General features: G+C 69.9%; 50 protein-coding genes, 1 pseudogene and 2 riboswitches. Of the genes and pseudogenes, 27 read left to right on the top strand and 24 right to left on the bottom strand.

All coding sequences use genetic code 11. From position 1 onward, the window contains the following. Positions 1–66: 66 nt before the first annotated feature. Positions 67–696 (bottom strand): thiamine phosphate synthase, encoded by a 630-nt coding sequence (gene thiE, locus RF644_RS03155; RefSeq protein ID WP_368795368.1) that lies wholly within the window; start codon positions 694–696, stop codon positions 67–69. Positions 697–801: 105 nt separating this feature from the next. After that, positions 802–905: riboswitch (TPP riboswitch) on the top strand. Between thiE and RF644_RS03150 the strand changes: the two genes are divergently transcribed. From RF644_RS03150 to RF644_RS03120, 7 genes are all read left to right on the top strand, one after another. After that, positions 901–2,265, top strand: coding sequence for an FAD-dependent oxidoreductase (locus RF644_RS03150; RefSeq protein ID WP_368795346.1), 1,365 nt, complete (start codon positions 901–903; stop codon positions 2,263–2,265). (Overlaps the previous riboswitch by 5 nt.) After that, positions 2,262–2,501 (top strand): sulfur carrier protein ThiS, encoded by a 240-nt coding sequence (thiS, locus tag RF644_RS03145; protein ID WP_017831913.1) that lies wholly within the window; start codon positions 2,262–2,264, stop codon positions 2,499–2,501. The genes RF644_RS03150 and thiS overlap by 4 nt, the downstream gene beginning before the upstream one ends. Position 2,502: 1 nt before the next feature. After that, positions 2,503–3,363 carry a thiazole synthase gene (locus RF644_RS03140; RefSeq protein ID WP_368795345.1) on the top strand — a complete coding sequence of 287 codons (861 nt, stop codon included), beginning with the start codon at positions 2,503–2,505 and terminating at the stop codon, positions 3,361–3,363. Next, positions 3,360–4,535 carry a molybdopterin-synthase adenylyltransferase MoeB gene (moeB, locus tag RF644_RS03135; protein WP_368795343.1) on the top strand — a complete coding sequence of 392 codons (1,176 nt, stop codon included), beginning with the start codon at positions 3,360–3,362 and terminating at the stop codon, positions 4,533–4,535. Before RF644_RS03140 ends, moeB begins: the two co-directional genes overlap by 4 nt. A gap of 131 nt (positions 4,536–4,666) precedes the next feature. After that, a riboswitch (SAM riboswitch) is annotated at positions 4,667–4,761 on the top strand. A gap of 113 nt (positions 4,762–4,874) precedes the next feature. Continuing rightward, positions 4,875–6,224, top strand: coding sequence for an acyl-CoA dehydrogenase family protein (locus tag RF644_RS03130; protein ID WP_368795341.1), 1,350 nt, complete (start codon positions 4,875–4,877; stop codon positions 6,222–6,224). A gap of 3 nt (positions 6,225–6,227) precedes the next feature. Beyond that, complete coding sequence (locus tag RF644_RS03125; RefSeq protein ID WP_176337185.1) at positions 6,228–7,643, top strand: MFS transporter; 1,416 nt, start codon at positions 6,228–6,230, stop codon at positions 7,641–7,643. After that, on the top strand, positions 7,640–9,010 hold the full coding sequence (locus RF644_RS03120; protein WP_368795340.1) for an LLM class flavin-dependent oxidoreductase: 1,371 nt from the start codon (positions 7,640–7,642) through the stop codon (positions 9,008–9,010). The genes RF644_RS03125 and RF644_RS03120 overlap by 4 nt, the downstream gene beginning before the upstream one ends. Before the next feature lie 383 nt (positions 9,011–9,393). Here RF644_RS03120 and RF644_RS03115 read toward each other — a convergent pair whose 3' ends face one another. Continuing rightward, on the bottom strand, positions 9,394–10,608 hold the full coding sequence (locus tag RF644_RS03115) for an NAD(P)/FAD-dependent oxidoreductase (protein ID WP_368795338.1): 1,215 nt from the start codon (positions 10,606–10,608) through the stop codon (positions 9,394–9,396). A 337-nt stretch (positions 10,609–10,945) separates the two neighbouring features. Between RF644_RS03115 and RF644_RS03110 the strand changes: the two genes are divergently transcribed. Beyond that, positions 10,946–11,134 (top strand): hypothetical protein, encoded by a 189-nt coding sequence (locus RF644_RS03110; protein WP_368795337.1) that lies wholly within the window; start codon positions 10,946–10,948, stop codon positions 11,132–11,134. Positions 11,135–11,248: 114 nt separating this feature from the next. Here RF644_RS03110 and RF644_RS03105 read toward each other — a convergent pair whose 3' ends face one another. After that, a complete protein-coding gene (locus RF644_RS03105; protein ID WP_368795336.1) occupies positions 11,249–13,420 on the bottom strand; it encodes a DNA/RNA non-specific endonuclease in 2,172 nt (723 codons plus the stop codon). Positions 13,421–14,037: 617 nt separating this feature from the next. Between RF644_RS03105 and RF644_RS03100 the strand changes: the two genes are divergently transcribed. Next, entirely contained in the window at positions 14,038–14,628 is a 591-nt protein-coding gene (locus tag RF644_RS03100) for a recombinase family protein (protein WP_368795335.1), read from the top strand. Positions 14,629–14,632: 4 nt separating this feature from the next. Here RF644_RS03100 and RF644_RS03095 read toward each other — a convergent pair. From RF644_RS03095 to RF644_RS03070, 6 genes and pseudogenes are all read right to left on the bottom strand, one after another. After that, positions 14,633–14,884: pseudogene (locus tag RF644_RS03095) on the bottom strand (helix-turn-helix domain-containing protein); the annotation flags it as partial. 211 nt (positions 14,885–15,095) lie between these two features. Continuing rightward, positions 15,096–15,728 (bottom strand): hypothetical protein, encoded by a 633-nt coding sequence (locus RF644_RS03090; RefSeq protein ID WP_368795334.1) that lies wholly within the window; start codon positions 15,726–15,728, stop codon positions 15,096–15,098. A gap of 206 nt (positions 15,729–15,934) precedes the next feature. Continuing rightward, positions 15,935–17,161: an acyl-CoA dehydrogenase family protein gene (locus RF644_RS03085; protein ID WP_368795333.1), complete on the bottom strand. Its 1,227-nt coding sequence runs from the start codon at positions 17,159–17,161 to the stop codon at positions 15,935–15,937. Beyond that, the gene (locus RF644_RS03080) at positions 17,158–18,759 is read right to left on the bottom strand and encodes a class I adenylate-forming enzyme family protein (protein WP_368795332.1); all 1,602 of its coding nucleotides are present in this window, start codon (positions 18,757–18,759) and stop codon (positions 17,158–17,160) included. The genes RF644_RS03085 and RF644_RS03080 overlap by 4 nt, the downstream gene beginning before the upstream one ends. Positions 18,760–18,773: 14 nt before the next feature. Then, complete coding sequence (locus tag RF644_RS03075; RefSeq protein WP_368795330.1) at positions 18,774–20,246, bottom strand: aldehyde dehydrogenase; 1,473 nt, start codon at positions 20,244–20,246, stop codon at positions 18,774–18,776. A gap of 10 nt (positions 20,247–20,256) precedes the next feature. Then, positions 20,257–21,114 carry a p-hydroxycinnamoyl CoA hydratase/lyase gene (locus tag RF644_RS03070; RefSeq protein ID WP_368795329.1) on the bottom strand — a complete coding sequence of 286 codons (858 nt, stop codon included), beginning with the start codon at positions 21,112–21,114 and terminating at the stop codon, positions 20,257–20,259. 133 nt (positions 21,115–21,247) lie between these two features. Between RF644_RS03070 and RF644_RS03065 the strand changes: the two genes are divergently transcribed. Continuing rightward, positions 21,248–21,739: a MarR family winged helix-turn-helix transcriptional regulator gene (locus tag RF644_RS03065; RefSeq protein ID WP_368795328.1), complete on the top strand. Its 492-nt coding sequence runs from the start codon at positions 21,248–21,250 to the stop codon at positions 21,737–21,739. Positions 21,740–21,773: 34 nt separating this feature from the next. Here the strand turns inward: RF644_RS03065 and RF644_RS03060 are convergent, their stop codons facing one another. Further along, a complete protein-coding gene (locus RF644_RS03060; protein ID WP_368795327.1) occupies positions 21,774–22,604 on the bottom strand; it encodes an IclR family transcriptional regulator in 831 nt (276 codons plus the stop codon). A 149-nt stretch (positions 22,605–22,753) separates the two neighbouring features. Between RF644_RS03060 and RF644_RS03055 the strand changes: the two genes are divergently transcribed. Continuing rightward, entirely contained in the window at positions 22,754–23,869 is a 1,116-nt protein-coding gene (locus RF644_RS03055; RefSeq protein ID WP_368795326.1) for an alcohol dehydrogenase catalytic domain-containing protein, read from the top strand. 17 nt (positions 23,870–23,886) lie between these two features. Next, complete coding sequence (locus RF644_RS03050; RefSeq protein WP_368795325.1) at positions 23,887–24,531, top strand: cysteine hydrolase; 645 nt, start codon at positions 23,887–23,889, stop codon at positions 24,529–24,531. Positions 24,532–25,282: 751 nt separating this feature from the next. Here RF644_RS03050 and RF644_RS03045 read toward each other — a convergent pair. The 3 genes from RF644_RS03045 to RF644_RS03035 are packed head-to-tail and all read right to left on the bottom strand — an operon-like array spanning position 25,283 to position 28,606. Beyond that, complete coding sequence (locus RF644_RS03045) at positions 25,283–26,194, bottom strand: dioxygenase (RefSeq protein WP_368795324.1); 912 nt, start codon at positions 26,192–26,194, stop codon at positions 25,283–25,285. A 25-nt stretch (positions 26,195–26,219) separates the two neighbouring features. Then, a complete protein-coding gene (locus tag RF644_RS03040; protein WP_368795367.1) occupies positions 26,220–27,389 on the bottom strand; it encodes a maleylacetate reductase in 1,170 nt (389 codons plus the stop codon). Next, entirely contained in the window at positions 27,386–28,606 is a 1,221-nt protein-coding gene (locus RF644_RS03035; protein ID WP_368795322.1) for an FAD-dependent monooxygenase, read from the bottom strand. Before RF644_RS03035 ends, RF644_RS03040 begins: the two co-directional genes overlap by 4 nt. A gap of 161 nt (positions 28,607–28,767) precedes the next feature. On the opposite strand from RF644_RS03035, the gene RF644_RS03030 reads away from it, so the two are divergent. Both RF644_RS03030 and RF644_RS03025 read left to right on the top strand, forming a co-directional pair. Beyond that, positions 28,768–29,571 (top strand): IclR family transcriptional regulator, encoded by an 804-nt coding sequence (locus RF644_RS03030; protein WP_368795321.1) that lies wholly within the window; start codon positions 28,768–28,770, stop codon positions 29,569–29,571. A gap of 213 nt (positions 29,572–29,784) precedes the next feature. Beyond that, complete coding sequence (locus RF644_RS03025; RefSeq protein ID WP_368795320.1) at positions 29,785–30,216, top strand: PaaI family thioesterase; 432 nt, start codon at positions 29,785–29,787, stop codon at positions 30,214–30,216. A gap of 146 nt (positions 30,217–30,362) precedes the next feature. Here RF644_RS03025 and RF644_RS03020 read toward each other — a convergent pair whose 3' ends face one another. The 6 genes from RF644_RS03020 to RF644_RS02995 form a co-directional block, all read right to left on the bottom strand. Next, the gene (locus RF644_RS03020; RefSeq protein ID WP_368795319.1) at positions 30,363–30,608 is read right to left on the bottom strand and encodes a hypothetical protein; all 246 of its coding nucleotides are present in this window, start codon (positions 30,606–30,608) and stop codon (positions 30,363–30,365) included. A gap of 129 nt (positions 30,609–30,737) precedes the next feature. After that, positions 30,738–31,841: a 4-hydroxy-2-oxovalerate aldolase gene (gene dmpG / locus RF644_RS03015; RefSeq protein WP_368795318.1), complete on the bottom strand. Its 1,104-nt coding sequence runs from the start codon at positions 31,839–31,841 to the stop codon at positions 30,738–30,740. Next, positions 31,838–32,782, bottom strand: a complete 945-nt coding sequence (locus tag RF644_RS03010; protein ID WP_368795316.1) for an acetaldehyde dehydrogenase (acetylating) — start codon at positions 32,780–32,782, stop codon at positions 31,838–31,840. The genes dmpG and RF644_RS03010 overlap by 4 nt, the downstream gene beginning before the upstream one ends. Positions 32,783–32,784: 2 nt before the next feature. Then, positions 32,785–33,567 (bottom strand): 2-keto-4-pentenoate hydratase, encoded by a 783-nt coding sequence (locus tag RF644_RS03005; protein ID WP_368795315.1) that lies wholly within the window; start codon positions 33,565–33,567, stop codon positions 32,785–32,787. Between the two features lie 246 nt (positions 33,568–33,813). Continuing rightward, entirely contained in the window at positions 33,814–34,455 is a 642-nt protein-coding gene (locus tag RF644_RS03000; RefSeq protein ID WP_368795314.1) for a GntR family transcriptional regulator, read from the bottom strand. Positions 34,456–34,615: 160 nt separating this feature from the next. Continuing rightward, a complete protein-coding gene (locus RF644_RS02995; protein ID WP_368795313.1) occupies positions 34,616–35,974 on the bottom strand; it encodes an MFS transporter in 1,359 nt (452 codons plus the stop codon). Positions 35,975–36,329: 355 nt separating this feature from the next. On the opposite strand from RF644_RS02995, the gene RF644_RS02990 reads away from it, so the two are divergent. From RF644_RS02990 to RF644_RS02950, 9 genes are all read left to right on the top strand, one after another. Then, positions 36,330–37,442, top strand: coding sequence for an alcohol dehydrogenase catalytic domain-containing protein (locus tag RF644_RS02990; protein ID WP_368795312.1), 1,113 nt, complete (start codon positions 36,330–36,332; stop codon positions 37,440–37,442). Positions 37,443–37,473: 31 nt separating this feature from the next. Next, entirely contained in the window at positions 37,474–38,097 is a 624-nt protein-coding gene (locus RF644_RS02985) for a cysteine hydrolase family protein (protein WP_368795311.1), read from the top strand. A gap of 272 nt (positions 38,098–38,369) precedes the next feature. Further along, on the top strand, positions 38,370–39,431 hold the full coding sequence (locus tag RF644_RS02980) for an ABC transporter substrate-binding protein (protein WP_368795310.1): 1,062 nt from the start codon (positions 38,370–38,372) through the stop codon (positions 39,429–39,431). Then, complete coding sequence (locus tag RF644_RS02975) at positions 39,428–39,568, top strand: hypothetical protein (protein ID WP_368795309.1); 141 nt, start codon at positions 39,428–39,430, stop codon at positions 39,566–39,568. Before RF644_RS02980 ends, RF644_RS02975 begins: the two co-directional genes overlap by 4 nt. A 327-nt stretch (positions 39,569–39,895) precedes the next feature. Next, positions 39,896–41,758: an FAD-dependent monooxygenase gene (locus tag RF644_RS02970; RefSeq protein ID WP_368795308.1), complete on the top strand. Its 1,863-nt coding sequence runs from the start codon at positions 39,896–39,898 to the stop codon at positions 41,756–41,758. Between the two features lie 46 nt (positions 41,759–41,804). Then, positions 41,805–43,505, top strand: a complete 1,701-nt coding sequence (locus tag RF644_RS02965; RefSeq protein WP_368795366.1) for a thiamine pyrophosphate-dependent enzyme — start codon at positions 41,805–41,807, stop codon at positions 43,503–43,505. Positions 43,506–43,553: 48 nt separating this feature from the next. Continuing rightward, positions 43,554–44,417, top strand: a complete 864-nt coding sequence (locus RF644_RS02960; protein ID WP_368795307.1) for an alpha/beta fold hydrolase — start codon at positions 43,554–43,556, stop codon at positions 44,415–44,417. A 31-nt stretch (positions 44,418–44,448) separates the two neighbouring features. Beyond that, on the top strand, positions 44,449–45,390 hold the full coding sequence (locus RF644_RS02955) for a 3-carboxyethylcatechol 2,3-dioxygenase (protein WP_368795306.1): 942 nt from the start codon (positions 44,449–44,451) through the stop codon (positions 45,388–45,390). A 247-nt stretch (positions 45,391–45,637) separates the two neighbouring features. Further along, the gene (locus RF644_RS02950) at positions 45,638–46,819 is read left to right on the top strand and encodes an NADP-dependent malic enzyme (protein ID WP_368795305.1); all 1,182 of its coding nucleotides are present in this window, start codon (positions 45,638–45,640) and stop codon (positions 46,817–46,819) included. A 194-nt stretch (positions 46,820–47,013) separates the two neighbouring features. On the opposite strand, the gene RF644_RS02945 is transcribed toward RF644_RS02950, so the two are convergent. The 5 genes from RF644_RS02945 to RF644_RS02925 all read right to left on the bottom strand — a co-directional run bounded on the left by RF644_RS02945 (position 47,014) and on the right by RF644_RS02925 (position 51,321). Next, positions 47,014–47,370 carry a metal-sensitive transcriptional regulator gene (locus RF644_RS02945; protein ID WP_368795304.1) on the bottom strand — a complete coding sequence of 119 codons (357 nt, stop codon included), beginning with the start codon at positions 47,368–47,370 and terminating at the stop codon, positions 47,014–47,016. A gap of 97 nt (positions 47,371–47,467) precedes the next feature. Next, positions 47,468–47,731, bottom strand: coding sequence for a YHS domain-containing protein (locus RF644_RS02940; protein ID WP_368795302.1), 264 nt, complete (start codon positions 47,729–47,731; stop codon positions 47,468–47,470). 27 nt (positions 47,732–47,758) lie between these two features. After that, positions 47,759–50,074 carry a heavy metal translocating P-type ATPase gene (locus RF644_RS02935; RefSeq protein ID WP_368795301.1) on the bottom strand — a complete coding sequence of 772 codons (2,316 nt, stop codon included), beginning with the start codon at positions 50,072–50,074 and terminating at the stop codon, positions 47,759–47,761. Between the two features lie 60 nt (positions 50,075–50,134). Next, on the bottom strand, positions 50,135–51,112 hold the full coding sequence (locus RF644_RS02930) for a heavy-metal-associated domain-containing protein (protein ID WP_368795300.1): 978 nt from the start codon (positions 51,110–51,112) through the stop codon (positions 50,135–50,137). Further along, on the bottom strand, positions 51,109–51,321 hold the full coding sequence (locus RF644_RS02925; RefSeq protein ID WP_368795299.1) for a heavy-metal-associated domain-containing protein: 213 nt from the start codon (positions 51,319–51,321) through the stop codon (positions 51,109–51,111). Before RF644_RS02925 ends, RF644_RS02930 begins: the two co-directional genes overlap by 4 nt. 213 nt (positions 51,322–51,534) lie before the next feature. Here RF644_RS02925 and RF644_RS02920 point away from each other — a divergent pair, with 213 nt between their 5' ends. The 4 genes from RF644_RS02920 to RF644_RS02905 all read left to right on the top strand — a co-directional run bounded on the left by RF644_RS02920 (position 51,535) and on the right by RF644_RS02905 (position 56,704). Continuing rightward, positions 51,535–53,013: an MFS transporter gene (locus RF644_RS02920; protein ID WP_368795298.1), complete on the top strand. Its 1,479-nt coding sequence runs from the start codon at positions 51,535–51,537 to the stop codon at positions 53,011–53,013. Positions 53,014–53,282: 269 nt separating this feature from the next. Continuing rightward, positions 53,283–54,740, top strand: a complete 1,458-nt coding sequence (locus RF644_RS02915) for an L-lactate permease (RefSeq protein WP_368795297.1) — start codon at positions 53,283–53,285, stop codon at positions 54,738–54,740. A 253-nt stretch (positions 54,741–54,993) separates the two neighbouring features. Beyond that, positions 54,994–56,148 (top strand): AI-2E family transporter, encoded by a 1,155-nt coding sequence (locus tag RF644_RS02910; RefSeq protein WP_368795296.1) that lies wholly within the window; start codon positions 54,994–54,996, stop codon positions 56,146–56,148. A gap of 280 nt (positions 56,149–56,428) precedes the next feature. Further along, positions 56,429–56,704, top strand: coding sequence for a hypothetical protein (locus tag RF644_RS02905; RefSeq protein ID WP_368795295.1), 276 nt, complete (start codon positions 56,429–56,431; stop codon positions 56,702–56,704). Positions 56,705–56,804: the final 100 nt, after the last annotated feature.

Genomic DNA, 56,804 nt, shown 5'->3' with positions numbered 1-56,804 from the left:
GCTCTCAGAACGTGCTGGACGGCGGCGGGGAGCCGACGGTGAGACGGGCGGCGGTCCGCCCCGGGCTCAGGCGGGGAGCAGACCGCGCAGCTGCCCGGCGGCGACGCGGGGATCGGGGGCCTCGGTGACGGCGCGGACGACGACGACGCCGCGCGCCCCGGCCTCCAGCACCTGCGGGAGCCGCGGCTCGTCGATGCCGCCGATGGCGAACCACGGCACGGGCAGGACCTCCGGGTCCGCGTCCAGCCGGGCCTCCGTCAGCTCGGCGACCGCGCGGACGAACTCCAGCCCGGTGGCCGGGCGCCCCGGCTTGGTGGGCGTGGCCCAGACGGGGCCGGTGCAGAAGTAGTCGACGTCCGGGTCCTCGAGCGCCGCCGTGGCCTGTCCGAGGTCGTGGGTGGAGCGCCCGATCAGCACGTCGGGGCCCAGGAGCCGCCGGGCCTGGGCGGGGCTGAGGTCGTGCTGGCCCACGTGGAAGACGTCGGCGCCCACGAGCGCGGCGATGTCGGCGCGGTCGTTGACCGCGAACAGGGCATCGTACTCGGCGGCGACCCGGCCCAGCAGCTCCAGCGCGGCGATCTCCTCGTCCGCGTCGATGCTCTTGTCCCGCAGCTGGACGATGTCCGCGCCGCCGGCGTAGGCCGCGTGCAGGAACTCCTCGAGGTCGCCCCGGTCCCGGCGGGCGTCCGTGCACACGTACAGCCGGGCGGCGAGGAGACGGGCCGTCCGGGTGTCTCGCAGGGAGGACTCGGCAGGGGCGGAGGCGTCACGGGTAGGGTGGGTCACACGCTGATGATAGGTCAGCGGTTCTGCGGGAGCCCCACCGGGGGCTGAGAGGGCGTCCAGCGCCGACCGCCACACCTGATGCGGGTCATGCCGCCGGAGGAAAGGACGTTCCCTGTGACTGCCGCGCACCCCGCCCCCACGACCGCGCCCCACCCGCTGGTCGACGGGCCCGAGCACGTCCGCGCCGACGTCGCCGTCGTCGGCGCCGGGGTGATCGGCCTGGCCACCGCCTGGGAGCTGCGCCGCCGCGGCCGCTCGGTGGTCGTGGTGGACCCCGAGCCGGGCTCCGGCGCCAGCCGCGCCGCGGCCGGGATGCTCGCCCCGGTGAGCGAGGTCCAGTACCGGCAGGAGCCCCTGTACCCCCTCATGACCGCCTCGGCCGCCGAGTACCCGGCGTTCGTGGCCGCCCTCGAGCAGGCCGCCGGCGGGACGGTGGGCCACCGGGCCACCGAGACCCTGGTCTGCGGCGTGGACGCCGCCGACCGGCAGGCCCTGGCGGACCTCCGCGCGCTGCAGGGGCGCCACGGCATGACGGTGGAGCCGCTGACCCTGCGCGCCGCCCGCACCCTCGAGCCGGCCCTGAGCCCGCGGCTGTCCGCGGCGTTCCGGATCCCCGACGACCACCAGGTGGACCCGCGCCGCCTCGTGGCCGGGCTGCTCGCAGCCCTCGTCGCCCCGGAACTCCCCGACCTCCCGGAGCTCCCGGAGCGCCCCGGGCTCCCGGCCGCGCGCGACGGCGGACCGGCCCGGCTCGTCCACGACCTCGCCACGGGGCTGCGCCGCAACGCCGAGGGCGCGGCGACCGGCGTCCGCCTGGCCGGCGGCGGGATGGTCTCCGCGACCTGGACGGTCCTCGCCCCCGGCGCCGGGCTCGGCGAGCTCGAAGGGCTGCCGGAGGACTGGCACCCGCCGCTGCGGCCGGTGCACGGGGACATCCTGCGCGCCCGGGTCCCCGCCGGGGCGCCGGAGCTGCTCGGGCGCACCGTCCGCGGCCTGGTGCACGGGGTGCCCGTCTACCTGGTGCCCCGCGCCGACGGGACCGTGGTGATCGGGGCGACCTCCCGCGAGGACGACCTGACCGGTCCCAGCGCCGGCGGCGTGTTCCGGCTGCTGCGCGACGCCCAGGCGCTCGTGCCCGGCGTCGCCGACCTCGAGCTGGTCGAGGTGCTGGCCCGCGCCCGGCCCGGCACCCCGGACGACATCCCCTACCTCGGCCGGGTCCGCGACCCGGACGGATCGCCGGTGCCGGGGCTCGTGGTCTCCACCGGCTACTTCCGCCACGGCGTCCTGCTCGCCCCACTGGCCGCCCGGCTCGCCGCGCAGCTGGTGGCCGGCGGGACCGGAGCCGATCCGGCCGCCGACGCCGAGCACCTCGCCACCACCGACCCGCACCGCTTCGACCGCCCCGTCGAGGCCCGTCCAGGGGATCCCGCGCCGGCCGCCGCCGGGCCCGGGCCCCGGAGCAGGAGCACCCGATGACCGCCATCACCCTCAACGGCCGCCCGCACCGCGTGGCGGCGGAGGCGACCGTCGTCGACCTCGTCGCCGAGACCGTCGGCCGCCCCCTGGGCCCCGACGGCGCCCCGCTGGACGGCGGGCGCCTCGGCGTGGCCGTGGCCGTGGACGCCGCGGTCGTGCCCCGCAGCCGCTGGCGGCGGACCCCCGTGGCGGAGGGCCAGTCCATCGAGATCATCACCGCCGTCCAGGGAGGCTGACGTGACCGCCCTGCACCCCGACCCCCTCGTGCTCGACGGCATCGAGCTGAACTCCCGGCTGATCATGGGCACCGGCGGCCTGAGCTCGCTGCACACCCTCGAGCAGGCGCTGCTGGCCTCCGGCACCGAGCTGACCACCGTGGCCCTGCGCCGCTACGCCCCCGGCCAGGGCGACTCCCTCTTCGCCCTGCTCGAGCGCAACGACATCCGGATCCTGCCCAACACCGCCGGGTGCTACACCGCCCGGGACGCGCTGCTGACCGCCGAGCTCGGCCGGGAGGCCCTCGAGACCGACTGGGTCAAGCTCGAGGTCATCGCGGACGAGGACACGCTGCTGCCCGACGTGGTGGAGCTCCTCGACGCCACCGAGCAGCTCGTGGCCCGCGGCTTCAAGGTCTTCGCCTACACCTCCGACGACCCGGCCGTCGCACGCCGCCTCGAGGACCTGGGCGCGGCCGCGGTGATGCCCCTGGGCGCCCCCATCGGCACCGGGCTGGGCATCCTCAACCCGCACAACATCGAGCTCATCGCCTCCCGGGCGTCCGTGCCCGTGGTGCTCGACGCCGGGATCGGCACCGCCTCCGAGGCCGCGCTGGCCATGGAGCTGGGCTGCGACGCCGTGCTGCTGGCCAGCGCGGTCACCCGCGCCCAGGACCCGGTGGCGATGGCCACCGCGATGCGCCACGCCGTGCTCGCCGGCCGGCTCGCCGCCGGTGCCGGGCGCATCCCGGCCCGCCGCCACGCCCACGCGTCCTCGCCGATGGCCGGGCGGATCGACACGGACGCCGCCGGTGCCGGGCCGGCTGACGGCCCGGCGGACGTGCCGCGCGGGGACTGGGCGCCCGTGGGGGAGCGGCCGTGAGCCCGCTGCCCCCGCTCGTGGAGCCCGGCCCCGAACTGACCCGCGAGGAGCTCGAGCGCTACGCCCGGCACCTGACCCTGCCCGGGATCGGGACCCTCGGCCAGCGGCGGCTGCGGAACGCCCGCGTGCTCGTCGTCGGCGCCGGGGGGCTCGGGTCCCCGGCCCTGCAGTACCTCGCCGCGGCGGGGGTCGGGACCCTCGGGATCGTCGACGACGACGTGGTGGCGGTCTCCAACCTGCAGCGCCAGGTGGTGCACACGACCGCCGACGTCGGCCGCCCCAAGTCCGTCTCCGCCGCCGAGGCCGTCACCGCGCTCAACCCGCTGGTGGAGGTCCGCACCCACCCCGTCCGGCTGGACGCGGACAACGCCGTGGACATCATCGGCCGGTACGACCTGGTCCTGGACGGCGCCGACAACTTCGCGACCCGCTACGTGGTCAGCGACGCCGCCGCCCTGACCGGCACACCCTGCGTGTGGGGCTCCATCCTGCGCTTCGAGGGGCAGGTCAGCGTGTTCTGGGCCGGGCACGGGCCCACCTACCGGGACCTCTACCCCGAGGCCCCGCCGGACGGCGAGGTGCCCAGCTGCGCCGAGGGCGGGGTCTTCGGCATGCTCCCCGCCACCGTCGGCGCGGTCATGGTCACCGAGGCCGTCAAGCTCGTCACCGGCACCGGGGAGCCCCTGCTCGGCCGGGTGCTGCTGCACGACGCGCTGGCGATGACCTGGCGCGAGATGCGGCTCACCCCGGATCCCGACGCCGCCCCGGTCACCGCGGTGGCCCAGCCCGCCGCGGTCTGCGCGCTGCCCGGCGCGGACGCCTCCGAGACCGTCGGGGCGGCCGAGCTGGCCCGGCTGCTCGAGCGCCGGGAGCGCGGGGAGGCGTCCTTCGCCCTGGTGGACGTGCGCGAGGATTGGGAGCGGGAGCTCGTGGCCATCGACGGCGCCGTGCCCGTCCCGCTGCAGGAGATCCTCGACCGCGGCGCGGACGCCCTGCCCCCGGAGGCCCGTGGCACGGACCTCGTGCTGCACTGCAAGGCCGGGGCCCGCTCCGCGACCGCGCTCGCCGCGCTACGCTCCTTCTACGCCGGGCGGGAGGAGCGGGTCCGCCACCTCGAGGGCGGGGTGCTCGCCTGGGCGGCACAGGTGGACCCGGACCAGCCGGTCTACTGACCCGGTCTCCTGCGGCACACCGCTACACCACCGCGGAGGACGTGACCTTCTGTGACGCCGTCGTGACACTCCATGACGTGCGCCCGTCATCCGGTTGGCCCCGGACCGGGCGGTCTGATGCCATGGCAAGCGCCCCATTCAGAGCGGCTGAGAGATCTGGCTCGACGACGCCGCAGCAACCCGCCCTCCACCGGGGTCAGGGTGCTAATGCCAGAACCGATGGAGATCCCGGATCTGCAGTCGGTCCGTGACGTCAGCCTCCGGCGCTGACGCCACCGGGCCCGCCCCCGGCGCGACCGGCCGACCGGCAATCCTCGGTGCGACCGAGAGGACCACCGCATGACCCCGAGCACGGTCGAGGAGACCACCGCCCATCCCCGCGCCGGCACGGACCTCGCCGCCGGCCTGCCCGGGGACTACTCCGGGCTGCGGGAGCACTTCCGGCCGCTGTTCGCGGAGATCGCCGCCGGCGCCCTGGACCGGGACCTCCGGCGCGCGCTGCCCTACGCGGAGGTCGGCCGGCTGGACCGGGCCGGGTTCGGCGCCCTGCGCGTCCCGGCGGCCCACGGCGGCCCCGGGGTCAGCCTCGAGGACTTCACCCGGCTGCTGGTCGACCTGGCCGAGGCCGACTCCAACATCGCCCACCTCTACCGCTCCCACCACGGCTTCGTGGAGTCCCTGCGCTTCCTGCCCCGCGAGCTCCAGGAGGTCTGGTACCCGCGGGTGCTGGCCGGGGCCACCGTCGGCAACGCCTCCACGGAGAAGGGCGGCAACGCGCTGGGCACCCTGAACACCGTGCTGAGCCGGACCCCCGAGGGCTGGGAGCTCACCGGCCGGAAGTTCTACGCCACCGGCTCCGTCTTCTGCGACTACACCCGCGTCTCGGCCGCCCTGGACGGCCGCGACGGGCGGCGCTTCGCCGTCGTCGCCACGGACGCCGAGGGTGTGACGCTCGAGGACGACTGGGACGGCTTCGGGCAGAAGCTCACCGGCACCGGCACCGCGGTCTTCGACCGGGTGCGTGTCCCGGAGGACGCCGTGCTGGACCGCACCGCCGGCAGCGCGGAGGCCGTCCACGAGGCCGCCTTCTTCCAGATCGTGCTGCTGGCCGTGCTGGCCGGCATCGCGCGGGCGGCCCGGAGGGACGCGGTGGAGACCATCGCCGGACGCCGGCGGACCTTCAACACCGGGCTCGGCCTGCCGTTCCGCGACGACCCGCTGATCCAGGAGGCCACCGGACGGATCTCCGCCAAGGCCTTCGCCGCCGAGGCCACCGTCCTGCACGCCGCCCGCGCCCTGGACGCCGGGATCGCCGCCGCCGCAGCGGCCGGCGCCGACCGGCCGGAGTTCACCGGGGCCCTCCCGGCGGCGCTGCACGAGTCCGAGATCGCCGTGGAGCACGCCCAGGTCACCGTGCCGGAGCTGGCGCTCGGCGCGGCCCAGGACCTGTTCCTCACCGTGGGCGCCTCCGCCACGTCCACGGCCAAGGGCCTGGACCGGCACTGGCGCAACGCCCAGACCGTGGCCACCCACAACCCGATCGCCTTCCGCGCCCGAGCCCTCGGCGACTACCTCATCAACGGCACCCTGCCGGAGGGCCTGAACGCCATCGGCGACGCGAGGACCGGCGCCACGACCGACCCCGCGACCGACGGCACGACCGACGCCGACCGAACCCCAGGAGCCTGACGCATGAGCACCACGACCACGGCCGCCCCGGGCCGCAGCAGCATCGTCCACGGCAAGAAGCGCGTCCTGGCCTCGGCCTTCGCCGGGACCACCATCGAGTGGTACGACTTCTACCTCTACGGCACCGCCGCCGCACTCGTCTTCAACGTCCAGTTCTTCCCCATGGCCACCGAGCTCGGCGGCATCGTGGCGTCCTTCGCCACGCTCGCGGTCGGGGTGATCGCCCGGCCCCTGGGCGGGATCATCGCCGGGCACCTGGGGGACCGGATCGGCCGCAAGGCCCTGCTGGTGGCCTCCCTGCTGCTCATGGGCGTGGCCTCCACCCTGATCGGCCTGCTGCCCACCTACGAGGTGATCGGCTGGTGGGCCGTCGTCGGGCTCGTGGTCCTGCGCATCCTCCAGGGCCTGTCCGCGGGTGCCGAGTGGGGCGGCTCCGCGCTGCTGAGCGTGGAGCACTCACCGGCCCGGCACCGCGGGTTCTTCGGGTCCTTCACCCAGATCGGCTCCTCCGCCGGCATGCTGCTGGCCACCGGCGCGTTCTTCATCGTGCAGAACGTCATGAGCGAGGAGCAGTTCGCCGCCTACGGCTGGCGCATCCCCTTCCTGCTCTCGGCCCTGCTCGTGGCGGTGGGCCTGTGGATCCGCCTCGGCGTGGCCGACGCCCCGGAGTTCCTGGAGCACCGGGCCTCGGGGAACGTGGCCAAGGCCCCCCTGCGGGAGCTGCTGGTCCACCACCGCCGCCCGGTGCTGGTGACGATCGGCCTGCGCCTGGCCCAGAACGCCGTCTACTACCTGGTGACGGTCTACATGCTGACCTACCTGCGGGACGTGCGCGGGGACAGCGCCGCGGGCGTGACCGCGGTGATGATCGCCTCGGCCATCGGCCTGTTCTCCACCCCGTTCTGGGCCTGGCTCTCCGACCGGGTGGGCCGGAAGGTCGTCTCGGTGACCGCCTACGCGGCGATCGGCGTCTTCGGCTGGGTGCTGTTCGCCTTCCTCGAGGCCGGCCCGCTCGCCCTGCTGCCGCTCGTGGTGATCCTCGGCATCAACCTCGTCCACGACGCGATCTACGGACCGCAGGCGGCCTGGTTCGCCGAGCAGTTCCCCGTGCACGTGCGGTACTCGGGCGTGAGCTTCGGCTACCAGGTCGGCACCGTCCTGGGCGGCGGGCTGATGCCGATGATCGCCGCTCTGCTCTTCGCCGCCGGCGGGGACACCCCGTGGCTGATCGCCGGCTACCTCTCCGTGCTGGCCGTGCTCTCCGTCGTCGCCGCCCTGGCCGCGAAGGATCCCGCCCGGGACCAGCGCGGCACCGAACTCACCGATCTGCACGCCGGCCGGACCGCGGCCGCCCCGGCCCTCGCGACCCCCGCCGCCGCGAGCGCCACCCGGACCACCCCCGAGAGGACCACCGTATGAGCCGCCCCCTGCTGCTGAACGCCTTCGACATGATGGTGCCCGTGCACCAGTCACCGGGACTGTGGCGCCACCCGGAGGCCGGGGTCGCCGGCTTCGACACGCTCGAGTACTGGACGTCCCTGGCCCGCACCCTCGAGGAGGGCGGCTTCACCGCGCTGTTCCTCGCGGACGTTCCCGGCGTCTACGACGTGTACGGGGGCGGGGCCGAGGCCACGGCCCGCGGGGGAGTGCAGTACCCGGTGCTCGACCCGCTCGTCGCGGTGCCGGCGATGGCCGCGGCCACCGAGCAGCTCGGCTTCGGGGTGACCGCCTCGGTGACCTACGAGGCCCCCTACCTGCTGGCCCGCACCTTCGCGACCCTCGACCACTTCACCCGCGGCCGGGTGGCGTGGAACGTGGTGACCTCCTACCAGGACTCCGCGGCCCGGAACCTGGGCATGGACCGGCAGATCCCGCACGACGAGCGCTACGACCGCGCCGACGAGTACATGGAGGTCATGTACAAGCTCCTCGAGGGCTCCTTCGAGCCCGGGGCGGTGAAGGCCGACGCCGGCGCCGGGGTCTTCGTGGACCCGGAGCTCGTGCACCCCATCGGCCACGAGGGCACCTGGTTCTCCGTGCCCGGCCAGGCGCTGACCCACCCCGGACCCCAGGGCACCCCGTTCCTGTTCCAGGCCGGCGCCTCGAAGCGCGGACAGCAGTTCGCCGTGGACCACGCCGAAGCCATCTTCTTCATCGGCAACACCCCGCAGCTCGTGCGCCGGTGGACCGACGGCGTCCGGGCCGAACTGGCCGCGCAGGGACGGGCCGAGGACGCCGTGAAGACCTTCGCCATGGCCACCGTGGTGGTCGCCGAGACCGACGACGAGGCCCACGCCAGGCTCGACGGATACCACCGGCACGTGGACATCGAGGGAGCGCTGTCCCTGTTCGGCGGCTGGACCGGCGTCGACCTGGCCGGGGCGGACCCCGATGCGCCGCTCGAGTACGTGGCCACCGACGCCAACCAGTCCGCGCTCGCGGCGTTCACCTCGCTGTCCCCGGACCGGACCTGGACGGTGCGGGACCTGGCTGAGTTCGTGGCCATCGGCGGCCGCGGGCCCGTCATCGCCGGGGCCCCCGGCACCGTGGCGGACGAGCTCGAGCGCTGGCGGGAGGAGGCCGGCGTGGACGGCTTCAACATCTCGGCGGCCGTGCGGCCGGCGGACCTGGAGCGGTTCAGCACGATGGTGTCGCCGGAGCTGCGGCGCCGCGGCCTGCTGCCGGAGCCCGGGGCCCTCCCCGCCGGCAGAACGCTGCGCGAGGCCCTGGCCGGCGCCGGGCCGAGGCTGGCCGACGACCACCGCGGGGCCTCCTACCGCCGGTGACCGCCTGAGCCGTCGGGGCGCACCGCTCGACGGGTCCCGGCGTCGTCCGGCGTCCCGGTTCCTCGGAACGAAGCGCTCCTGCCCGGGAGAGGGCAGGAGCGCTTCGCCGCGCCGAGGCGCAGAAGGCGGCCCCCGACCGCCGGGGAACGGATCATTGGGGGTCGCTGCACCGGCGTGGGGGCCGGTGCCACCCGAAAAGTACCAGACAGTAATATCGCAGCGCACCATTCCGTGCAGATGCATGAATTGTGCTCCTCGGGGTTTCCCGATGTCCGACCCACATTTCTCTCGGCTCATGCTGCGACGACTGGGGGCGCGGGCCATCAGGTGCCATCGGAGCGGGGAACGAGGCGCCACGGATGTGTGCACACATGGTCCGCTAGCTAGAAGCCCCGGAGGATCACGTTCCAGTAGTCCCGGGGGAGGACCTCGAGGTCGAAGAACCAGGAGGCGCGGTTCGGAGCCAGCAGCGGCACGCCGGGGATGCTGGGCGCCAGTTCGTTGTCCCGGTCGAACTCGGCCAGCACGGCCCGGCCCCGCTGCACCGTCACGGGGGTCACGGTGTACCCGTCGTAGGAGGCCGTGGGCTCCCGGCCGTCACGGGTGGCCAGGAGGTTCTCGGTGAGGATCTTCGTCTGGTGGCGCAGTGCCCCGCCGGACGAGGCGGTCTCCAGCGCGGCCGCGTCCCCGCAGGCCCACACGGTGGGCACACGGCGGTGGCGCAGGGTCTGTGCATCCACGTCCGCGTAGCCGGCCCAAGCGGTGCCCGGGCCCGGCGCGACGCCCAGTCCCGCGGCGGCGATCCAGGCCGGGGCCCGGTGGACGGGGCTGTGGTGCAGCAGGTCGTAGGACAGGTCCCGCGGCGTCCCGTCGACCGTGGCCCGCAGCCGGCGGGAGCCGGCGTCGATCGACTGCACGTGGGCGCTCGTCAGGACCGTGATGCCGTAGCGCCGGACCCAGGGCTGCAGCACCCGGTTCACGTCCGGCTGGCCGAACACGGTGGCGGTGGGCGTCAGCAGGGTCACCTCGATGTCCTGCAGGACACCTTGGCGCTGCCAGTAGTCGCAGGCCAGGTAGAGGATCTTCTGTCCGATCTGCGGCGTGGGCGCCGGGCCGTCCGGGATCGTGAACAGCGCCCGGCCGCGGCGCAGCCCGCGGATCAGCTCCCAGGTCTTGGGGGCCAGCTCCACGGTGTAGTTGGTTGAGGCGTGCGGGCCGGCCATCGCCTCGGCACTGCCGGGGACACGGTCCCAGTCCGGGGTGGACCCCGCGCAGATCACGACGTGCCGGTAGCCGATGTGCTCGCCGGAGGACAGTGTGGCCATCCGTGCCGCCGGATCCAGTGCCTGGACATGGTCCTGGACCCAGCGCACGCCGCGGGGCATCACGCGGTGCTGGGCCCGGGACATCTGCGGCACGCTCTTCAGTCCGGCGCCCACGTAGGAGAGCATCGGCCGGTAGTGGTGCGTGGACTTCGGCTCCGCGATCACGATGTCCGTGATGCCCTTGCGGCGCAGTCGTGCGGCCAGGGAGATCCCGGCATTGCCGCCGCCGATCACGAGGACGTCAGTGGCGTGATCCAAGGGTGCAGTGGTCATCGTGACTCCGTGGGTCGAGGATGGCTCCACGGTCCGATCGGGGCCGCCCGACAATTCGACCACGAGCCGCGGCGCCCACGTCCGAGCGGATCCCTGTGGACCAGACGTCCGGGATCACCCGCACCACCCTCTCCCGCCGGCTCCGACCGCGCCGGCCGGAGCCGGTGCCAACTGGGCCGGTCGCCGCCGTCGAGCCGGATACTGGACGGGGATGGGAGGCCAGGTCACGCCGGAGGCGTCCTCACGGTGAAGTTCTGCATCTCGTCGGGGCGGAGCAGGGCCGCGGCCAGGGTCGCGGCCAGGTGCCGGCGTCGCCGTACTGGCCCTCTATGCCCTCGTGCACTGCCTGCCGTGCCCGGTGCTGCTCATCGCCGGCCTGGCGTGGCGCGGACGGATCACGGCCCCGCTGCAGCGGGTGTACGACCGCCTCGGTGCGGAACGCGTCCAGCAACGCTCCATCCCCGCGGCGACCGGACTGCTGCTGCTGCTGGCGGGCACTCTGGTCGCCATGGCGTTCACCGTGTGACCGCCCGGACGCGGAGGCCGTGACGTCCCCTCCACAGGGCCGAAGAACCAGTGCGCGAGAGCGACCCGAGCCAGAGGACGGAAAACGGTCCGGTTGCGAGGCATCGGCGGATGGTCAGATGCCGAGGAAGATGTCTTCGGGTCGGAGGATCATGCGTGGCAGAGCGGTGACTTCGAGTCGCTCGAGGGGATCGGCTGCGATGTAGGGGTGCAGGTCGAGGGTGGTCAGCTCGGCGATGCGTCGGGCCGGTACTTGATAGGTGCGGTAGGCGCCGAAGGAGAACTCTTCGGGGGCGGTGGCGAACTCGTCCAGCAGGGCTTCCTGGCTGAGCAGGTAGGCGGTGACGACAAGGGTGTTCGTGGTGGCGACCATGGCGACGAGTTTGAAGAACTGTCGGGGGAGGGCCACGCCGCGGTACTGGGGGTCCTCCTCGTGGAGGACGGGGCCGGTGACGACGCTGACGGTGAGGTCGTGGTTGTCGGTGTTGTGGAGGATGTAGTCCTCCAAGCCGAGCCAGAGGGTTTGGTCGGCGTTGAAATCGTGATGCTGCGGGGTGGCGTTGGTGAAGTGGAAGGTGTCGTCGTTGGCGGCCTTGGCCATCGGCCCCCAAGCGGGGTCGAGTCGGCGCACGAGGTGTCCGCGGTCCAGGGGGTTGTCCCGGTAGACGTCTTCGCCGGTCTGTTCGTCGCGGGGCAGACGGGGGTCGATGATCCAGCGGTCGGAGTCCCGTCGCGGTTTGGTCGCAGTCCGCCCGTCGATGTTCACCGCTGTGAACAGGGCCAGGCGGCGGTGCCGGTGCATGACGACACTGAAGTGGTAGTACTTCAGCTCCGCGGAGGCGGTATCACCGAAGGCCTGGCTGCCCGGCAGGGGCAAGGATGCGCCCAGGAAGTCCTCGCGGTAGCCGTCGCGGTTGCTGTAGTCGGGGTCGATGGAGATCGCCTCGACTGCCTGACTGTCCGTGGCCGGCGGTTCGGTCGCCGCCGTGCCCGGTGGGGAGACCATGGCGGGGGCGGGCGCCGGGGTGCCGAGCTGAACGGTGATGCGCAGCGGGATCTCCACCGTCACGGCGCCGTCGGTGGAGGCGGCGCCGATCGGAGGCGTCGCGAGGGTGGTCTCTCCCGGCGGGGCCGCCGGCGTCGGAGGTGGCGGTGTGGCGGAGATGGTGTCCGCGCCGACGGGTGCGTCGGGAATGGTGTCGGCGTGGGTGGTGGTGGTGAGTTGGGTGAGCAGTTGTGCTTGCACGGCGGTGAGCGGCAGCTCGGCCAGGTACTGGAGGATCCGGCTGATGCGGATGCCTTCGTTGAGGTAGTGGTACTGCGGTGCGTGCTGGGGGGTGGCAACGCCGGCGTGGTGCAGGGCCACGACCTCCCACTGGTCGTTGAAGACCGGGGAGCCGGAGGAGCCCAGTTGGGTGTCCGCGGCGTAGTGGAGGACGAGCTCGGGGATGTCGAGCAGCTTGTTCTCCCGCAGGGCGATCTGTTTTTTCTCCCCGCGGGGGTGCTGCACGATGGTGACGAACTCGCCGATGAGGACCGTGCCCTGAGCGGCGGTGAGGGGGCAGTGGCCGTACCTGATGAGTGTCCCGGGGTCGGCGGCGATGGCTACCAGGGCGAAGTCGAGGTCGCGGTCGGCGGCGAAGAAGCGGTCGGGGTCGAAGGAGAAGGCGGCAGTGGGCAGCGGATTGCCGTCGATGCCGTCCTGGTAGTCGAACTCGATGATGCTGGTGCGCGCCGTGTCCGGATCGGGCAGGACATGGTGGTTGGTCAGCAGCAGGCAGGGGGAGACGAGGAACCCGGTGCCGTAGCCGATCACGGTCCCGCGATGGTTGCGGATGTTCACCCGGCCTACGCTGCGCTGGGCGTGCACGCCGGCCTCGAGGTAGCGGACGTCGACGAAGTCCGCGGTGTTGATGATGCGTTCCAGCAACATTTCCTGGGCACCGGTGGACTCGGCCTCTGCGGGGGCGGGGGCTCCCAGGCGCTGGGCAGTGCTTCCCTGCAGCGCCGCAGCGGGTGCCGCGGCGGGCGATTCCTTCGGGGCGCAGCCGGTCAGATAGCGGGTGATCCGATCCAGGCGCTGGGCCACCCGGACCGGGTCGTTGGCCTCGACCAGGCCCTCGGGATGGCTCAGCTTCTCCTGCGTGGACAGGCGCTGCTGCTCTCGTTGCCTCACCCGCTGCAACGCCAGTTGCTGCTGCCATTGCAGCTCTTCGGCCAGGGAATCCTTCGGGCCGGCCTCCCCGTCGGTGCTGTCGCGCCCCGGATCTCCGGGTGGTGTGATCATGACCGTCGCCTCCCCTCATGCAGGGTTTGCCCGCCGGGCGCGGTGTGGGCTGTCCTGAATGGTGTCAATATTCTTTTGATCGCTACGAGCACGGCATGCCGACCTCGATGCATTTCCACAGAGGAATGGCAGACCAGCCTCAGCCGGAAAAAACTAAAGCCTCATGTGTCCGCCATCATCCCTGACTGTATGAATCCGCGCGTGTCACCTGTCGGTGCATCAGTTCCATGCGGTCCCGAGCCGAAAGCTGCACTGTGGATGCCCAGCGACGGACACCAACACTCCAGCCATCCTCGCTCGCTCCCGTTATCCCGGCACGACTACCAATGTGAACTCAGCTCATATGCCGACACGACGCCCCGCGTGAGATCGGGGCAGGAGTGCTCAGGTCTCGAAGTTGCTCGAGCAAGCCGAGAGGTGCTGGGTCACCTCCAGTCCCGATGTCAGTCCTCGCGCGAAATCGGCTCCCGTTTCTCAAGGCATGGGATGCAAGACGTCTCGTCCGAAAAATTTGCTCCCGCATGATTCCGCGGTCCGGTGTGTCTCGCATCCATGTGCTTTATCCGTACCCCTAGAATCGGATACTCAACGTTGGTTGCGAGACATGTGAGGCGGACATGGGGAAGCTGATCGGGTACGCCAGGGTGTCGACGCGTCAGCAGGACGCAGACCGTCAAGTGTCTGACCTCTTGGCCGCCGGCGTGCGGCGCGATGACGTGTACGTCGACAGTGGAGTGTCTGGAGGGCGTGCGTCGCGTCCGGCCTTCGACAAAGCTGTGGCAGCGCTCGAGTCGGGGGACACCTTGGTGATTACCACACTGGACCGGTTGGGACGGTCGACGCAGAACATGCTGATCTTTGCCGAGGCGCTGCGGGGCAGAGGAGCAGGGCTGCGGGTGCTCAATCTCGGTGGGGGAGACGTGGATACCGACACCCCGATGGGTTCGATGGTCTTCACCGTGATGGCGGCCCTGGCGCAGATGGAGCTGGAGATCAAACGGGAGCGGATCACCGACTCGGTGGCCAAACGCAGGGCCGCCGGCAAGGACCTCGGCGGACGCCGGCAGACCTTCACCGACTCCCAGATCCGCAATGCCCTCCGACTGATCGACGGTGGGGAGCCGGCCACCCAGGTGGCCCGCGACCTCGGGATGTCGCGGGCTACCCTCTACCGGCGAATCCGGGAACTGCCGACGGCGGCCCTCTGAGCTCTCAGTCAGTCGGATTGGTGGTTTCACGCTGGATGGTGCGGTAGATCGTGGATCGGGTCACCCCGAGCAGCTCCGCCAGCTTGGCCTACTTGAGCTCGCCCGGGGCGTGCAACACCATCCGGTGACGCCGCTGCAGCGATAAGAGCTTCGGCTACTTGCCCCGCAGCCAGCCCTTGGCCCGGGCGATGGCCATGCCCTCGCGGGTGCGCATCCGGATCAGGTCGAACTCGAACTCCGCGACCATACTCAGCACCTTTCTCCACGCGCATGGCAGGAGGCGCCATCCGCGAACCATTCGCGCATGCCGAGAATGAGCGACTCCTGCCGTTGGCACCAGCGGCTGACGACAACAGCGACCATGTTCGTGAGGACCAGCCCGTCAGCAGCGGGGCCGGTGAGCGTCCCCAACGCCGACCCGATGCACCAGCCGGACCCCGAGCGATCACAGGGCCCGGCTGGTGTTCTCAGGCCTCGGTAGCAGGCTCGGCCGTGTGCCGAGTCGCGGTCTGGACGCGGGTGGTCGGGGCCGGGGAGCTGGGGGTGTCCGTGGTCGGGGCGGAGTTCCCCTGCTCGCCGAACACCGCGCCGAGGACCTTGTCCTGCACCAGCACCAGGATCAGGGTCATGGCGCAGCCGTAACCGAAGATGCCGATGAGCCACAGCAGGTTCAAGCGCGGGGCGGCCTCACCCAGCATCGGGTTCAGCGACATCCAGAGCAGCGACTGGAAGAACCCGAGGAGAACGGCCGGGACGATCCCGAAGGGAGTGCGGCCCAGCAGGATCGGGTGCACGGCCAGGATCAGGAAGATCACCACGGTCACCCCGACCCCGAGCATGAGGGCCAATGGCACGCCTGGCAGGGCCCCGGCCACCGCCATGAAAAGTCCCGCCCAACCGACACCGGCGACGAAGCTGAGGAACATGCCCAGCAGGGTTTTCGGTGGTGCCTGGAGGGCGAAGAAGAGCAGTACTGGGATCAGGAGCAACCCGGTGTAGGGGGCGAAGGGCGTCAGGGCCTGGAAGGGCAGGAGCAGGACGGAGATCAGGATGGCACCCAGTGCGGCCTGGAGCAGTGTTCCCTTGGTCTGGACGGACATCGTCGTCACTTTCTCGAAAGCTCGGAACCAGAGTCCAGAGCGATAGGTTCAGGTGTGCGCGTGCTGCAGACCGTCGGGGTCCTGCACGACTTCCAGCGTGCTGTGGCTCATATCCCATCGGGTGGGGATGTTCAGTGAACGACCATGCTTTCCTGGACTTTTCGGTCGCTCCGAGAATTGCCGGTGCCAACGGTGAGGCGGTGGGCTCAGCGGGCGAAGGCGCTGCGTCCGGTGATGGCGCGGCCGACGACCAGGGTGTTGATCTCCCGGGTGCCTTCGTAGGTGTAGATCGCTTCGGCATCGGCGAAGAAGCGGGCGACGTCGTTCTCCACCAGAATCCCGTTGCCCCCGACGACCTCTCGGGCCGCGGCGACGGTCTCGCGCATCCTTGAGCAGGTCCAGGCTTTGGCCATGGCCGAGTCCTGGTCCCGGTAGACGCCCTGATCCTGTTGCTGGGAGAGCCGCACGACCATGCCCAGGGACGCGGTGAGATTGCTGAGCATGGTCACCAGGTGGTCCTGGATCATCTGGAACCCGGCCAAGGGACGGCCGAACTGCTGACGCTCACTGACGTACTTCAGGGCCGCCTCGTAGGCGCCGGCTTGGACTCCGGCGGCGAACCAGGCCACCCCGGAGCGCATGGAGCGCAACAGGTCGGCGATGTCGGCGAAGGAGTTGATGCGGGCCAGGCGGAAGTCCTCGGTGACCTCCACGTTGTTCAGCTCGATGTCGGAGTTCTGCACCATTCGCAGCGACATCTTGCCCGGGATGGTCCTCAGCTCAACGCCCGGGGTGTCGGCCTTGACGAGGAAGGCCTTCACCTGGCCGTCGGACTCGTCGCGAGCTGCCACCGCCAGGTAATCGGCGAAGACGGCGCTGCCGATCCAGCGCTTCGTGCCATTGAGAATCCACCGGTCCCCCTCGCGGCGGGCGGAGGTCGCCAGGCCGCCGGCGATGTCGGAGCCGTGGTCGGGCTCGGTCAGGGCGAAGACCCCGGTCATCTCGAACGAGTCGATGAGCGGCAGCCACCGACGGATCTGCTCTTCGCTGCCCCCGCGCGTGACGGTGGTGCGGAACAGCCCCGACTGACCGTTGTAGTAGGTGGCCAGGGAGGCGTCGGTGCGGGCGAGCTCGAAGTTGCGGAAGCCCTCGTAGAGCGACCGCGGTGCCGCCCCGTCGGCGGTCAGGGCCGCGGGGGTGATCAGGTTCAAGGCGGCGAAGGGCTGGATGAGCTGGGTGGGGAACTCTGCCCGCTCCCAGTAGTCGGCCAGCAACGGCTTGGCCTCGGTGTCCAGGAAGGCGCGCAACCGTCGCAACTGGTCCTGCTCGGCATCGGTGAGCAGGGCCTCGTAGTCCAGCGGGTCGCACTGGGCGTAGAGACGCTCCTGGGCGCTGGGAGTGGAACGCTCGGAGGTGTGGGTAGCGATGGTCATGGCTTCTCCTTCGGTGTCCGGACGGGTGAGACGGGCTCCTGATCCGGGGGGAGGTTCTGGATTTCCTTCCGGAGCAGTTTCCCGACCGCACTGCGGGGAAGGTGATCACGGCGCTCCAGCTGCCGCGGGAGCTTGAACCCGGCCAGGTGGGGGCGCAGGAACTCACGCAGGTCTTGCAGGTCCACCGGGGCGGTGGAGACCACCACCGCGGTGACGGTTTCACCCCACAGCGGGTCAGGGCGTCCAACGACGGCGGCTTCCAGCACCCCGGGGTAGCGGGAGATGAGGTGCTCGACCTCGGCCGGGTCCACGTTCTCTCCGCCGGTGATGATGATCTCCTTGCTGCGCCCGGTGATGCACAGGTCCCCGTCGGCGTCGAGGTATCCCCGGTCCCCGGTGACCAGCCAGCCGTCCTGGAACGTGGCCTCGGTGGCCGCCTCATTGGCCCAGTAGGCCGAGGCGGTGTGCGGTCCGCGGACCCGGATCTCCCCGGTCTGCCCCACGGGCAGTTCTTCTCCGTCGGTGGAGAGGATCCGCACATCGGTCAGCAGGGCGGGGGGTCCGGAGGAGCCCGGCTTGCCGGCGGCATCGGTGCGCCGGCGGAAGCTGATCGAGGGCCCGGCTTCGGTCATGCCGTAGGAAGCCAGCACGGGGACACCGCGGGTGGACCACTGGGCGACCAGGTCCGGGGGCATCGGGGCGCCTCCGCCGAGGATCCAGCGCAGGCTGGAGATCTCCGCTTCGGCGAAGCCGGGATGCTGGGAGAGCAGAGTCAGCATGGACGGGACGGCGAACATCGTGGACACCCCGTACCGGGTGATCTGCTCCAGGCACCGCCCGGCGTCGAACTTGCTGTCGAGCACCACGATGCCGCCCTTGTGCAAGGTAGCCACCGCCAACGTGTTCAACGCCGCGATGTGGGACAACGGGGTGTTCACCAGCGTGACGTCCTCGCTGACGACGTCCAGACCCAGCACGACGTTGACCCCGTTGAAGAACAGGGCGCCGTGGGTGAGCACCACCCCCTTGGGTCGGCCCGAGGTCCCGGAGGTGTAGACGATCAACGCCGGGGCCTCGGGGTGCGGAACTACCTCCGGGGCCGGGTCGTGGCTGTGCTGGGGCAGACACGGGTGAGCCGCCTCGGCGTCGTCCTCCAGCTGGATCAGTGGCAGGTCCGCCGTGCCGACGGCCTCCAGGGCCGTCGGCATGGAACGGGTAGAGACCAGCAGCGTGTGAGCGGAGAGGTCCTCCAGCACGTGCTGCACCTCGCCGGCCCGGGAACTGATGCCCAGCGGGGTGAACACCGCCCCGATCCGCGAGCACGCGTAGAGGGCGATGAGCACCTCGGGGCGGTTCTCCGCGAAGCAGACCACCCGGTCCCCGGCCCCCACGCCCCGGGTGGCCAGGAACGCCGCGGCGGCCCGGATCCGGGTCAGCAGCTGCTCGTAGGTGATGTGCTCACCGTCATGGATGATGGCGGTGCGCTGGGGCTGGCGCAGCGCACGGCGCTCCACCAGCTCCCCGTACCTCAGCCCGGGAAAGCCGCCCAGACCTGCACTGGCGGTCGAGGCCGCATCGAGGACGCGGTCCATACTCATGAAGGCCTCCATGATCAGATCGGGTAGTGGCGTTCTTCGGTGGAGACGGTGATCCAGCGCAGCTCGGTGAACTCCTGCAGCGAGGCCTCGGAGCCGAAGCGGCCGAAGCCGCTGGCCTTCACCCCGCCGAAGGGCATCTGCGCCTCGTCGTGGACCGTGGCTCCGTTGATGTGGCAGATGCCGGACTGGATCTGCTTGGCCAGGGCCAGTCCCCGGCTGGTGTCACCGGTGAACAGGGCCGCGGAAAGACCGTAGGCGGAGTCGTTGGCGACCTCGATGGCTTCCTCGACGCCGTCGACCTCGATGATCGGGGCCAGCGGGCCGAAGGACTCCTCCGTGTAGACCCGCGCGGCCTTGGTCACCCCGGTGAGCACTGTGGCCGGGAAGAACAACCCGTCCGCCTCACCACCGGTGAGCACGGTGGCGCCGTTGTCGACGGCATCCTGGACCAGGGCAGAGACGTGGGCCACGGAGCCCTCGTGCACCAGCGGCCCCAGCTGCGTGGTGGGCTCCTGCGGGTCCCCGACCACCAGCTGGGATGCCCGCTCGGTGAGCAGGCGGGTGAACTCCTCGGCCACGGAGCGGTCGACGATGATCCGCTCGGTGGACATGCAGATCTGGCCCTGGTTCATGAACGCCCCGAAGGAGGCGGCCGCTGCGGCGGCTTCCAGATCGGCGTCGGCCAGAACGACGAAGGGGGCCTTGCCGCCCAGCTCCATGACCGCCCGCTTCAGATGCCGGCCGGCCTTCTCGGCGATGATCCGGCCCACGTTGGTGGAACCGGTGAAGTTGATGACCCGCACCGCCGGGTGGGCGATGAGCGCGTCGACGACCTCGGCGGCGTCCTCGGGGGAGTTGGTGATGAGATTGGCCGCCCCGGCCGGCAGGCCGGCGTCGATGAGGCAGTCGATGATCGCCGCATGCGTGGCCGGGGTCTCCTCGGAGGCCTTGAGCACCACGGTGTTGCCGAAGGCCAGCGGCATCGCGATCGCGCGCACTCCCAGGATCAGCGGGGCATTCCACGGGGCAATGCCGACCACGACCCCGACCGGCTCGCGCACGGCCAGGGCGGTGAGCCCGGGGACGTCGGAGGGGATGACCTGCCCGACGGTGGAGTACACCTGGGCGGCGGCCTCACGCAGCATGTTGGCGGCCAGCATGGCGTTGAAGTGGCACCAGCCAGCGGCCGCGCCCATCTCCCGGCCCATGGTCGCGGCGATGCTCTCGGTGCGCTCCACCAGCAGGGCGGCGGCGGTCTCGAGGATCTCGCGGCGCCGCGCCGGCGGGGTGGCGGCCCAGGCCGGAGCGGCCTGGGCGGCGGCATCGGCAGCCCGTTGCGCGTCGGTGCGGTCAGCGGCGGCCACGGAGGCCACGGTGGTGCCGGTGAGTCGTTGGGTCTTGTCGATGTAGCGGCCGCTGGCCGGATCGGCCGCGGACCCGGCGATCCGCAGCGGGACCTTCACGATGTCGGTGGTGGCAGAAGTCATGGCGGTCTCCTTATTCGGCCGAGGTGGTGGTGTAGGTGCCCAGACCCGGGCGGTAGGTCTTGTCGTCGAGGAACTGGGTCATGCCCTGTTCCCGGGCGTCGGTGTCGAAGAGGATCGCCTGGTCGTGCTTGGCGTAGAGGAAGTCCTCGGCAGCCTCCCAGGACATGAGCCGGGAGTGGCGGAAACCCATCTTCGCCCCGCGCACCACCCACTGGCTGAGGCTGGTGAGCTGCTTGGCCAGGGCGACGGTCCGCTCCCGCAGCTGCTCGGCCGGGACGGCCTCGTTGACCAGGCGCATCTGGGAGGCGCGGCGGCCGTCGAAGTGCTCCCCGGTCATGATGTAGTACATCGCATCCCGGGTGGGGATGGTCTCGGCCAGGGCGCGGGTGACCAGGTTGCCCGGGGTGACACCCCAGTTCACCTCGGAGAGCCCGAAGGTGGCGTCCTCGGCGGCGATGGCCAGGTCGCAGGAGACCAGCGGAACGAAGGCCCCGCCGAAGCACCACCCGTTGACCATGGCGATCGTGGGCTTGGGGTAGCTCAGCAGCTTGCGGTACTGCCAGTTCGTGCCCTCGGTGCGCACCTTGTTCTGCACCGACCGCGGCTTGCCGTCGGTCTCGCGGAAGTACTCCTTCAGATCCATGCCCGCCGACCAGGAGTCCCCGGTGCCGGTGAGCACCAGCACAGCGCAGCGGTCATCGGTCTCGAGGTACTCCAAGGTGGCGTACATCTCGCGGTTCAGCGTCGGGTTCATCGCATTGCGCTTGTCCGGGCGGTTGAAGGTCACCCAGGCGATGCCGTGCTCGTCGAACTCCACACCCACGGTGTCACCCCACGGCTCAGGGGCGGTGGTGTTTTCAGCAATCATGACGGTCCTCCAGTAACTAGGTGCCCCTGGCGCCCGTCCCAGTCGGACGGGGACGCGGGCGGCGGGCCTCAAATTGGATATCAGAAGATCTGATATCCCGGAAGATATCAGCGTCTCTGATATGCTGTCAACCATGAACTCTCACGCCTCTGTCACCGCCTCCGAGCCCGGGCTGCTCGCCGAGGGGGACCAGCCCCGGGTCACCTATCTGGTGAAGCGGTTGGAGTCCGCCGTGCGACGTGACATGGACGCGGTGCTCCAGGAGCAGGGCCTGACCACCCCGCAGTACGCGGCCCTGAGCATCCTGCGGCGCAGCCCAGGGTTGTCCTCGGCCCAGCTGGCCCGCCGCGCGTTCGTGACGGCCCAGTCCATGCAGGTGATGGTGGCCGCGTTCGTGCGCCACGGATTCGTGCAGCGCCACCCCGATGCCGACAACCAGCGGATTCTGCGCAACTACCTCACCGAGACGGGGGAGGCGGTACTGGCGCGCAGCCAGGAGGCCGCCGACCAGCTCGAGCACCGCATGGTCGAAGGCCTCACGGAGGAGCAGGTGCGCTGCCTGCGGGACGCGATGGATGCGTGCGTGCGCAACCTCTCGGCCGGCCGGCCCACCACCGGGGGCTGATCCGGCGCCCCGTCCCCGAGGGTGAGTCAGGGGCTCAGGGGGAATCCAGGGGCGGAGCCGGCCTGGCCGCCATGTGTCGCAGTCGAGGGCTGATCGAGGAACGGCCCTGGTGCTGGGCCAGGGCGTTCGTCAGCCCGCGCGCCGTCATCTGCACGAGGACCTTCAACTCCTCGGCATTGCGGGCACCGGGGGTGCTCAGTAGCGACAAGGCGGCGATGCCTGCCTCCGGTGGGCCGAACACCGGAGCCGCACAGGAGTAGGACCCGATGGTGAGCTCCTCCTGGGAGGTGGCCACGCCCTGCTGGCGCACCTGTTCAAGTTCTCGGGCGAGCACGGCCGGATCCGTGATCGTCTTGGGCGTGAACGCCGGCAGTGGCCCCTCCAGCACGGTCTGGCGAAGCTGCGTGTCGGTGTAGGCCAACAGGATTTTGCCTGCCGAGCTGGCGTGCAGCGGGAGCCGACCCCCTGCACGCCCGGCCTCCGGGACGTTGCGCGTGCCGGCAATGCGTTCCACCAGTAGGGCCTGATCACCCTCCAGCACTGCCAGCAGCACGTGGGCCTTCGTGGTCTCCCACAGGCCCTGCAGGAACGGCATGGCGGTCTCGCGCACCCCGTAGGTCCTGGTCGAGCGTGCGGCGATCTCCCACAGGTGCACCCCCACGACGTAGCGGCCACCGGTGGTGCGCTCCAGACCACCCCAGACGACCAGTTCCTGGATGAGTCGATGCACCGTGCTGGACGGCAGGCCGGTGGCCCGGGCGATCTCGGACATCGTCAAAGCCGTGCGCTCACCGGCGAAGGCCTCCAAGATCTGGAAGGCCTTGCCGGTGACCGATTGCCCCGGGGCTGCGCTGTTGCCCGCCATGTCCCATCTCCTGTCAGAGATTCTGATACGAAGTGCCCACGAACAGTTTCCCACTGGATGGGCGACTGTGGGCCCGATCACATCAGTGTTTCTTATATTGAAGGGGCTGGCGTTGATCCAACGCCGAGACATCCCGAAGGAGCACACCGATGAGCACAACGATGACAGCAGCCCGGATGCACCATGTGGGGGAGCCCATGGTCCTGGAAGAGGTGCCTCTGCCCGAACCGGGCCCGGCCGATGTGCGGGTGGCGGTGCGCGCCTGCAATATCGTCCCCAACCTGGCAAACATCCTGGAGAACTGGACCACCTGGTTCCCACAGAACCCGCTGCCGGCCCTGCCGGCGATCTTCGGCCTGGACCCGGCAGGAGTCATCGACGCCGTCGGGGAGGACGTCCACGGCTTCGCTGTCGGGGACCGGGTCTACGTCAACCCCGGGCGTTACTGCGGCGGATGCAAGGCGTGCCGCCGCGGGGAGCACATCAACTGCACCAGCTACGCCTTTGCCGGGTACTTCGGGTTCACCCCCACCGCCACCAAAATGCTGGACCGCTACCCCTACGGTGGTCTGGCGGAGTACATGATCGCCCCGCAGTACGCGCTGGTGAAGCTGCCCGATGCGCTCAGCTTCGAGCACGCCGCCCGCTTCGGGTACCTGGGCACCGCCTACTCCGGTCTGCGCAAGGCCGATGTCGGCACCGACACCACCGTGCTGATCAACGGCATCAGCGGCACCCTGGGCCTGGGCGTGGCCCTCTACGCCCTGGCGATGGGGGCCACAAAGATCCTGGGCACCGGCCGTGACCGCCAGCTGCTCGAGCGGGTCCAGGCCCTGGCCCCCGAGCGCATCTCGACGTTCTCCACCAAGGACGGCGCCATCGACGAATGGGTCCACCGCGAGATCCCTGGTGGCGTCGACGTGCACATCAGCGCCCTGGGGCCCGGATCCCCGCACGAACCGTTCACCCAGGGGATGAAGGCGCTGCGCCGGGGCGGCAAGGTCGTGAACATCGGGGCGACCGCCGGGGATGTGCCCATCGACGTCCACCACATGATGGATCAGCAACTGCAGTTGATCGGTTCGGTGTGGTTCACCGCCGGAGAAGGAGAGGACATGGCCGCCATGGCGGCCAACGGCATGGTGGATCTGTCCGTCTTCGAGAACATGAGCTTCCCGCTGTCCAAGGTCAATGACGCGATCCACGGCATCGAGAACCGCCACGGCGGCTTCAGCAACTACATCATCGCCCCGCACCTGAACTGAGGATCGAGGACATCGTCATGACTGAGACATCGCTGTCGCTGGATCCGGCGCGCACCGCCGTGGTCAACGTGCACTGGCAGCACGACATCGTCACCGCGCAGGGGGCCTTCGCCCCCTTCTTCGCCGAATCCGTGGCCCGTCGCCAGGTCATCGGTGCGGCCCGGGACCTGGTCGATCAGGCCCGTGCCGCCGGCATGCTGGTGGTCTGGGCCCGGGCGGCCTTCCGCCCCGGTTACCCCGAACTGCTCTTGAACACCGGGCTCAACCGGGCCATCAAGGACCTCAACGCCCTGGTCGAGGGCAGCCCCGGGGCGCAGATCATTCAGGAGCTGACCCCGCAGGCGGACGAGCCGGTGGTCAGCCATCCCGGGACCTCCGCCTTCCCGGCCACCGCCCTGCAGGACATCCTGCGCTGCCGCGGCATCGAGACGATTCTGTTCACCGGAGTCTCGACCAACGTCACCGTCGAGGGCACCGCCCGCGACGCCGTCAACCACGGCTACCGTGCGGTGATCATCGAGGACGCCTGTGCGGCCGCCACCGACGAAGCCCACGCGGCCACCTTGAACACGTTCTCGCTGTTAGGTCAGGTGGCCGGCGTCCATGACGTCAGAACCGCTCTGACGGCCCCACTGGCCTCGTCCGTCGAGGCCTCGCTCTAGCTCTAGCAGGGCTTGACCCAGGCACCTCCTCAAGCTCAGCGGTTGTTCCCCGACCGTCACGAGGGCTGAGCACGCACGGTGGAGGTGGACCGAAAAGAAGTACGTGCGCGGGTCGCCTCGGTGGCAGCACAGGGTAGGGCGGTCACGGCGACGCAGACACACCGCTGGGGCGAGGGAGGCATCCCTCGCCCCAGCGGTGTGTCCAGCGACCATCTGGGTGCTGGACCCGCCGGGGATGCTCCGAAGGGTTGCGGACACGCCCGGGCAAAAGGCATGAGGTGGTCCCCGCCGACAGCTGGGGTGGGCCATCGGGTCCACACGGTGACTGGGGGCATGCGCCTACCCCGCCCGAGCGCACACCACTCACGTCTGACCTGCGGGCATCCCCTGCCAGACGATGGACCGGTCCGCTGATCGCTCTCGCCTGGTGCCCGCGGCCAGGGGCAGAGGTGGTGCGGCACATGCCTTGGTCCCTCGAAGCCGACCGGGTTGTCCGGGCGTGCTAATCCCCGGCTGATGGCCCACCGGAAAACATCGCCGGTGGCCGAGCCCCAGGCCCCGGTTCAAGCTAGCCCGGGCAGGGTGGAGGTCCCGGGAGGAGTCGTCGCCACCGCGGGTGCCGTGCAACGGCCCTGTCTGCTCTCATGATGGTCAATGATCCCGAGGGTGGGAGCAGGAGTCGCACGGCGCAGCAGTGAGCGCCCCGCCCCGTGGTGGGGCGAGGCGCTCACTGCTGCCCCCGATCTGCGCGTCAGTCTTGAGCCGGGGCTAGGGCGATGTCAAAACGGGTCCGCGCCCACTCCTGGTCTGCGAGGTCGCGTCCGTCCGGGGTAGGGGTGCCAGGCAGCTGGACCTCGAAAGGCTTGATCAGCGAGTCCCTGACGCCGAACACGGAGTCGCCGATCTCGATCTGCGGGTCGCCGTCGACGAAGATGTGGGTGACCAGGGTGCGGTAGCCCGGGGCGGTGACCATGAAGTGCAGATGGGAGGCCCGCACCGGGGATCGATGGGTGGCCTCGAGCATCTTGCCCACCGGGCCGTCGTGCGGGATGGGATAGGGGGTGGGGGTGAGCCCCCAGAACCGGTACTGCCCGGTGGCGTCGGAGTGCAGGTGTGCGCGGCCGGCGACCCGGTTGTCGTCGTACTGGACGTCGTAGAAGCCCTCCTCGTCGGCCTCCCACACCTCGATCCGGGCGTCGGGAATCGGTGTGCCGTGGGTGTCGGTGACCATGCCCTCCACCCAGCAGGGCTGCCCGTGCGCACCGCCGGCGATGTCACCTCCGTTGGGAATTTGGGGAGCATCCTCGAGGAAGAAGGGCCCGAACACGGTGGCCTCGGTCGCCTGCCCGGCTGCGGGGTTGTTCACGGTGACGGTCTGCATCGAGGCCCCGAGGACGTCCGAGAGCAGGATGAACTCCTGGCGGCGGTCGTCGGTGATGTGCCCGACGGCGGTGAGGAACTCGATGGCGGTGTTCCACTCCTCCTCGCTCAGTCGGACCTCGCGGATGAAGGCGTGCAGGTGACGGGTCAGCGACTGCAGCAGCTGTTTCAGCCGCTCATCGGGGGTGTTCTCGAACGAGGCGAGGACCTTCTCGATGAGCTCCTGCTCGCGGGCGGCTTGTTCGGCACTCACCTCGCTGGGCTGCGTGGCGGTCTTGGTCATGACAACTCCTTTGCGGTGCGTGGGGCTAGCGGGCAACCGGGTAGTCCACCGTGGGGATGGTCCCAGTGAGGGCGTCGGTCAGCAGGGCCGTGATGTTCTCTTCGGTCACGGCCACAGGGTTCGAGGCCGGTGCGGCCTTCACGACCCGTTCGATCGCTTCGGGGACGCCGGTGGCGGTGAATCCGTAGTCCGCGAGCCGGGACGGGGCATTGACCACTGCGTACAGTTCCCGCAGTGCCACCACGGCGGCCACCGCAGGGCACTCCGGCTCGGCCACGGGCAGCCCATTGAGCATCGCAACGGCCGCGGCCGAGGAATCCTCCCCCGAAGCGACCGTGGGCTTCCCCAGGGCGGCGGCCAGCCGGCCGGCCAGCTCCGGGACGGCCGGGGCGTTGAAGGCCAGTACGTACGGGAGGACGGTGGCGTGGGTCTGGGCGTGGGGCAGGTCGAAGGTCCCGCCCAGGACGTGGCAGATCTTGTGGTGCAGCCCCGAGCCCGCGCTGGCGAAGGAAACCGCGGCGAGGTAGCAGCCGTAGAGGGCCTGTTCCCGGGCGGAGAGATCCTCGGGATCGGCGACGATGCCGCGCAAGGCCAGGTTCAGCGCCCGGGCCCCTTCCAGGGCCAGGGCCTGGTTGATCGGATCAGCCCTCGGCGCCCACAGGGAGTCCACACAGTGGGCCAGCCCGTTGAGTCCGGAAGCCACCGCCAGTCCCACCGGCAGGGTCTTGGACAGTTCGGCGTCGTAGACCACCGCCACGGGCAGAACCTTCTCATCCACCCCGGTGGTCTTGGTGCGCTCCTCCGTCATGCCCCACACGTTGGTGGCCTCGGACCCGGCGTAGGTGGTTGGTACGGCGATGATCGGGATCCCGGTCGTCAGCGCCACGGCCTTGGCCAGCCCGGTGGTGGATCCGCCGCCCACACAGACGAGGACGTCGATGTCGTGCTCGGTGGCGGCGGCCCGGGCGGCCTGGGCCTTCTCCATCGGCACGTGCTGGATGACCTCGTCCCACCACAGGGCCGCGGTGATGTCCGCGGTCGCGGCCTCGGCCAGAGCCCGCTCGGGCTCGGCGGCGATCACCATCGGCCGGGATGCGCCCAACCGATCCAGCTCCGTAGCCACGTACTGCCCGGCCCGTCCCGTGCCGAAGAGAACTCGTTGTCCCAGGGTCACATGTTCGAAAGCGAGCATCAGACCAGTGCCTCCTTCGACGCCAGCTCGGCGTCATAACCGTAGATCCAGCCGTTCTTCAGCAGCGGATCGCCTTGAGCGAGCTCGGTGTCCCGCTGCTGCTGGGCTGGGCCGTCGGGCAGGTGATTGATGTCCTTGCGGGCGTGAGAGAGCTGCTGGATCTTGGTGGCCCGGGGCCTCCGCACCTGCTCGTAGGTCTTCAGCGCACGCACCGGATCCTGAAGATCCTGAACCAGGCACTGGGCCAGCGCGGCACCATCCTCGATGGCCTGGGCGGCGCCCTGGGCGAAGAAGGGGAACATCGGGTGCGCCGCATCGCCGAGCAGCGTCAGGCGCCCGCGCGACCACTGCGTCAGCGGGGCCCGGTCCAGCAGGGCCCAGCGTCCCGGTGTGCCGGCCGCGTTGATCAGCTCGGTCAGCCGGGGATCCCACCCTTCGAACTCCGCCAGCAGCTCCTCCACGGTGGCCTTGGTGCTCCAAGACTCATCGGTGAAGCCGTCCGCCGGGGCGAAGGCCACGATATTGATGTACCGGCCCCCGGACACGGGATAGTGCACCAGGTGGTGGTCAGGCCCGATCCACAGCGTCTGGGCTGCCCCCCGGGCGAAGGCCGGAGCCTGATCCACCGGCACCAGCGCCCGGTAGGCGCACATTCCTGAAGCCTCCGCCTCCCCTGGTCCGGCCACCGCCGCGCGCACCACCGAGTGCACGCCATCGGCGCCGATCACCAGGTCGGCGGTGGCGGTGCTGCCGTCCTCAAACCGCAGCAGCACGTCCTCGTCGCGCTCCGTGACCTCCACGCACCGCTTGCCCAGCCGCAGCCACTCGGCCGGGACCGCCGCCTTGACCGCCTCGAGAAGATCCGCCCGATGAGCCACGTAGGTCTGCTCACCGTAGAGCTCCTCACACCGGCCGGTGAGCTGCTCGGCCGAGAGCACCTCCCCGTCCTCCCAGCGGCGGAACTCCCAGCCGACCTCCAGGGCCACGGCCTTGTCCAGGAACGCCTCGATGTGTCCCAGGCGCCGGAGCAACCGGACCGCATTGGGGGAGACCACCAGCCCCGCCCCGACCTCACCGAAGGCCGGGGCTTGCTCGTAGACGGTGGCCTGCAGGCCGGCGCGGTGAAGGAAGCCGGCGGCGGCCAGGCCACCGATGCCACCGCCGAGAACAGCGATACGGGTTTCCGCACCGGCCGGGGTCGGGGAATGTTGGACCACCATGACAAAACCTGCCTTTCCGAGGAAGGCGACCAGTGGGACGAGGCTGCCCTCCGAGATATCAGAGATACTGATATCTTGTGCCTAGTGTCACTTTCCCGGACTGGGATGTTCATTCAATGAACATGCTTTCTCGGGCTCTCCGACCACACCGAGGACCTCCGATGCCCACAGCCAGCGAATCCGGGCGCAGTGTCGCCTCGCGCCTGCTCGAGGTGATGTTCTCCTTCAGTCCCGGCCACGACTGCCTGAGCCTGGCCGAGATCACCCGCCGCACGGGCATGGCCCATGCCACCGCGCGGCGCATGGTCCAGGAACTACTGGCTGCAGGGGTGCTGGAGCAGACCGAACAGGGCAAATACGTGGTGGGGTTGAAGGTGTGGGAGCTGGGCACGCTGGCTCCGCGCAGCATGCCGTTGCGGGCGGCCGCCCTGCCGTTCATGGAAGATCTGCACGCAGCGCTGCGCCAGCACGTGCAACTGGCAGTCCGGGAAGGGCTGGAAGCCGTTGTCGTGGAACGGATGTCCGCCCCAACGGCCGTCGGGCTGGTGTCCCAGGTCGGCGGCCGGCTGCCGCTGCACAGCTCCGGGGTGGGCAAAGTGCTCCTGGCCTACGGCGGCGCCGAACTGTTCGACCAGGTCACCACACAAGGGCTACAGGCCTACACTCCCGCCACGATCACTGATCCGGAGACGCTTCGCGCACATTTGGCCGAGTGCCGGCGTACCGGGTTCGCCGTCGTGCGAGAGGAGACCAGCCTCTCGGCCCAATCGGTGGCCGTTCCCGTGTTCGGCCCCACCGGAGGAGTGTCTGCGGCGCTGTCCGTGGTGGTGGCCGCGGGGACCGTGAATCTGAACTCCGTCATCCCAGCACTCGTGGCGGCCGGTCGTGGCATCTCGCGCGGTATGGGTGGCGGGCGCTGTATCACCAGCTCGGGCTCGATACCGAATCTGATGCGGCGCCCATGACCCTGATTAGAACCTGACGTCAAGAGCGGGGTCCTTGCCTCAGGGGCGGCCGCGGAGCACATGGAAGCTGGTTGCACGATCGAGGCGTGGCAGTGGCGGTTTCTTGGCGGGCTGGCGTTGGGGGACCGATAAAGGCGGGGATGCTGGTGCCCGGTTGCGCAAGGGATGGGTGCCATCATGGTGTTTCCATCCGACCGTTCGATAGGAGTCAGCATGGCTGTTCCCGGCACTTTCGAGGAATTCCAGCGACGGTGGGAGGAGTTCTGCACCGGTCTCACGCACGAGGAGATCGTGGACACCCTGGGGTTAGTCCCGTACGCGGTGAGCGAGGACAGCCTGTCCTTTGCGATGCCTCTGGTGGATCGGCTCCGTCAGGCCGGAGGGATGTTCTCGGCCACCTCACTGTTCGGTGCCGCCGACATCACTGGTACCTACCTGGCCCTGCAGGTCCTCTCGGAGGAGGACAAGTTTCCGCTGGCCGTCCAAGCCAGCACCAATTTCTTAGCCAACACCACGGAAGGAACCGCTGTAGCTACAGCCCACCTCCTACGGGCCGGGCGCACCGTGGCCGTGGCGCAGGTCAGCGTTACCGATACCGCGGGCAAGCATCTGGCCGAAGCGACCTTTACCTACGTCTTGAAGTGACGTGGAGGTCCGAGGCCTACGGTCCCGCTTTGCGGGTGGCATGTGCCTCGGGCAAGGTCGATGGGGCGGAACCAGACTTTCACTGACCGTCAGATCCGTGTCGCTTTCGTTTGATTGAGGCTGGAGAGGCGGCCACCCAGGTCGGTTTAGGGCACGTGCAGGAAGGGCAGGTGCGCCTCCGTCACTTTCCACAGTTCGTACTCGGCAGCCTCCAGGAGAGTGCGTTCCTGCCAGGGGCCGTGGCGTAGCCACAGAACGTTCAGGTGCGGGACGACGTCGTCGACGACACCCCGGTAGCGCACGGTGCCGTAGTGCCGGGCTTCTAACGTGTCGCCTCGGTGCAGAAGGGCCAAATCCTGGATGCGGGTGGTGTGTTCCCGGCGGTGGGCCATGAGTGGTCCTCCTGGGGGCGAAGGGTCGGTGAGTTGGATCAGCAGCGCCAGTGAACATGCGCGCTGGCACGGTGAAGGTCCCGCCCGGGGTGGGCGGGACCTTCACTGCTGGTGGGTGGAGCAGCGGTCCTACTTGGTGCCGGCGTCGATTAGATCGGTGCCCACGGCGTCGACCTGGTTGGTGCCGGCGGCGTCGATGAGGTCGAGGGCGACGTCGGCGATCATGTCCTCCTGGCCGCCGATGAGGTTGCGGCGTCCGATTTCGACGAGGATGTCGCGGGCGTCGATCCCGTAGCGGGTCGAGGCTTTCTCGGCGTGGCGCAGGAAGCTGGAGTACACCCCGGCGTAGCCCAGGGTGAGGGTTTCGCGGTCGACCTGGACGGGGCGGTCGTGCAGCGGGCGCACGAGATCGTCGGCGGCGTCTTGGAGGGCGAACAGGTCCGCCCCGTGCTCCCAGCCGTGCAGGGTGGCCACGGCCACGAAGGGTTCGATCGGGGTGTTGCCGGCGCCGGCACCGTGGCCGGCCAGGGAGGCGTCCACCCGGTAGGCGCCTTCCTCGACGGCGACCACGGAGTTGGCCACGGCCAGCGAGAGGTTCTGGTGGGCGTGGATGCCGATCTCGGTCTCGGGCTTCAGGGCGTCGCGGTAGGCGCGCACCCGGTCCCGGACCCCGTCCATGGTCAGACCGCCTCCGGAGTCGGTGACGTAGACGCAGTGGGCCCCGTAGGACTCCATGAGCAGGGCCTGCTTGACCAGCTCTTCGGCCGGGGCCATGTGCGACATCATCAGGAACCCGGAGACGTCCATGCCCATCTCCCGGGCGGTGGAGATGTGCTGGGCCGACACGTCGGCCTCGGTGCAGTGGGTGGCCACGCGCACCGAACGCACGCCGAGCTCGTAGGCCCGGCGCAGCTCCGTGAGGGTGCCGATACCGGGGAGGATCAGGGTGGTTAGCCGGGCATTCTTGACCACATCGGCGGCGGCGGCGATCCATTCCCAGTCGGTGTTGCTGCCGGGCCCGTAGGTGAGGCTGGCCCCGGCCAGCCCGTCGCCGTGGGAGACCTCGATGGCGTCGACCCCGGCCGCGTCCAGGGCCGCGGCGATCTTCTGCACGGTCTCGGTGGGCAGCTGGTGGCGCACGGCGTGCATGCCGTCGCGCAGGGTGACGTCCTGGAGGAACACCCGCCTCGGGGATCCGGTGGCCGTGTCGGTGGTGGTGGGGTTGGTGGTCATTTCGTGGCTCCTTCTCGCGCGGTGACGAGCTTTTCGGCGACCTGCAGGGCCGCGGAGGTCATGATGTCGAGGTTGCCCGCGTAGGCGGGTAAGTAGTGGGCGGCACCTTCGACCTCGAGGAAGACCGTCACCCGGGTGTAGTCCCCGGATCCGTGGCCGGCCGGGATGAGGGTGGCCACCTCGTCGCTCTCGCCCTGGAACTGGACCTGTTGCTTGAGCCGGTAGCCGGGCACGTACTCGGCGACCCGTGCCGCCATCCGGTCCACGGACTCCTGGATGGCCTGGCGCCCCTGCTCGTCGAGGCGGTCGACCAGGCACAGCACGGTGTCGCGCATGATCACCGGCGGATCGGCCGGGTTGAGGATGATGATCGCCTTGCCGGCGGCGGCCCCGCCGACCTCTTTGATCGCCTCGGCGGTGGTTTCGGTGAACTCGTCGATGTTGGCGCGGGTGCCGGGCCCGGCCGACTTGGAGGCGATGGAGGCGACGATCTCGGCGTAGTGCACCGGGCGGACCTGGCTGACGGCGGCGACCATCGGGATGGTGGCCTGTCCGCCGCAGGTCACCATGTTCACGTCGGTGGCGTCCAGGTGGGCCTCGAGGTTGACCGGGGGGACCACGAAGGGGCCGATGGCGGCCGGGGTGAGGTCGATCAATTGCTTGCCGTAGGGGGCCAGGACCTCGGCGTTGTGCTTGTGCGCCCCGGCGGAGGTGGCATCGAAGATCACCTGGATGTCGGCGAACTCGGGCATCTTCACCAGCCCCTCCACGCCCTCCGCGGTGGTGGCCACCCCGATCCGGGCCGCCCGGGCGAGCCCGTCCGAGGCCGGGTCGATGCCCACGAGCACGGACATCTCCAGGTCCTGGGAGAGGCGCTTGACCTTGAACATGAGGTCGGTTCCGATGTTGCCGGAGCCGATGATGGCAACTTTGGCGCTCATGACTACTCCTGATTCAGTACTGCGTGGACGGTGCCGAGACCGGCGATGACGGCCTCGATGTGCTCACCGGGGCGGAAGGGGATCATGGGGCCCAGAGCCCCGGAGAGGACGACCTCCCCGGCGCGCAGCGGGCGCCCCAGCGCGGCGGCGGTCTGAGCGACCCACACCAGGGCGGCCACAGGATCGCCCAGGCAGTCCGCGCCGGTGCCGCGGGAGGCGATCTGCCCGTTGCTGGTCAGCGTCATCAGGGCATCGGCGGGGGCAAACTCCGCCAAAGAGGCTCGGGCTGCACCCAGGACGTAGAGACCGCTGGAGGCGTTGTCGGCGATGGTGTCGGTGATGGTGATGTCCCAGTCGCGGATCCGGCTGTCGACGATCTCCAGGGCCGGGGTGAGGTAGTCCACCGCCGCCCGCACGAGCTGGGGATCGGGATCGTCGATGTCCTCGGCCAGCACGAAGGCGATCTCCGCCTCGATCCGCGGGGCGATGAGGGTGTGCTCGGACACGACACCGTCGCCGGTCACGTGCATCTCATCGAGCAGCACCCCGAAGTCGGGCTGATCCACGCCCAGCTGCTTCTGGACGGCCGGGGAGGTCAGCCCGACCTTGCGTCCGACCCGCCGTGCCCCGGCATCCACACGGCGCTGAATGCCGAGCTCCTGCACGGCATAGGCGCCATCAAGGTCCGCACCGATCAGGTCCCGGACCGGGGCGCAGGGTTGGCCGGTCTGCAACGCCTGGGCCAGGCGGGCGTCGGCCTCCTGGAGGGTGTTCGTGGTGATCATTCCGGCTCAATCCTCATTTCTGTCGGCAGACAGGGATGCAAAGTCAACGTCTGCAGGTCGGTGGGTCAGCGGCGGGATGCCGGGAGAAGGATGGGTGCCGCGGGCTGGGGAAAGCAGGACACCTTCCTCGGTGTGCGGACCAGACCGCCACATCACGACTAACCGTCTAGCATGCTAGAAGACTATGGCTAGCTTAGTGCCCCAGGTCACAGCTGGCAAGGGGATGGTGTGCTGAGCGACTCGAGGTCAGGCCGAGGCGGAGGCGCGGCCGTGGAGCAGCTCGACGGTCTCGAGGATGTGGTGTTCCATCTGCGTCTTGGCCGTGTCCGGATCCCCGGAGGCCAGGGCCTCGCGGATGCGGTCGTGGTCGTCCTGACGGTCATCGACCGAGGTGGCCATGGGCTGGGAGACTCCGGCGGTGTTGATCAGGAAATCGCTGAGGTCCCACATGCGCCGGCTGGTGTCGGCGATGATGCGGGAGCCGGCCATCCGGTGGATGCGTTCGTGGAAGTCCCGATTCAGGGTCAGGTACTCCAGGGAGCGGATGTCCGGATCGGGGTTGGTGGCCAAGGCCCGGATCTGTGCGGAGACGGCGTCGAGCTCGGCCAGTGCGGCGGGGGTGCAGCGCCGGGCCGCCACCCCGGCCACGGCCCCTTCCAGGCCGGCGAACATGTGGAAGAAGTCCTCGACCTCCGAGGAGGAGTAGGTGGAGACCACGCAGCCGATCTGCGGGAGGATCTCGACCAGCCCGTCGGCGGCCAGTAGGCGCAGTGCCTCCATGACCGGTTGCTTGCTCACGCCGAACTCGGCGCGCAGGGCTTCCACGGATAGGCGGCCGTTGGCGGGCACGTCGCCCTGGAGGAGCCGGGCCTTGATGGATTCGTACATGTGCCCGGACAGGCGTCCTCCGGTGCGGGAGGCTCTGGATGGTGCTGCCCGTAGCTCGTTTGTCATGGAACCAGTATTCCTTACCGGGTGAGGGGTGTGACGGCCCTGGGGGAGGGGTCGCGGTGCCGGAGGCTCAGCGAGCCTTCCGGCACCGCGGTGTTCATGCCCCCAGCGGAGCGGTGGAGGCGGGGGTGGTGTTGGTGTCGGTCTGCTGCAGCTGGCGGGCGGCTTCCTTCCGGCCCCAGCCTCCGGGCAGCAGGGCGACGGAGATCGCCGAGATGACGGAGATGATCACCATGTAGACCACGATCGAGTCGCTGGTGCCGGTGGAGGCCAGCAGTGCGGTGGCGATCATCGGGGCGAAGGCGGAACCGGCGATCTGGGAGATGGTGTAGCCGACGGAGGAGCCGGTGTAGCGCACTTCGCGGCTGAAGACCATGGAGAACAGCGAACCGGTGGCCCCACCGGCCGGCGACATCGCCAGACCGAAGACCAGCACCAGGGCGAGCATGAACAGCCAGGGGTTGCCGGTGTTGACCAGGGCGAACGCGGGCCAGATGGTGACACCCATCGCGACCGCACCGATGAGGTAGACCGTCTTGCGCCCGATCCGATCCGACAGAGCGCCGAAGGTCGGGTACAGAACCACCGCAACCACCGCGGCCACGGCCACGCCGGTCAGCGCCTGGGTCCGGGTGATGCCCGTGACGGTCGTGCCGTAGTTCACGAGGTAGGCCATGCAGATGTAGGCGAACACGCCCTGGCTCAGGTAGGTGCCGGCGATCAGGAAGATCTCCTTGCGGTGGCGCCGGAAAGCTTCCGCCAGCGGCATCTTCACCAGTTCCTGCTTCTCCCGGGCGGCGGCGAAGGCGGGGCTTTCGGCGATGGTGAGGCGGATGAACAGTCCCACACCCACGAGCACGGCGCTGACCAGGAAGGGGATGCGCCAGCCCCAGGAGAGGAAGGCCTCATCGGGCAGCTGGGCCACGGTCAGGAACGCGACGGTCGCCAGGGCCACTCCGGCCGGGGCCCCGGTCTGGGGGAAGGCGCCGTAGAAGCCTCGCTTGCCCGGCGGGGCGTGCTCGACGGCCATCAGCACGGCTCCGCCCCACTCACCACCGACCATGAAGCCCTGGAACAGGCGTAGCACGGTGAGCAGGATCGGGGCGGCGATACCGATCTGGGCGTAGGTGGGAAGCAGCCCCATGAGGCAGGTGGCCACGCCCATGCCGACGAGCGAGATGATCAGCATCTTCTTGCGCCCCACCCGGTCGCCGAAGTGACCGAAGACCACTCCGCCCAGCGGACGGGCCAGGAAGCCGACGCCGAAGGTGGCGAAGGACAGCAGGGCGCCCATCAAGGGGGTGGCCTCGGGGAAGAAGAGCCTGGGGAAGACCAGGGCGGCGGCGGTGCCGTAGATGAAGAAGTCGTAGTACTCGACCGTGGTGCCGATCAGGCTGGCCGTGGCTACCCGCCGGGGGCTGGTGCCCGCGGCATGGGTGGGTGTCGTCGTCGACATGGGTTCTCCTTAGGTGCGCTGGGGCCGGCCGGGGTGAGCGAGAGCGGGCGACAGGCCTACACAACGAGCGGTAGTAGCGCGCTAGCATGCTAGACGGCTAAGCCCAGGTTAGTGGCCCGGGTCACATCCGGCAAGGGGTCTCCTGTGAATGACGCACTCCCGGGGTCGATGGCGACGATGTGAGTCAGACCTCAAAACATGCTTGCATGCCAGCATGCCAGTCTGTAATCTGCATCACACGGTGCATGGGTCTGGTCTTGAAGGGCCGGGGCCATCGCACCGTTCAGCCGACGTAGAAACGCTTTACGATGCCGCCGGGCCGACCTGTCCGCCAGCGGCTGCAGAGGAGAACGCCATGAGTTTGATGCAGGCCGCCCGTCTTCACGAGGTGGGAGCCCCCTTCCAAGTGGATGAGATCGAGGTCCCTGAGCCCGGCCCGCGCGACGTCATTGTCGAGGTCAAGGCCTGCAATGTGGTCCCCAACCTGCGCAATGTCATCACCACCTATCCCGAGTGGTTCCCGTTCCTGCCGCTTCCCGCACTGCCGGCCATCTATGGCCTGGACGCGGCCGGGGTGGTCAGCCAAGTCGGGTCCCAGGTGCGCAACGTGAAGGTGGGCGACCGGGTCTACGTCAATCCCGGGCGCGACTCCGGGGACTCCCACGCCTCCCTGCGCGGGGAGCGGATCAACGACCCGGCCTACACCTTCCAGGGGTACTTCGGATTCGGCCCCGGTTCCCAGGAGATCTTCAACGACTACCCCCAGGGCGGGTTCTGCCAGTTCATGAAGGCTCCCGTCGACGGGCTCGTCGTGCTGCCCGAGGAGGTCAGCTTCGAGCAGGCCTGCCGCTTCGGCTACCTGGGCACCTCCTACTCCGGACTGAAGAAGGCCGGCGTCACGGCCGGGACCTCCGTGCTCGTCCACGGCGGCACCGGCACCCTGGGACTGGGAGCGGTGCTCAACGCCCTGGGCATGGGCGCGACCAAGGTCTTCGCGGTGGCCCGGGATAAGGAACTGCTCGAGCGGGTCCGCCAGCTCGACCCCAAGCGCGTGCACGTGCTCTCCTACGGCGACCAGCCCATCGGGGACTGGGTGAGGGAGCACACCCACGGGCTGGGCGCAGACGTGTTCATCGACGCCATCGGCCCCGGTGCTCCCAACGAGACGACCCTGGCCGGCATCGAGTCACTGCGCCGCGGTGGTCGGATGGTCAGCGTCGGCGGGATGTCCGAGCTGCTGCCCGTGGAGATGTTCCGGCTGATGTGCTTCCAGATCAGCATCATCGGCTCCCTGTGGTTCACCGTCGGAGAGGGCCAGGACATGGCCGAGATGGCCGCGGCCGGCACGCTGGACCTGTCCGTGTTCGACCACGAGATCTTCCCGCTGTCCCAGATCAACGAAGCCCTCGACGCCGTGGAGAACCGCAAGGGCGGGTTCACCAACGTGGTCGTCGCCCCCGGGGCCTGACAACGCCTCGCCCACCACGAAAGGATTTGCCATGGAGCTCAATCCCTCCACCACCGCAGTGCTCACCATCCACTGCCAAGGCGACATCGTCGGACCCGAGGGCGCCTTCGCCCCGCTGTTCCACGAACAGGTGCTCGCCCGCGGTGTCATCGACAAGATCCGCGACCTGCACCAGGCCGCCCGGCAGGCCGGGTCCCTGGTGGTCTACACCCGGGTGGCATGGGCGCAGGACTACAGCGACCTTCAGGCGAACTCCCCGCTGCTGCAGGGGGTCGTCCAGGCCGGCTGTCTGAAGGAGGGCAGCCCGCAGGCGGCGATCGTTGAGCCGCTGGCGCCCCAGGAGGGGGATGCGGTGATCACCCACCAGCGCGTGGGCGGCTGGACCCCTGAGCTCATCACGGTGCTGGAGGAGCGGGGCATCGACACCCTGCTCTTCTGCGGGGTGGCCACCAATGTCTCCGTGGAAAGCACCGCCCGGGCCGCCAGTGACGCCGGATACCGGGTCGTGGTGGTGGAGGACGCCTGCTCGGCCGCCACGGCTCAGGCCCACCAGTCCACGGTGGAGTCCTTGGGCATGCTCGGTGAGATCACCGCCGTGGCCGAAGTCCGTCAGGCCCTGAGCAGCACCGACCGCCTGGCCGAGACCGGGCGCTGACACCGCACTGGACACACCACGGGCGCCAGGGGCCGTGCCGATCTTCTCGGCACGGCCCCTGGTCTCCTCCGCCGAAAACGCCGATGTCTCCGACCTCGACGTGGCGCACCCCTGCCTTCGGTCTCACCCTGCGTGCCGGGGCGAGGTGGGCCCCGGTGGTTCACCGCCGGCCCGCCACCCACCCCACCGAGAGGAGGGGCGATGACCATTAGCAGTTGCACCTTCCCCTCCCGACCACAGTGGCCGATGGGGCCACCCAAGGAGACCTCCACATGCCTGTGAACTCACCACTGTCCACGCCGCGTCGTACCAGGATCGGCAGCGCAGCTCTGGCCGGCACGGCAGCGACGCTGCTCATGATCAGCGGATGCGCGTCAGGGTCCAGCCCAGCAGCGCCGAGCCAGTCAGAGTCGAGCCAGCCGTCGAGCTCGGGCGATAAGCCGCGGGTGGGTTTCGTCGCCGGCGCCGGGGGCTACCCGGACATGGCCGTCACCAATCAGACCTTCTTCGACGGATTGGCCGAATCCGGATACGAGGACGGAACGACCATGGACGTCGTCTTCCGCACCGCTGAAGGCAACATGAGCCAGATGCCGACCCTCGTGGACGAAGTGCTCGCCGATGAGGTGGACATCCTTGTCGTCTCCTCCTCGCCCGGGTGCGCAGCAGCGAAGGCCGCGACGTCGTCGGTGCCCGTTCTGTGCATCTCCGTGCAGGACGATCCCGTCCGAGAGAACCTGACCACCTCGCTCGACCACGGTGAAGGCAATGTCGTGGGCGTTCACAGCTACCTGCCTGATGGCATCGAACAGCAGCTCGAGCTGCTCCGTGAGCTCCACCCGGAACTGACCAGGCTGGGGATTCTCTACAACCCGGACAACGACACTCACCTTCGGCTCTTCGAATCCTGGCAAGAGCACGCCAGCACACAGGGCATCGAGATCATTGCCGTCCCCGCCGGGAAGCCGGATGATCTGGACCGGTCGATTGTCGAAGCGCAGGGCCAAGACGCGCAGCTCACGCTGGGTCTCCTGGGCGCAGACACCTACGCGATGATGCAAGAGATCGCCGATGCAGCCGAGGCCCATGACTTCCCGATCGCCCTCGATACCCCTGGTGGCTACACCGACATGGGCGGCGTAGCAGTCATCGGCGTCGACATCGTTCCGCTTTATCGACAAGGCGCACTCGAGCAGATGGTGCCCATGCTTGAGGGAACCTCTCCTGAAGACCTCCCGTGGATCGGCCCGGATGAAGTGACCATGAAGGTCAATGACGAAGTAGCCGCGAGATTCGACCTCGCAGGTGCCAGCCAGGAGGACGCAGGAGCGTGAGGGCCTGCTCGGCCGCTACGGTCCAGGCCCACCAGTCCACGGTGGAATCCCTGGGCATGCTGGGCGAGATCACCGCCGTGGCCGATGCCGGCCAGGCGCTGGGCAGCACCGGCCGCCTTGCCGAGTCCAGGCGCTGACACCGCGCAGGACGCACCGTGATCGCCAGGGGCCGTGCCAAGAAGATTGGCACGGCCCCTCGCGATTGGACCTTGCGCCCTGCCCACCCAACCAGCCGGGGCGGGCGGGCCCGCCCCGGCTCCAGAGCATGGTGGCCTCATCGCCGCCGCCATCAGGGCACGGGGCTGACGTCGACGGTGGTCAGCCGGGGAAAGACTTGAGGGATCCCCGCCAGAAGACCGGTGCGATGAGGAGAAAAAAATGTGCGACATGGGTCACAACCAGCCCGCTAGCATGCTAGTATCTCAATAAATCGTGTGTTGCCCATCACAGCCTGAGGAGCGATCGTGACCCAGAACTTCACCGACATCTCCGGCGCCGCTGACCGTCTGGACAAGGCGACGCCAACGGATGCCTTCGACACCGACGTGCTCATCGTGGGTACCGGGCCCACCGGCGCCACCGCGGCCCTGGCTCTGGCCACCTACGGGGTGCGGACCATGATGGTCTCCCAGTGGTCCTGGCTGGCCAACACCCCGCGGGCCCATATCACCAACCAGCGCGCCGTGGAGGTCCTGCGGGACCTGGGCCTGGAGGAAGAGGCCAAGCTCTACGCCGTGCCGTGGGACCAGATGGGCGACACCCTGTTCACCACCTCCCTGGCCGGGCCCGAGATCGCCCGCCTGCGCACCTGGGGCACCGGTGATGACCGCTCCGGGGACTACCAGCAGGCCAGCCCCTGCACGATGCTCGATATCCCGCAGACCTACATGGAACCGCTGCTGGTGAAGAACGCCGCCGAACGCGGAGCGAAGGTGGCCTTCTCCACCCGCTACCTCGGCCACGTCCAGGACGAGCACGGAGTCACCGTGCACCTGCAAGACCGCAACTCCGGCCACGAATACAGCATCCGGGCCCGCTACCTGATCGGGGCCGACGGGGCCAAGAGCCAGATCGCCGAGGAGATCGGCCTTCAGATTGTCGGGCACACCGCCCGCGCCGGCACCGCCTATGTGCGCTTCCGGGCGGACCTCTCCCAGTACGTGGCCCACCGGCCCAGCATCCTGCACTGGATCATGAACCCGGCGGCCAACTTCGGGGAGATCGGCATGGGCCTGCTGCGCTGCGTGCGTCCGTGGAACGAGTGGATCGCCGGCTGGGGCTTCGACATCAAGGCCGGGGAACCGGACCTGTCCCCGGAGCGGGTCACCGCCCAGATCCGCACCCTGGTCGGGGACCCGGACCTGGACATCGAGCTCGAGGGCAGCTCCACCTGGTACGTGAACCAGCAGCACGCCCTGACCATGTCCAAGGGACGGGTCTTCTGTGGGGGCGACGCCACCCACCGCCACCCGCCCTCCAGCGGGCTGGGATCGAACACCTGCATGCAGGACGCCTTCAACCTCGCCTGGAAGCTGGCCTTCGCCGTCAAGGGCTGGGCCGGTCACGGGCTGCTGGAAACCTACAGCGAGGAACGTGTCCCGGTCGGCGCCCAGATCGTGGCCCGGGCCAACCAGTCCCGGCTGGACTACGCCCCGCTGCGGGAGTGCTTCGACACCGGCAACCCCGACGGCACCTCCTCCGTGGAGACCGGCCTGGCCCGGCTGCGCGCCACCACCGCCGAGGGGGCGAAGCTGCGGGCGAAGGTGGCCGAAGCCCTGGAGGTGAAGAACTACGAGTTCAACGCCCAGGGCGTGGAGCTCAACCAGCGCTACACCAGCACCGCCGTGGTCACCGACCCGGCCGCCGGGGAAGAGGTCTTCGCCCGCGATCCCCAGCTCTACGTCCAGGCCACCACCCGCCCCGGGGCGAAGTTGCCCCACGCCTGGCTGGTCGGCACCGACGGGCACCGGATCTCCACCCTGGACGTAACCGGTCAGGGGAAACTCACCCTGATCACCGGCCTGTCCGGCCAGGCCTGGAAGCAGGCCGCTACCCGCCTGAACCTGCCCTACCTGCGCACCGTCGTCATCGGTGAGCCCGGTTACGAGGACCCCTACGCCTACTGGACTCGGGTACGTGAGATCGAGGAGGCCGGTGCCCTGCTGGTGCGCCCCGATGGCTACGTTGCCTGGCGCCAGCCCACGGACGTGTGGGACACCGAGGAAGCCGAGGCCATGCTCAGCACCGCCTTGTCGACCATCCTGTCCCTGCCCCAGGACACCCCAGTGCCGGCCCCGGATCTGGCCCCGCACCCGGCCACCGCCTGAGACACCCGGGAACCCCCAACATGGACAAGAACAGGACACAGCTGTGGTGACCCAGTTGAGCGCAGACCCCGCATCCCCCGCACAGACCACTGCCCGCAAGTCGGCGGGCCACGTCATCGTGGACACGCTCGTGGCGCACGGCGTGCAGCGCACCTACGTGGTGCCCGGGGAGTCCTACCTGGACGTGCTCGACGGTCTGCACCACTCGTCGATCGAGACGGTCGTGTGCCGGCACGAGGGCGGTGCGGCCTACATGGCCGAGGCCGACGGCAAGATGGGCCCCGTGCCCGGGGTGGCCATGGTGACCCGCGGGCCCGGTGCGGCCAACGCCCACGTGGGTCTGCACACCTCGTGGCAGGACTCCACCCCGATGGTGCTGTTCGTGGGCCTGATCCCGTTCGAGCACCGGGACCGGGAGGCGTTCCAGGAGTTCGACCCGCACGCGTGGTTCGACTCCGGGGCCAAGCGCGTGATGGTCCTCGACCACGCCGAGCGGGCCTCCGAGATCGTGGCCGAGGCGATGTTCGCCGCCAACTCCGGGCGCCCCGGCCCCGTGGTCGTGGGTCTGCCCGAGGACATCATCAAGGCGGAGATCGACGCGACCCTGCACCCACCGATCCCCGTGGCCCACGGCGGGATGACGGTCAACGACTGGAAGGCCCTGCGCGACGCCCTCGAGGGGGCGGACAAGCCCTTGTTCGTCACCGGCGGCAACGACTGGACGACCGCCGGAGCCGAGGGCCTGACGAAGTGGCTGGAGGAGCACCATCTGCCGGCCGCAGCGGAGTGGCGCACCCAGGGCACCGTCCCGTTCGACTCGGACTCTTACGTGGGCCCGATCGGTTACGGCCGCCCGAAGGTCACCTTCGAGATGCTCGAGCAGACCGATCTGCTGGTGTTCGTGGGCACGGTGCCCGGGGACGTGATCACCAACGGGTTCCTGGTCCGCCAGGACTGGAAGAAGAAGAACTTCCTGGTCACCATCGACCCGTCCCTGCGCGGGCGCTCCGGGGCGGTGTCCTACCAGATCGTGGCCAAGCCCGACGTGTTCGTGCGCGACCTGGTGCGCATCGACCTGCCCGTCAAGGAGGTCTGGAAGGAGTGGACGGCAGGACTGCGCGCCCAGCAGGTGGAGTTCTGCACCCTGGCCCCCCGCACCGCCCAGGTGAGGACGGAGGCCGGTGCGGAGGCGGGGCCGGCGCGGATGGACACCATGATGGCCCACCTCGTGGCGACTCTGCCCACCAACGCCATGTGCACCTTCGGAGCCGGTGAGCACACCAACTTCGCCCACCGGTACTTCCCGACCCGCGGCTACGCCTCGATGATCTCGGCGCGCAACGGCTCCATGGGCTACTCGGTGCCCTCGGCCGTGGCGGCCTCTTTGCGCTACCCCGGACGGCGGGTGGTGACCATCGCCGGTGACGGCGAGTTCCTGATGAACGGCCAGGAGCTGGCCACCGCGGCCCAGTACGGGGCCACGCCGCTGGTGATCGTGATGGACAACCAGGAGTACGGCACGATCCGCACCCACCAGGAGCGGGACTACCCGGACCGGGTCTCGGGCACCCAGCTGAAGAACCCGGACTTCGCCCTCATGGCCCAGGCCTTCGGCGGGTTCGGGGTACGCGTGGAGACCGACGCGCAGATCCCCGCCGCGCTGCAGGCCGCGCTGAGGGCCATCGACGAGGAGGGCCGCTTCGCCCTGATCCACCTGATCGTGGAGCAGCGCGTCAAGGCCTACTGACCCATTCCCGCTATCCCCAGAAACCACCTCAAGGAAAGAAGGAAAACCATGCCCACCACGCAGATCCCCGCCTACACCACCGATGCGTTCTTCGGACTGGAGGACAAGTGGCTGGAGACCGCCGACGGCGAGCTCACCCACTACCACGACCTCGGCGAGGGCACCCCGATCCTGTTCCTGCACGGCTCCGGCACCGGAGTCACCGCAGCCGCCAACTGGTGGCTGAACCTGCCCCAGCTGGCCGAGCAGGGCCGCTGCATCGCCATCGACACCATCGGCTACGGCCAGTCCGTGGTCGCCGAGGGCACCGCCTACGGGATCAAGGAATGGGTCCGTCACGCGGTGCGGGTCCTCGACGCCCTGGGCATCGAGAAGACCTGGATCGTGGGCAACTCCCTGGGCGGGTGGCTGGCCTTCCAGTTCGCCATCGACTTCCCCGAACGCCTGCTGGGCATCGTGTCCATGGGCACCGGCGGAGCGAAGCTCACCGGAGCCCTGGCCGGGCACTCCAAGCCGGACCTCTCCGAGGCCGGGATCCGCAAGACCCTGGAGATGTTCGTCGTGGACAAGTCCCTGGTCACCGACGAGCTGGTGTCCCTGCGCTACCAGGCCGCCCTTAACGACACCGCCTCCGACCGGCTGGCCGACGTCGTCGCCGCCCGCGACCGCGACCGCTACGAGCTGCCCCTGGACTTCGACGTCCTGGGCAAGCTTCAGATCCCCGTGCTGCTCATCCACGGAGTCCAGGACGTCGTCATCCCCGTCTCGCGCACCTGGGAGCTGCTCAACGTCATCCCCACCGCCGACGCCCACATCTTCAGCCAGTGCGGCCACTGGTCCCAGGTCGAACGCGCCGAGGACTTCAACGCCATCATCACCCAGTACCTGGCCTCCCACGGCGTGAGCCGTTGAGCGGTCACCGCGTGCGAAAAGGAGCAATGTCATGACCCACGCCCTGCTGTGCATGTCCCACACCCCACTGCTGGAATTCACCAACCCGCCGGCCGAGGTCAAGGCCGCCGTCGAATCAGCCTTCGACCAGGCCCGCGCCTTCGTCGAGGACTTCAACCCCGACCTGGTGGTCAACTTCGGGCCCGATCACTACAACGGGTTCTTCTACGACCTCATGCCCCCGTTCTGCATCGGCTACCAGGCCAAGGGCACCGGGGACTACGACTCCTTCGCCGGTGACCTCGACGTGCCCACCGAGATCGCCGAGAAACTGGCGCAGTACGTCATCGACCGCGACATCGACACCGCGATCTCCCGACAGATGGAGGTCGATCACGGGGCGGTGCAGCCGATGGAGATCATCTACCGCGGCAATCCCGCGGCCAAGCCGATGATCCCGATCTTCGTCAACTCCGTGGCCCGCCCGTTCGTAAAGATGTCCCGGGTGCGCCACTTCGGCACCGCGGTGGGGGAGTACTTCAAGTCCACCGACCAGAAGGTGTTGTTTATCGGCTCCGGCGGGCTCTCCCACGACCCGCCGGTCCCGCAGATCGCCACGGCCACCCCCGAGCAGCGCCGGTTGCTCACCGACGGGCGCAATCCCACCCCGGAGGCCCGGGCGGCACGGCAGGCCAGGGTCATCAACACCGGCATCGCTTTCGCCAAGGGTGAGGCCGACATCATGGACCTGAACCCCGAATGGGACCGGGCGTTCCTGGAGGTCTGTAAGTCCGGGAACATCGAGGCCTTCGACGCCTACACCGTCGAGGAGATGGACGCGGTCGCCGGACACTCCTCCCACGAGGTGCGTACCTGGGTGGCCGCCTACTCCGCCCTGCGCGCCAACGGCGAATACGAGGTGACCTACGAGTTCTACAAGCCGATCAAGGAGTACATCGCCGGCTTCGGGGTCACCACCGCAGTACTGAAATAGCACTACCCCGCCCCGAAGGGCGCCGACAGTGGGCGGCGCGGTCGAGAGCCACCAGACTTCTCGACCGCGCCGCTCACCTCATCAACAAGCACACCCCCGCCTGAACCCTTGCCGCACGGCCATGCCCGGGAACACGCAGCAGACCGTTCCCAGATCCCTCTGTGGAACCCCTGTCCCGTCTCAGAACATGGCCCTGACCACCATGCTCGGGACCGCCAAAGCCCTCAAGCACTCGACGAGGAGATCCATGACCCACGAGAACGCCCAGCCCGGCCCGATCACCCATGAAGAAATTTTCACCGCCCACGCAGGCGGCAAGCTCTCGGTGATCTCGAAGTCCCCCCTGGCCACCCGCCGCGACCTGTCCATCGCCTACACCCCCGGCGTCGCCGAGGTCTCCCGCGCGGTGGCCGCCGACCCCGCCATGGCCAACACGCACACCTGGGCCGGCCGGCTCGTGGCGGTCGTCTCCGACGGCTCCGCCGTGCTGGGCCTGGGCGACATCGGCCCGGCCGCGTCCCTGCCGGTGATGGAGGGCAAGGCCGCCCTGTTCAAGACCTTCGCGGACCTCGACTCGATCCCGATCGTGCTCGACACCCAGGACGTCGAGGAGATCGTGCGCACCGTCAAGCTGCTGCGCCCGTCCTTCGGCGCGGTGAACCTCGAGGACATCTCGGCCCCGCGCTGCTTCGAGATCGAGAAGCGCCTGATCGAGGAGCTGGACATCCCGGTGATGCACGACGACCAGCACGGCACCGCCGTCGTCGTCCTGGCCGCCCTGCTCAACGCCGCCCGACTCGTGGGCAAGGACCTGGAAGGCCTGAAGGTCGTCATCGCCGGGGCCGGGGCCGCTGGCATCGCGATTACCGAGATCCTGCTGACCCAGGGCATCCCCGACGTGGTCCTGCTGGACTCCCGCGGCATCGTCTCGCGGGAGCGTGAGGACCTCAACGCCATCAAGGCTGACTACGCCACCCGCACCAACCCGCGCGGACTTATCGGCGGGCCACAGGACGCCCTGCAGGGCGCGGACGTGTTCGTCGGGGTCTCCGGGGGGAAGATCCCCGAGGAGTACCTCACCGAGCTGGCCGACAACGCGATCATCTTCGCCCTCGCCAACCCAGACCCGGAGATCATGCCCGACGTGGCCGCGCGCTACGCCACGGTCGTGGCCACCGGGCGATCGGACTTCCCGAACCAGATCAACAACGTGCTGGCCTTCCCCGGCATCTTCCGCGGCGCCCTGGACGCCGGGGCCAGACGGATCACCCCAGAGATGAAGGTCGAGGCCGCTAAGGCGATCGCCGGCATCGCCTCCGCCGACGGTCTGACCGCCGACCACATTGTGCCCTCGGCCCTGGATGATCGGGTGGCCCTTGCCGTGGCCGAAGCTGTGGCTGCCTGTGCCAGCGCTAAGGCGACTGTGTGAACCGTTTCGCATCCACCGACCCATAGAGGCCGGGGTGGCTACGTCCTTCCGTGGTCACCCCGGCCTCTACCACTTGGGTACTCGAGCGCGATCCCTCTTTACATATGGCCCGGTTAGCGGTCTCGGTCGAGGTCACCGCCGACCAGTAGGCATGACAACTGGGTCGGGCACTTCACACATGGCCCCGTTGAGGTTCAGGAGCGCATGAGGCGGGCGATGGCGTCGGTGGCTTCTTTGAACTTGGCGTCGGCGGCCTCGCCGCCGAGCTGGGCGGCGTCGGCGACGCAGTGCCTCATGTGGTCGTCCAGGAGTCCGAGTCCGACGTTGCGCAGCGCGGAGGTCAGGGCGGAGATCTGGGTGAGGATGTCGATGCAGTACTGCTCCTCGTCGACCATCCGGTGGATGCCGCGGGCCTGACCCTCGATGCGCTTGAGGCGTGCCAGATAGCGGTCCTTGTCGCTGATGTAGCCGTGAGTGGTGTGGCATTCGGCGGCGGGCGACCCCTCGGTGTTCTCGGGGGTGGTGGTGTCGGGGGAGGGGGCCACGTTCATGGTGGTGTCCTTGATCTTTCTGGCGGTTCGGGATGGGCCTGCGGCCCCGTCCCGGCATCAGAGCCGGTACGGGGCCGTAAGACTGTGGTGGCTGGGATCAGGCGGCCGCGTACCTGGCGGGGTCGGCGTCGAAGGCCGGGGCGCAGCCGGGGCAGCAGAACCAGTATCGCTGGCCGGCGTGGTCGCGGTAGAGCCCGGCGGCCTCGGCGGCGACCTTGTCGACCCGGGCGCCGGCCATGACCGGGCACTCGGTGGTGCCGTCGTTGTCCTGGGTGGGCTTGGTGGTCAGGGTCAGCTCCTGTGTGCCGGCAGTGTCGTTGGTGGAGCCGCAGCAGCCGCAGCTTCCGGTGGTGTTTCCCATGGGCGGTGTTCCTCTCGGTGAGTGGGTTCAGGCGTCGACCGGCTGCCGCGCCGTCGGGCGGGTGTCGGCCGGTGACGAGGTGGTCGCCCGGCTGGTGAAGGAGCGCAGGCGCAGACTGTTGGTGACCACGAAGACGGACGAGAAGGCCATCGCGGCGCCGGCGAGCATCGGGTTGAGCAGCCCGGCGGCGGCCAGCGGGATCGCGGCCACGTTGTAGGCGAAGGCCCAGAACAGGTTGGTCCTGATCGTGGACAGGGTCCTGCCGGCCAGCCGGATCGCATCTGCCGCCGCGCGCAGGTCCCCGCGCACCAGGGTCAGGTCGGCGGCCTGGATCGCGGCATCGGTACCGGTGCCCATGGCCAGGCCCAGGTCGGCCTGGGCCAGGGCCGCGGCGTCGTTGACGCCGTCGCCGACCATGGCCACGACCTTGCCCTTCGCCTGCAGCTCGGTGATCACCCGGACCTTGTCCGCCGGCAGGACCTCGGCGATGACCTGCTCGATGCCGACCTGGGCGGCGACCTGTTCGGCGGCGGCCTGGTTGTCCCCGGTGAGCAGCACCGGGCTCAACCCCAAGGCACGGAACTGGGTGATGGCCTGGGCACTGGTGTCCTTGATCGCGTCGGCGACCACCAGCACCCCGCGGACCTTCCCGTCCCAGGCCACGACCACGGCGGTCTGCCCGGCGGCCTCCGCATCCGCCTTGGCCGTCGCCAGGTCAGCGGGCAGGGTCAGCGACCACTCGGTGAGCAGGGACTGCCGGCCCACGGCCACCAGGTGGCCCTCGACCACGCCCTGCACGCCCTGGCCCGCCTGGTTCTGGAAGGACTCCGGCGTGGGCAGGGCCCCGACCCGGTCGGTGGCGCCGCGCGCGACGGCGCGGGCGATGGGGTGCTCGGAGGCGTGCTCCACCGCCCCGGCGAGGCGCAGCAAATCGGTCTCCTCGGTGCCGGGCGCGGCGTGCACACCCTGGAGGCTCATGGTGCCGGTGGTGACGGTGCCGGTCTTGTCCAGCACGATCGTGTCGATGCGGCGGGTGGACTCCAGGACCTCGGGGCCCTTGATGAGGATGCCCAGTTGCGCCCCGCGGCCGGTGCCCACCAGCAGGGCGGTGGGGGTGGCCAGGCCCAGGGCGCATGGGCAGGCGATGATCAGCACCGCCACCGCGGCGGTGAACGCGGCGGTGGCCGGGAACCCGGCACCGAGCCAGGCGGCGAGGGTGGCGGCGGCGACGGCGATGACGATGGGCACGAACACCCCGGAGATCCGGTCGGCCAGCCGCTGGACCTCGGCCTTGCCGGACTGGGCGTTCTCCACCAGGCGGGCCATCTGCGCCAGCTGGGTGTCCGCACCGACCCGGGTGGCGCGGACGAGGAGCCGGCCCCCGGCATTGACGGTGGCCCCGGTGACCGCATCGCCCGAGCTGACCTCCACGGGCACGGACTCACCGGTGAGCATCGAGGCGTCCACCGCGCTGGAGCCGCTGAGGACCACACCGTCGGTGGCGATCTTCTCCCCGGGCCGGACCACGAACTCGTCCCCCACGGCCAGCTGGTCGATGGGAATGCGGGTCTCGGCCCCGTCGCGCAGCACGGCCACGTCCCTGGCGCCCAGTTCCAGCAGGGCACGCAGGGCGGCCCCGGCCTGGCGCTTGGAGCGCTTCTCGAAGTAGCGGCCGGCGAGGATGAACAGGATCACCCCGGCGGCGACCTCCAGGTAGATGTTGGCCGCCCCGTCGGTGGGCGCCACGGACAGTTCGAAGGGGTGGGTCATGCCCGGCGTGCCGGCGGTGCCGAGGAACAGGGCGTAGAGCGACCACAGGAACGCCGCAGAGGTGCCCATCGAGATCAAGGTGTCCATGGTCGCCGTGCCGTGGCGGAGGTTGGTGTAGGCGGCCTTGTGAAAGGGCCATCCGGCCCAGACGATCACCGGGGCGGCCATCGCCAGGGACAACCACTGCCAGTAGGTGAACTGGAGTGCGGGGATCATCGCCATGGCGATCACCGGGATCCCCAGCACCGCGGCCCCGATCAGCCGGTGGCGCAGGGTCAGCAGCTCGGTGTCGGGGCGGTCGGTTGCCTCGGCCTCGCGCTGCTCTTCCTCGACGGCGGGCAGGGCCGCGGTGTAGCCGGCCTTCTCCACCTCGGCGACCAGGTCCTGGAGGTCGTAGCCGACCGGGGCGCTGATGCGGGCCTTCTCGGTGGCGTAGTTGACCGTGGCGGTGACACCGTCGAGCTTGTTGAGCTTGCGCTCGATCCGGTTGGCGCACGAGGCACACGTCATCCCGCCGATCTCGAGCTCGAGGTCGGTGCTCACCGCAGAGGGAGGGGCTGAGGGGACAGACATTCGTTCCTTCTTTCTCTCGATGCGCGGTGAACCCCGCATCGCCACCAGTGATGGGCGGGGTCAGTGACCGCCGTGCTCGGCGGCGCCAGTGCTGCTCTTGGTGGACGTGCCGCCGGTGGTGTCGGCGGTGTCCAGGGTGAACTGGGCGGTGTGGACCGTCCCGTCGACCTGGAAGTCGAAGTAGAGGTGGTACCGCCCCGAGGTCGGGGCGGTGGTGGCGAACTGGACGTCGGGCCCGGAGGTCTGCCCGGTGACCGGCTCAGCGCCTTCGGGGTGGACGTGCAGGTAGGCCAGGTCACCGGCGCGCAGGGCCACCAGGTGCCCGTAGGCGCCCAGGTAGGGCTGCAGGGTGGTGACCGGCTGCCCGTCGCTGGTCACGTGCACGCGCAGCTGCGAGGTGGTGCCGGCTGCGAGTTCGCCCTCCACCGACACCTCGAACCCGCCGACCTCATCGGTCGCGGTGACCTCTGCTGCGGCCGGCTCGAGGGTCCCGGCGACCTCCACGGTGCGGGTCAGCGTCAGGTTCTCACCGGCCCCGGCCGGGGTGATGTCGGCGTAGACCCGGTAGCTCCCGGCCGTCTCCCATCGCCAGGGGGTCGACCAGCGTCCGTCCTCGTCCATCACGGGGTGGACGTGGCGGTAGTGGGCGCCGTCGGAGCGCACCACGATCAGGTGCAGCTCCTTCTCGTGCTCGGTCTCGAAGTCGGTGACCGCCACCCCGTCGGGGCCGGTGATCGTCAACGACAGCTCCCCGGCAGCCCCGACGGTGCCCGGGGCGGAGACCTCCTGGAGGACGTAGCCGCTCTGCTCCACGCTCACCCCCTGGACCTGGTGCCCCGCATGGCCGCCGGTGCTGGTCTCGGCCGGGACCTGGCCCTGGCCCTCGTCGGTGTGCTGGTTCATCCGAGCTCCTTCTGCCTGCTGCCTCCAGTTCTGCACCGCCTGTTCCGGTACCACGGCACCTGCTGCGGCGAAGGCGCCGGTGAACACCACCACCACACCGGCGGCGTAGGCCCCCAGCCGCCCGGTGGCGTTCACGCCGACGTCACCACCTGGTAGCCGGCCTCCTCGACCGCGGCCGCGACCGCCGCCTCGTCCACCGGTCCGGCGCTGATGACGGCGAGCCGGCCGCTCTGGTGGCTGACCTCGACGGAGTCGACACCGGGGATCTCCTGGACCTCCTCGCGCACCGACATCTCGCAGTGCCCGCAGGTCATCCCGGTCACCTGGAACTGAGTGGTCATCATGGTCTTCATCCTCCCGATTGCTTACCCCTGGGGGGTATGTGTACACCTACAGATGTAACCCGGTGGGGTATGCATGTCAAGCACTGCGGCCACAAAGGATCTATTTGACAAGAATACCCCCTGGGGGTAACAGTAAATCTCAGTCTTTACCCCCATGGGGTACCAAGTGGTGGCGCGGCGACTCGCGTGCGCCCCGTCCTGAGGAGCTCTCCGATGTCTTCTGCAGCTTCCGCCGCCGCGCGGCCCGACACCTCCGGAAGTTCCCGGGGTGGGCTGGTCCCGCTGCTGGTGATCGCCACTGCCCAGCTGATGCTGGTGCTCGACGACTCGATCGTGAACATCGCCCTGCCGTCCATCCAGCGCGAGCTCGGGGTCTCGGCGGTACACCTGCCGTGGGTCGTCAACGCCTACATCCTCGCGTTCGGGGCGCTGCTGCTGCTCGGCGGCCGCATCGGGGACCTGTGGGGACGTCGTCGCACCTTGCAGGTCGGCATCACCGTCTTCATCGTCGCCTCCCTGGTCGGCGGCCTCGGGCAGAGCACGGCCGTGCTCATCGCGGCGCGCGCCGTGCAGGGGATCGGGGCGGCCCTGACCGCGCCCAACGCCCTGGCCCTGATCGCCACGACCTTCTCCGACCGGAAGACGCGCGATCACGCGCTCTCGCTCTACGGGGCGATGTCCGGGCTGGGCATCGTGGTCGGACTGCTGCTGGGCGGAGTGCTCACCGGCACGCTGGGCTGGCGGTGGGTGTTCTTCATCAACGTCCCGATCGGCCTGCTCGTGCTGCTGGGCTCCCGCACCCTGGTCGGCGCCGAGCGCCACACCGGCCGGCTCGGCGCCGTCGGGGCCGCCCTGGGCACGGGCGGGATGGTGGCGCTGGTGTACGCGATCACCCGGTTCGGCGAGGACGGGTTCACCGACCCCCTCGCCTGGAGCCTCGTGGCCGCGGGGATGGTGCTGCTGGCCGCGTTCACGCTCACGCAGTCGCGCAGCCGCAGCCCCCTCATGCCGCTGAGCCTGTTCCGCGACCGCAGCCGCTCCGGGGCCTACCTCACCATGCTGCTCGTGGCCGTCGGCCCGATGGGGACCTTCTACGTCATCACCCTCTACCTCCAGCAGGTGCTCCAGTACAGCCCGCTGCGCACCGGGATCTCATGGCTGCCGTTCGCCCTCGGCATCGTCGTCGGCGCCGGTGCTGCACCCAAGGTGCTGCTGCGCGTCGGCCCGCGCCACGTCGCAGCACTGGGCGCGCTGCTCAGCGCCGCGGCGGCGTTCTGGCTGTCCACGATCACCGTTCAGGCCGACTACTGGGTGGATCTGGCCCCGGCGATGTTCCTTCTCGCGGTCGGCTTCGGGATCGTGGTGATCGCCGTCACCCAGGCCGCGGTCTACCGTGTCGACCCGGACGAGGCCGGGATCGCCTCGGCACTGCTCAACTCCGCCCAGCAGCTCGGCGTCGCCCTGGGCCTGGCCGTCCTGGCCGGGATCGCCGCCACCGTCACCGCCGCCCCCGCGAACCAGGTGCTGCCGACGGGGGAGGCCCTGATCGCCGGATACGGCACCGCCATGATCGCCGCCACCGGACTCCTCCTCGCGGCCGCAGCACTGGCCCTGGTCACCCTCGACGCCCGCCCGGCGAGCGAGCAGGACACGTCCGATCCTGCCGACGCCCTGCCCGGAACGACACGCTGAGTCCGGCACCGGCGTGGCCTGAGCCGGAGCAGCCGCCACGGGTGTCACCCAGGCTCCGCCCACGCCCCTCCGCATGTCCTCCGTGCAGGAGGAACAGGCCACCGCTGTGCCTGTGGCCCAGCTGCCGGTCACGGCCCGCGAGGACGACGTTGCGGCAAGGGGTTCTCCTCCGCATCCGTGATCACCCGGACGCCGTCGGGGCGTAGCATCGGCCGGTGACAGAGATCTGACAGCAGAAGTGTGGAGGTGGGCCGCCGTTGGACGTGCTCATGGCGGCCCTGCCCATGGTGCTGACCCTGGGTCTGCTGCTCGTGCCGGCGCCGCCGTGGGTGGCCCCCGCGGTCGGACTGGTCTCAGCCGTGGTGATCGGCCTGGCCTGGTTCGGCACCCCTGTGGCGGAGGTGTCCTCGGCCTTCGGCGAGGGCTTCTGGATCCTGGTCGAGGTGCTGGCGATCATTGCCGGCGGGATCCTGCTCTCCCGCGTCATGGACCGGACCGGCGCTCAGGAGAAGCTGGCCCGGTGGCTCTCGGACGGCGGCGGCCCCACGGTGCTCTCGGCGCTGCTCATGGTGCACGGGGTGGTGCCGTTCATGGAGACCGTCACCGGGTTCGGCGTCTCCGTGATCATCGGGCTGCCGCTGCTGCTGTCCCTGGGGTTCACGCCGTTGCGAGCGGCCTCGCTCTCGCTGGTGGCGCTCATGGTGGGCCCGTGGGGCTCCATGGGGCCCGGCACGCTCCTGGGCTCCCAGATCGCCGGCGTCACCCTGCACGACCTCGGGGTGGCCTCCGGGGTCCTGAACGTCATCGCCTTCCTGGGATCCGGTGCCGTGGCCGCGGTCATCGCCGGCCGGGGACTGCCCACCTCCGATGGACGGGCCCGGGCCCGGCCCGCTGACTACGGCGCCTGGATCGGCATGGGACTGGCATCGGGCGTGGTGCTGTCCGCCCTGGTCCTCGCCGCCAATCTGGCGTTCGGCACGGCCGTGGCCGGTGCGGTGGCAACCCTGGTGATGTCCGCGGGCTGGGCCGGCGTGATCAGCCGCGGACGGATGGGGCCCATCCCGGTCCGCGCTCTGGTGCCGTACCTGGTGCTGCTCGGGGGCACCATCATCGGGCAGCTCCTCGAAGGCCTGCTGCCGCCCGGTGGGTTCGGCGCGGTGCTGGGCTCGCCGGCCCTGTGGTCCATCACCGGCGCCCTGGTCGGCGTCGTCGTGCTCTCCATGGACAGGGAACACCGGCGGCGACTGCCGCGGGAGATCCGCCGGATGTGGCTCCAGGTGGCGGCGCCGACCGGCCTGTACCTGGTGCTGGGCAGCGCGGTCTCCGGGGGCGGGCTGGCCGAGGCGCTGGCCGCGGCGCTGACCGGGCTGGGGCAGGCCTACCTGTTTCTGGTGCCCATGGTCGGTGGTCTGGGGGGATACATCACGGCCTCGGGCACGGGCGCCAACGCCATGTTCGGCGGCACCCAGGACGCAGCCGCGCATGCCCTCGGCATGGACCCGCTGTGGATGATGGCCTCCCAGAACGTGGCGGCCGGACTGGCCTGCCTGGCCAGCCCGGCGCGCATCGAGCTCGCCTACCGGATCGCCGGCCCACTTCAACAGGAGGACACCCCCGGGCCCGTCCTCACCCGCGGGGCCCTGGTGGCGAGGACCCTGCCCTTCGTGCTGGTGTGCTTGGTGCTGTGGGGCATCGGGAACATGCTCTGGATGCCGGTGGCAGGCTGACTCCCGCTCCGAATTCCACGCTGTCGACCGAGGACCGACCAGGCGCTGCTCTGAACGAGCGCGAGCGGCTCGTGCGCACCATCGCCCGCGAGCACACGGAGACCGCCCCTCGTGCCGTGTCGTCGAGCCGTTCGTCGTGCGGTCGGCATCAGTCGGGAGCGTCGTCGGGTGCCGTCCGGGGTCTTGGCATCGATGAGTCCGTGGGCGCATCCTGAACCCAGGCCAGCGGCGAAGCGGGGGAGGGGCGATTCCGGTGACGCGTCCACGGCATCGCAGGACCTCGCACCCTCGCGATCTGTGGGCGGACCCGCTGGGGCGGGTCACCACCCGGGCGCTGCAGGGGCTGGTGCTGCTGAGCGCGACGGTGGTGGTGGTCTACGGGCTGATCCAGCTCAAGCTGGTGGTGATCCCGCTGCTGATCGCCCTGGTTCTGGCCGCCGCGCTGAACCCTCTGGTCGCCTTCCTGCGCCGGCACCGTGTGCCCGGGGCGCTGGCGACCTGGATCGTGTTCGTGGGCGCGATCGTGGTCCTGGGCGGGGTGGTCACCGGCATGGTCTTCGCGGTGCGCAGCGAGTGGGCGGAGCTGGTGGCCTCCGCGGTGGGCGGGCTGGACCGGTTGCGCCAGTTCGTCGTGGCCGGGCCGATCCCGGTCGGCCAGCAGGGCCTGGACGAGGCTCTGACCGCCGTCGTGGACTTCACGGCCAGCCCCCGGTTCGGTGCCGGGGCGCTGCTGGGGATCTCCGCGGCCACCCAGGTGGTCACCGGAGCGGTGCTGGTGGCCGTGATCCTCTACTTCTTCCTCCAGGACGGGGCCCGCATCTGGGCGTTCGTCCTGAGGCGTTTCCACGGTGAGACCCTGGAGAAGCTGCTGACCTCGGGCACCACGACCCTGCACGTGCTGGGCGGCTATGTGCGCGGCACCGCCATGGTGGCGCTGCTGGAAGCGGTGGTCATCGGGGTCACCCTGCTGGTGATGCGGGTGCCCCTGGCCCTGCCCCTGTCGGTGCTGATCTTCCTGGGCGGCTTCGTCCCCATCGTGGGGGCCGCCCTGATCGGCGGCGTCGCAGTCCTGGTGGCTCTGGTGGCCAACGGCCCGGTCGTGGCGCTGGTGGTGGTGGCGGTGGTGGTGGCCATCAACCAGCTCGACGGGAGGGTGCTCCAGCCGATGGTGCTGGGCCGGGCCCTGAGCCTGCACCCGCTGGTGGTGCTGCTCGCCCTGGCCGCCGGCGGGATCCTCTCCGGTGTCGTCGGGGCAGTGCTGGCCGTCCCGCTGACCGCGGTGGGATGGGCTCTGATCCAGATCTGGTTCCCGAACCCCCGAAACCCCGATGTCCTGTCCCGGCCGGCTGCGCGTCCCGGCGTCCGGCGGCCGGACCAACCGGCCCCGGACGCGCCCGTCGGCGGGTGACGGCCTCGGGGCACCGCTGGACCGGCAGCGTCACCGGAGGACCGGGGCGGATGGACGCCGCCGACGTGTTCCCTTGCGGACCGGTCCACCGCCGGGCGGGGCTTTCCTGCGGTCAGGGCAGCAGCCGAATGGGTTCATGACGGCGTCCTGTCGGTATGAGTCGGTGATCTGGGCCGGAGCCGGGCGGATGCACATCCGGATGTTCTACGGTGGCGAGACCTCCTCGGGGAGGTCAAGCAGCAGGCCCCTCGGGGTGGCCTTGCGATGAGAGGTCCCGGCCATGAGCCGTTCTGCATCCGTTCTCGTGCGCACCGACCGCACCGGCCACACCGTGACCCTGATCGTCACCGGGGAGCCGACGGCCACCGACCGGCAGGAACTGACCCGGATGAGCCAACGGGCCCGCGACCTGTTCCCGGACACCACGGTCACCGTGGAGCTCAGCTCGACGCCGCCTCCCAGCACCGAGGACCCGCAGCGGGAGAACCCTCATCACCGCGGCGACGGTGAGCCCGAGCGCAGCAGCACCCCCGGGCTGCCACCAGCCGCGGTGTGAGCGCGGAGGCACCGACCCTGGGGTGCTCTCCCAGTACGTCCTTCATCAGGGACTCCCTGAGTCCTGCCGTTCCTGATGAGGTGGTGCAGTCGCTGATCCG

Source organism: Kocuria sp. CPCC 205258, from assembly GCF_040981005.1.
Classification (GTDB): domain Bacteria; phylum Actinomycetota; class Actinomycetes; order Actinomycetales; family Micrococcaceae; genus Kocuria; species Kocuria rosea.
The sequence above is the reverse complement of the archived record's forward strand: the minus strand, read 5'-3'. Positions and strand labels throughout refer to the sequence as shown.

Bases quoted from the DNA above. Each gene is read 5' to 3' on its own strand.
- RF644_RS03100 (WP_368795335.1), top strand. From the start codon at position 14,038: ATGGGGAAGCTGATCGGGTACGCCAGGGTGTCGACGCGTCAGCAGGAC.
- RF644_RS02905 (WP_368795295.1), top strand. From the start codon at position 56,429: ATGAGCCGTTCTGCATCCGTTCTCGTGCGCACCGACCGCACCGGCCAC.
- RF644_RS03005 (WP_368795315.1), bottom strand. From the start codon at position 33,567: ATGATCACCACGAACACCCTCCAGGAGGCCGACGCCCGCCTGGCCCAG.
- RF644_RS02925 (WP_368795299.1), bottom strand. From the start codon at position 51,321: ATGATGACCACTCAGTTCCAGGTGACCGGGATGACCTGCGGGCACTGC.
- RF644_RS03050 (WP_368795325.1), top strand. From the start codon at position 23,887: ATGACTGAGACATCGCTGTCGCTGGATCCGGCGCGCACCGCCGTGGTC.
- RF644_RS03080 (WP_368795332.1), bottom strand. From the start codon at position 18,759: ATGAGTATGGACCGCGTCCTCGATGCGGCCTCGACCGCCAGTGCAGGT.
- dmpG (WP_368795318.1), bottom strand. From the start codon at position 31,841: ATGACCACCAACCCCACCACCACCGACACGGCCACCGGATCCCCGAGG.
- RF644_RS02955 (WP_368795306.1), top strand. From the start codon at position 44,449: ATGACCCACGCCCTGCTGTGCATGTCCCACACCCCACTGCTGGAATTC.
- RF644_RS03030 (WP_368795321.1), top strand. From the start codon at position 28,768: ATGCCCACAGCCAGCGAATCCGGGCGCAGTGTCGCCTCGCGCCTGCTC.
- RF644_RS02980 (WP_368795310.1), top strand. From the start codon at position 38,370: ATGCCTGTGAACTCACCACTGTCCACGCCGCGTCGTACCAGGATCGGC.
- RF644_RS03025 (WP_368795320.1), top strand. From the start codon at position 29,785: ATGGCTGTTCCCGGCACTTTCGAGGAATTCCAGCGACGGTGGGAGGAG.
- RF644_RS02935 (WP_368795301.1), bottom strand. From the start codon at position 50,074: ATGTCTGTCCCCTCAGCCCCTCCCTCTGCGGTGAGCACCGACCTCGAG.
- RF644_RS02985 (WP_368795311.1), top strand. From the start codon at position 37,474: ATGGAGCTCAATCCCTCCACCACCGCAGTGCTCACCATCCACTGCCAA.
- RF644_RS03130 (WP_368795341.1), top strand. From the start codon at position 4,875: ATGACCCCGAGCACGGTCGAGGAGACCACCGCCCATCCCCGCGCCGGC.
- RF644_RS02990 (WP_368795312.1), top strand. From the start codon at position 36,330: ATGAGTTTGATGCAGGCCGCCCGTCTTCACGAGGTGGGAGCCCCCTTC.
- RF644_RS02995 (WP_368795313.1), bottom strand. From the start codon at position 35,974: ATGTCGACGACGACACCCACCCATGCCGCGGGCACCAGCCCCCGGCGG.
- thiS (WP_017831913.1), top strand. From the start codon at position 2,262: ATGACCGCCATCACCCTCAACGGCCGCCCGCACCGCGTGGCGGCGGAG.
- RF644_RS02915 (WP_368795297.1), top strand. From the start codon at position 53,283: ATGGCGGCCCTGCCCATGGTGCTGACCCTGGGTCTGCTGCTCGTGCCG.
- RF644_RS02945 (WP_368795304.1), bottom strand. From the start codon at position 47,370: ATGAACGTGGCCCCCTCCCCCGACACCACCACCCCCGAGAACACCGAG.
- RF644_RS03000 (WP_368795314.1), bottom strand. From the start codon at position 34,455: ATGTACGAATCCATCAAGGCCCGGCTCCTCCAGGGCGACGTGCCCGCC.
- RF644_RS03065 (WP_368795328.1), top strand. From the start codon at position 21,248: ATGAACTCTCACGCCTCTGTCACCGCCTCCGAGCCCGGGCTGCTCGCC.
- RF644_RS03045 (WP_368795324.1), bottom strand. From the start codon at position 26,194: ATGACCAAGACCGCCACGCAGCCCAGCGAGGTGAGTGCCGAACAAGCC.
- RF644_RS03070 (WP_368795329.1), bottom strand. From the start codon at position 21,114: ATGATTGCTGAAAACACCACCGCCCCTGAGCCGTGGGGTGACACCGTG.
- RF644_RS03125 (WP_176337185.1), top strand. From the start codon at position 6,228: ATGAGCACCACGACCACGGCCGCCCCGGGCCGCAGCAGCATCGTCCAC.
- RF644_RS03055 (WP_368795326.1), top strand. From the start codon at position 22,754: ATGAGCACAACGATGACAGCAGCCCGGATGCACCATGTGGGGGAGCCC.
- RF644_RS03120 (WP_368795340.1), top strand. From the start codon at position 7,640: ATGAGCCGCCCCCTGCTGCTGAACGCCTTCGACATGATGGTGCCCGTG.
- RF644_RS03075 (WP_368795330.1), bottom strand. From the start codon at position 20,246: ATGACTTCTGCCACCACCGACATCGTGAAGGTCCCGCTGCGGATCGCC.
- RF644_RS03035 (WP_368795322.1), bottom strand. From the start codon at position 28,606: ATGGTGGTCCAACATTCCCCGACCCCGGCCGGTGCGGAAACCCGTATC.
- RF644_RS02950 (WP_368795305.1), top strand. From the start codon at position 45,638: ATGACCCACGAGAACGCCCAGCCCGGCCCGATCACCCATGAAGAAATT.
- RF644_RS03115 (WP_368795338.1), bottom strand. From the start codon at position 10,608: ATGACCACTGCACCCTTGGATCACGCCACTGACGTCCTCGTGATCGGC.
- RF644_RS03090 (WP_368795334.1), bottom strand. From the start codon at position 15,728: ATGTCCGTCCAGACCAAGGGAACACTGCTCCAGGCCGCACTGGGTGCC.
- RF644_RS03020 (WP_368795319.1), bottom strand. From the start codon at position 30,608: ATGGCCCACCGCCGGGAACACACCACCCGCATCCAGGATTTGGCCCTT.
- RF644_RS02960 (WP_368795307.1), top strand. From the start codon at position 43,554: ATGCCCACCACGCAGATCCCCGCCTACACCACCGATGCGTTCTTCGGA.
- RF644_RS03105 (WP_368795336.1), bottom strand. From the start codon at position 13,420: ATGATCACACCACCCGGAGATCCGGGGCGCGACAGCACCGACGGGGAG.
- RF644_RS03085 (WP_368795333.1), bottom strand. From the start codon at position 17,161: ATGACCATCGCTACCCACACCTCCGAGCGTTCCACTCCCAGCGCCCAG.
- RF644_RS03010 (WP_368795316.1), bottom strand. From the start codon at position 32,782: ATGAGCGCCAAAGTTGCCATCATCGGCTCCGGCAACATCGGAACCGAC.
- RF644_RS02920 (WP_368795298.1), top strand. From the start codon at position 51,535: ATGTCTTCTGCAGCTTCCGCCGCCGCGCGGCCCGACACCTCCGGAAGT.
- RF644_RS03060 (WP_368795327.1), bottom strand. From the start codon at position 22,604: ATGGCGGGCAACAGCGCAGCCCCGGGGCAATCGGTCACCGGCAAGGCC.
- RF644_RS02940 (WP_368795302.1), bottom strand. From the start codon at position 47,731: ATGGGAAACACCACCGGAAGCTGCGGCTGCTGCGGCTCCACCAACGAC.